The organism is Clostridium sp. HGF2 (genome assembly GCF_964240115.1).
GTDB lineage: Bacteria > Bacillota_I > Bacilli_A > Erysipelotrichales > Erysipelotrichaceae > Clostridium_AQ > Clostridium_AQ innocuum.
The window spans coordinates 1-57,671 of the sequence record NZ_CAXSSO010000004.1 but is presented as its reverse complement, the minus strand read 5'-3'; the positions used below and the strand labels follow the sequence as shown (position 1 = coordinate 57,671).

The 57,671-nt window shown below is 45.6% G+C and carries 53 protein-coding genes and 2 tRNA genes; 38 read left to right on the top strand and 17 right to left on the bottom strand.

Annotated elements, in window-relative coordinates; translation table 11 throughout:
* Positions 1-111: 111 nt before the first annotated feature.
* The 10 genes from ACESPQ_RS08455 to ACESPQ_RS08410 all read right to left on the bottom strand — a co-directional run bounded on the left by ACESPQ_RS08455 (position 112) and on the right by ACESPQ_RS08410 (position 7,945).
* Entirely contained in the window at positions 112-462 is a 351-nt protein-coding gene (locus tag ACESPQ_RS08455) for a hypothetical protein (RefSeq protein WP_002611897.1), read from the bottom strand.
* Positions 463-481: 19 nt separating this feature from the next.
* Entirely contained in the window at positions 482-1,618 is a 1,137-nt protein-coding gene (locus ACESPQ_RS08450; RefSeq protein WP_257337749.1) for a hypothetical protein, read from the bottom strand.
* A 704-nt stretch (positions 1,619-2,322) separates the two neighbouring features.
* Positions 2,323-2,934, bottom strand: coding sequence for a hypothetical protein (locus ACESPQ_RS08445; protein WP_002611894.1), 612 nt, complete (start codon positions 2,932-2,934; stop codon positions 2,323-2,325).
* A gap of 21 nt (positions 2,935-2,955) precedes the next feature.
* Entirely contained in the window at positions 2,956-4,041 is a 1,086-nt protein-coding gene (locus tag ACESPQ_RS08440; protein ID WP_002611893.1) for a lysozyme family protein, read from the bottom strand.
* Complete coding sequence (locus ACESPQ_RS08435; RefSeq protein WP_002611892.1) at positions 4,038-4,316, bottom strand: helix-turn-helix domain-containing protein; 279 nt, start codon at positions 4,314-4,316, stop codon at positions 4,038-4,040. The genes ACESPQ_RS08440 and ACESPQ_RS08435 overlap by 4 nt, the downstream gene beginning before the upstream one ends.
* 39 nt (positions 4,317-4,355) lie before the next feature.
* Positions 4,356-5,054, bottom strand: coding sequence for a ParB/RepB/Spo0J family partition protein (locus ACESPQ_RS08430; RefSeq protein WP_002611891.1), 699 nt, complete (start codon positions 5,052-5,054; stop codon positions 4,356-4,358).
* Positions 5,047-5,889: a ParA family protein gene (locus ACESPQ_RS08425; RefSeq protein ID WP_002611890.1), complete on the bottom strand. Its 843-nt coding sequence runs from the start codon at positions 5,887-5,889 to the stop codon at positions 5,047-5,049. Before ACESPQ_RS08425 ends, ACESPQ_RS08430 begins: the two co-directional genes overlap by 8 nt.
* Before the next feature lie 65 nt (positions 5,890-5,954).
* Positions 5,955-6,215 (bottom strand): cold-shock protein, encoded by a 261-nt coding sequence (locus tag ACESPQ_RS08420; protein WP_002611889.1) that lies wholly within the window; start codon positions 6,213-6,215, stop codon positions 5,955-5,957.
* A 576-nt stretch (positions 6,216-6,791) separates the two neighbouring features.
* A tRNA-Gly gene (locus tag ACESPQ_RS08415) sits at positions 6,792-6,865 on the bottom strand.
* A 402-nt stretch (positions 6,866-7,267) separates the two neighbouring features.
* A complete protein-coding gene (locus tag ACESPQ_RS08410) occupies positions 7,268-7,945 on the bottom strand; it encodes a TIGR00266 family protein (RefSeq protein WP_008729216.1) in 678 nt (225 codons plus the stop codon).
* Between the two features lie 110 nt (positions 7,946-8,055).
* Between ACESPQ_RS08410 and ACESPQ_RS08405 the strand changes: the two genes are divergently transcribed.
* From ACESPQ_RS08405 to feoB, 6 genes are all read left to right on the top strand, one after another.
* Positions 8,056-9,006 (top strand): Gfo/Idh/MocA family protein, encoded by a 951-nt coding sequence (locus tag ACESPQ_RS08405; RefSeq protein WP_002611469.1) that lies wholly within the window; start codon positions 8,056-8,058, stop codon positions 9,004-9,006.
* 84 nt (positions 9,007-9,090) lie between these two features.
* Positions 9,091-10,356, top strand: coding sequence for an O-acetylhomoserine aminocarboxypropyltransferase/cysteine synthase family protein (locus ACESPQ_RS08400; protein WP_044903330.1), 1,266 nt, complete (start codon positions 9,091-9,093; stop codon positions 10,354-10,356).
* A 13-nt stretch (positions 10,357-10,369) separates the two neighbouring features.
* Complete coding sequence (gene metA, locus ACESPQ_RS08395; protein ID WP_002611466.1) at positions 10,370-11,323, top strand: homoserine O-succinyltransferase; 954 nt, start codon at positions 10,370-10,372, stop codon at positions 11,321-11,323.
* 531 nt (positions 11,324-11,854) lie between these two features.
* Positions 11,855-12,991 carry an aldo/keto reductase gene (locus tag ACESPQ_RS08390; protein WP_257379277.1) on the top strand — a complete coding sequence of 379 codons (1,137 nt, stop codon included), beginning with the start codon at positions 11,855-11,857 and terminating at the stop codon, positions 12,989-12,991.
* A gap of 362 nt (positions 12,992-13,353) precedes the next feature.
* Complete coding sequence (locus ACESPQ_RS08385) at positions 13,354-13,599, top strand: FeoA family protein (RefSeq protein WP_002611462.1); 246 nt, start codon at positions 13,354-13,356, stop codon at positions 13,597-13,599.
* Positions 13,589-15,703: a ferrous iron transport protein B gene (gene feoB / locus ACESPQ_RS08380; RefSeq protein ID WP_002611460.1), complete on the top strand. Its 2,115-nt coding sequence runs from the start codon at positions 13,589-13,591 to the stop codon at positions 15,701-15,703. The genes ACESPQ_RS08385 and feoB overlap by 11 nt, the downstream gene beginning before the upstream one ends.
* 120 nt (positions 15,704-15,823) lie before the next feature.
* Here the strand turns inward: feoB and ACESPQ_RS08375 are convergent, their stop codons facing one another.
* Both ACESPQ_RS08375 and ACESPQ_RS08370 read right to left on the bottom strand, forming a co-directional pair.
* Entirely contained in the window at positions 15,824-17,029 is a 1,206-nt protein-coding gene (locus tag ACESPQ_RS08375; protein WP_002611458.1) for an acetyl-CoA C-acetyltransferase, read from the bottom strand.
* 196 nt (positions 17,030-17,225) lie between these two features.
* On the bottom strand, positions 17,226-18,434 hold the full coding sequence (locus tag ACESPQ_RS08370) for an acetyl-CoA C-acetyltransferase (protein ID WP_257271126.1): 1,209 nt from the start codon (positions 18,432-18,434) through the stop codon (positions 17,226-17,228).
* A 342-nt stretch (positions 18,435-18,776) separates the two neighbouring features.
* Here ACESPQ_RS08370 and ACESPQ_RS08365 point away from each other — a divergent pair, with 342 nt between their 5' ends.
* The 7 genes from ACESPQ_RS08365 to ACESPQ_RS08335 all read left to right on the top strand — a co-directional run bounded on the left by ACESPQ_RS08365 (position 18,777) and on the right by ACESPQ_RS08335 (position 26,687).
* Complete coding sequence (locus ACESPQ_RS08365) at positions 18,777-19,916, top strand: acyl-CoA dehydrogenase (RefSeq protein ID WP_002611453.1); 1,140 nt, start codon at positions 18,777-18,779, stop codon at positions 19,914-19,916.
* Positions 19,917-19,946: 30 nt separating this feature from the next.
* The gene (locus ACESPQ_RS08360) at positions 19,947-20,735 is read left to right on the top strand and encodes an electron transfer flavoprotein subunit beta/FixA family protein (RefSeq protein ID WP_002611450.1); all 789 of its coding nucleotides are present in this window, start codon (positions 19,947-19,949) and stop codon (positions 20,733-20,735) included.
* Positions 20,736-20,749: 14 nt separating this feature from the next.
* Positions 20,750-21,778 carry an electron transfer flavoprotein subunit alpha/FixB family protein gene (locus tag ACESPQ_RS08355; protein ID WP_008729220.1) on the top strand — a complete coding sequence of 343 codons (1,029 nt, stop codon included), beginning with the start codon at positions 20,750-20,752 and terminating at the stop codon, positions 21,776-21,778.
* Positions 21,779-21,850: 72 nt separating this feature from the next.
* Entirely contained in the window at positions 21,851-22,690 is an 840-nt protein-coding gene (locus ACESPQ_RS08350) for a 3-hydroxyacyl-CoA dehydrogenase family protein (RefSeq protein ID WP_044903327.1), read from the top strand.
* 100 nt (positions 22,691-22,790) lie between these two features.
* Positions 22,791-23,570 carry an enoyl-CoA hydratase-related protein gene (locus tag ACESPQ_RS08345; RefSeq protein ID WP_373144252.1) on the top strand — a complete coding sequence of 260 codons (780 nt, stop codon included), beginning with the start codon at positions 22,791-22,793 and terminating at the stop codon, positions 23,568-23,570.
* Positions 23,571-23,659: 89 nt separating this feature from the next.
* Positions 23,660-25,207 (top strand): acyl CoA:acetate/3-ketoacid CoA transferase, encoded by a 1,548-nt coding sequence (locus ACESPQ_RS08340; RefSeq protein ID WP_002611442.1) that lies wholly within the window; start codon positions 23,660-23,662, stop codon positions 25,205-25,207.
* 418 nt (positions 25,208-25,625) lie between these two features.
* Positions 25,626-26,687 (top strand): threonine aldolase family protein, encoded by a 1,062-nt coding sequence (locus ACESPQ_RS08335; protein ID WP_257271128.1) that lies wholly within the window; start codon positions 25,626-25,628, stop codon positions 26,685-26,687.
* 377 nt (positions 26,688-27,064) lie between these two features.
* Here ACESPQ_RS08335 and ACESPQ_RS08330 read toward each other — a convergent pair whose 3' ends face one another.
* The gene (locus tag ACESPQ_RS08330; protein WP_373144251.1) at positions 27,065-28,159 is read right to left on the bottom strand and encodes a metallophosphoesterase; all 1,095 of its coding nucleotides are present in this window, start codon (positions 28,157-28,159) and stop codon (positions 27,065-27,067) included.
* A 451-nt stretch (positions 28,160-28,610) separates the two neighbouring features.
* On the opposite strand from ACESPQ_RS08330, the gene ACESPQ_RS08325 reads away from it, so the two are divergent.
* The 5 genes from ACESPQ_RS08325 (at position 28,611) to ACESPQ_RS08305 (ending at position 32,518) form a co-directional block, all read left to right on the top strand.
* Positions 28,611-29,795 carry a helix-turn-helix domain-containing protein gene (locus tag ACESPQ_RS08325; protein ID WP_109771452.1) on the top strand — a complete coding sequence of 395 codons (1,185 nt, stop codon included), beginning with the start codon at positions 28,611-28,613 and terminating at the stop codon, positions 29,793-29,795.
* 111 nt (positions 29,796-29,906) lie between these two features.
* The gene (locus ACESPQ_RS08320) at positions 29,907-31,127 is read left to right on the top strand and encodes an MFS transporter (RefSeq protein ID WP_002611435.1); all 1,221 of its coding nucleotides are present in this window, start codon (positions 29,907-29,909) and stop codon (positions 31,125-31,127) included.
* 44 nt (positions 31,128-31,171) lie between these two features.
* Positions 31,172-31,753, top strand: coding sequence for a nitroreductase family protein (locus tag ACESPQ_RS08315; RefSeq protein WP_109771451.1), 582 nt, complete (start codon positions 31,172-31,174; stop codon positions 31,751-31,753).
* Positions 31,754-31,755: 2 nt separating this feature from the next.
* A complete protein-coding gene (locus ACESPQ_RS08310; protein WP_002611431.1) occupies positions 31,756-32,238 on the top strand; it encodes a GNAT family N-acetyltransferase in 483 nt (160 codons plus the stop codon).
* 100 nt (positions 32,239-32,338) lie between these two features.
* Positions 32,339-32,518 (top strand): hypothetical protein, encoded by a 180-nt coding sequence (locus tag ACESPQ_RS08305; RefSeq protein WP_109771450.1) that lies wholly within the window; start codon positions 32,339-32,341, stop codon positions 32,516-32,518.
* A gap of 34 nt (positions 32,519-32,552) precedes the next feature.
* Here the strand turns inward: ACESPQ_RS08305 and ACESPQ_RS08300 are convergent, their stop codons facing one another.
* A complete protein-coding gene (locus tag ACESPQ_RS08300) occupies positions 32,553-33,311 on the bottom strand; it encodes an alpha/beta hydrolase (protein WP_002611427.1) in 759 nt (252 codons plus the stop codon).
* A gap of 90 nt (positions 33,312-33,401) precedes the next feature.
* Between ACESPQ_RS08300 and ACESPQ_RS08295 the strand changes: the two genes are divergently transcribed.
* Both ACESPQ_RS08295 and ACESPQ_RS08290 read left to right on the top strand, forming a co-directional pair.
* The gene (locus tag ACESPQ_RS08295) at positions 33,402-34,064 is read left to right on the top strand and encodes a lysoplasmalogenase family protein (RefSeq protein ID WP_109771448.1); all 663 of its coding nucleotides are present in this window, start codon (positions 33,402-33,404) and stop codon (positions 34,062-34,064) included.
* A gap of 59 nt (positions 34,065-34,123) precedes the next feature.
* Positions 34,124-34,381 (top strand): TlpA family protein disulfide reductase, encoded by a 258-nt coding sequence (locus tag ACESPQ_RS08290; RefSeq protein ID WP_002611423.1) that lies wholly within the window; start codon positions 34,124-34,126, stop codon positions 34,379-34,381.
* A gap of 152 nt (positions 34,382-34,533) precedes the next feature.
* On the opposite strand, the gene ACESPQ_RS08285 is transcribed toward ACESPQ_RS08290, so the two are convergent.
* The gene (locus ACESPQ_RS08285) at positions 34,534-35,712 is read right to left on the bottom strand and encodes an ATP-grasp domain-containing protein (RefSeq protein WP_002611421.1); all 1,179 of its coding nucleotides are present in this window, start codon (positions 35,710-35,712) and stop codon (positions 34,534-34,536) included.
* A gap of 552 nt (positions 35,713-36,264) precedes the next feature.
* Here ACESPQ_RS08285 and ACESPQ_RS08280 point away from each other — a divergent pair.
* The 9 genes from ACESPQ_RS08280 (at position 36,265) to ACESPQ_RS08240 (ending at position 45,619) form a co-directional block, all read left to right on the top strand.
* Positions 36,265-37,488: an argininosuccinate synthase gene (locus tag ACESPQ_RS08280; RefSeq protein ID WP_002611420.1), complete on the top strand. Its 1,224-nt coding sequence runs from the start codon at positions 36,265-36,267 to the stop codon at positions 37,486-37,488.
* A 90-nt stretch (positions 37,489-37,578) separates the two neighbouring features.
* Entirely contained in the window at positions 37,579-38,973 is a 1,395-nt protein-coding gene (gene argH, locus ACESPQ_RS08275) for an argininosuccinate lyase (protein ID WP_109771447.1), read from the top strand.
* Positions 38,966-40,000 (top strand): N-acetyl-gamma-glutamyl-phosphate reductase, encoded by a 1,035-nt coding sequence (gene argC / locus ACESPQ_RS08270; protein ID WP_373144304.1) that lies wholly within the window; start codon positions 38,966-38,968, stop codon positions 39,998-40,000. The genes argH and argC overlap by 8 nt, the downstream gene beginning before the upstream one ends.
* A gap of 16 nt (positions 40,001-40,016) precedes the next feature.
* On the top strand, positions 40,017-41,234 hold the full coding sequence (argJ, locus tag ACESPQ_RS08265) for a bifunctional glutamate N-acetyltransferase/amino-acid acetyltransferase ArgJ (protein ID WP_257376759.1): 1,218 nt from the start codon (positions 40,017-40,019) through the stop codon (positions 41,232-41,234).
* Between the two features lie 21 nt (positions 41,235-41,255).
* The gene (argB, locus tag ACESPQ_RS08260; RefSeq protein WP_038274713.1) at positions 41,256-42,119 is read left to right on the top strand and encodes an acetylglutamate kinase; all 864 of its coding nucleotides are present in this window, start codon (positions 41,256-41,258) and stop codon (positions 42,117-42,119) included.
* Positions 42,120-42,123: 4 nt separating this feature from the next.
* Positions 42,124-43,293: an aspartate aminotransferase family protein gene (locus tag ACESPQ_RS08255; protein ID WP_109771445.1), complete on the top strand. Its 1,170-nt coding sequence runs from the start codon at positions 42,124-42,126 to the stop codon at positions 43,291-43,293.
* 11 nt (positions 43,294-43,304) lie between these two features.
* Entirely contained in the window at positions 43,305-44,213 is a 909-nt protein-coding gene (argF, locus tag ACESPQ_RS08250) for an ornithine carbamoyltransferase (protein ID WP_373144247.1), read from the top strand.
* A 257-nt stretch (positions 44,214-44,470) separates the two neighbouring features.
* Positions 44,471-45,088, top strand: a complete 618-nt coding sequence (locus tag ACESPQ_RS08245) for a TlpA family protein disulfide reductase (protein WP_002611407.1) — start codon at positions 44,471-44,473, stop codon at positions 45,086-45,088.
* A gap of 9 nt (positions 45,089-45,097) precedes the next feature.
* Entirely contained in the window at positions 45,098-45,619 is a 522-nt protein-coding gene (locus ACESPQ_RS08240; protein ID WP_109771443.1) for an ECF transporter S component, read from the top strand.
* A gap of 290 nt (positions 45,620-45,909) precedes the next feature.
* On the opposite strand, the gene ACESPQ_RS08235 is transcribed toward ACESPQ_RS08240, so the two are convergent.
* Positions 45,910-46,500, bottom strand: coding sequence for a xanthine phosphoribosyltransferase (locus tag ACESPQ_RS08235; protein ID WP_002611403.1), 591 nt, complete (start codon positions 46,498-46,500; stop codon positions 45,910-45,912).
* 219 nt (positions 46,501-46,719) lie between these two features.
* On the opposite strand from ACESPQ_RS08235, the gene ACESPQ_RS08230 reads away from it, so the two are divergent.
* The 5 genes from ACESPQ_RS08230 to ACESPQ_RS08210 all read left to right on the top strand — a co-directional run bounded on the left by ACESPQ_RS08230 (position 46,720) and on the right by ACESPQ_RS08210 (position 50,867).
* Positions 46,720-47,604: a DMT family transporter gene (locus tag ACESPQ_RS08230; RefSeq protein ID WP_065531605.1), complete on the top strand. Its 885-nt coding sequence runs from the start codon at positions 46,720-46,722 to the stop codon at positions 47,602-47,604.
* 135 nt (positions 47,605-47,739) lie between these two features.
* Positions 47,740-49,188 carry a 4Fe-4S dicluster domain-containing protein gene (locus tag ACESPQ_RS08225; RefSeq protein WP_002611399.1) on the top strand — a complete coding sequence of 483 codons (1,449 nt, stop codon included), beginning with the start codon at positions 47,740-47,742 and terminating at the stop codon, positions 49,186-49,188.
* Between the two features lie 216 nt (positions 49,189-49,404).
* Positions 49,405-49,740 carry a hypothetical protein gene (locus tag ACESPQ_RS08220; RefSeq protein WP_002611398.1) on the top strand — a complete coding sequence of 112 codons (336 nt, stop codon included), beginning with the start codon at positions 49,405-49,407 and terminating at the stop codon, positions 49,738-49,740.
* Between the two features lie 65 nt (positions 49,741-49,805).
* On the top strand, positions 49,806-50,021 hold the full coding sequence (locus tag ACESPQ_RS08215; protein ID WP_002611396.1) for a YneF family protein: 216 nt from the start codon (positions 49,806-49,808) through the stop codon (positions 50,019-50,021).
* A 144-nt stretch (positions 50,022-50,165) separates the two neighbouring features.
* The gene (locus ACESPQ_RS08210) at positions 50,166-50,867 is read left to right on the top strand and encodes a biosynthetic peptidoglycan transglycosylase (protein ID WP_002611394.1); all 702 of its coding nucleotides are present in this window, start codon (positions 50,166-50,168) and stop codon (positions 50,865-50,867) included.
* Between the two features lie 297 nt (positions 50,868-51,164).
* Here ACESPQ_RS08210 and ACESPQ_RS08205 read toward each other — a convergent pair.
* Positions 51,165-51,251 (bottom strand) — tRNA-Leu (locus ACESPQ_RS08205).
* 291 nt (positions 51,252-51,542) lie between these two features.
* Between ACESPQ_RS08205 and ACESPQ_RS08200 the strand changes: the two genes are divergently transcribed.
* The 4 genes from ACESPQ_RS08200 (at position 51,543) to ACESPQ_RS08185 (ending at position 56,981) form a co-directional block, all read left to right on the top strand.
* Entirely contained in the window at positions 51,543-52,676 is a 1,134-nt protein-coding gene (locus ACESPQ_RS08200) for an ABC transporter ATP-binding protein (RefSeq protein WP_002611392.1), read from the top strand.
* A complete protein-coding gene (locus tag ACESPQ_RS08195) occupies positions 52,673-54,244 on the top strand; it encodes a glycine betaine ABC transporter substrate-binding protein (protein ID WP_002611391.1) in 1,572 nt (523 codons plus the stop codon). Before ACESPQ_RS08200 ends, ACESPQ_RS08195 begins: the two co-directional genes overlap by 4 nt.
* Before the next feature lie 850 nt (positions 54,245-55,094).
* A complete protein-coding gene (locus ACESPQ_RS08190; protein ID WP_002611390.1) occupies positions 55,095-55,562 on the top strand; it encodes a MarR family winged helix-turn-helix transcriptional regulator in 468 nt (155 codons plus the stop codon).
* 3 nt (positions 55,563-55,565) lie between these two features.
* Positions 55,566-56,981 carry an MATE family efflux transporter gene (locus tag ACESPQ_RS08185; RefSeq protein ID WP_009587599.1) on the top strand — a complete coding sequence of 472 codons (1,416 nt, stop codon included), beginning with the start codon at positions 55,566-55,568 and terminating at the stop codon, positions 56,979-56,981.
* The last annotated feature ends 690 nt before the right edge of the window (positions 56,982-57,671 follow it).

Below are 57,671 nucleotides of genomic sequence, written 5' to 3'. Positions count from 1 at the left end.
GCTTTTTGTATTTGTTGGGCCAGCTAAAGGTCGTTTTTGTCCTTTTCCCAGTAAAGATCAAGCTGAGAGAGGAAAATAAAACACCGCATGAGAAGCAGTGTTAAGGTATATCTATTCGTTTGTTTTATTGTAGAATACGGAAAGGTCATCACAGCGGATCTGTTCGAATCGTTTTTCCAGTTCTTTCAGCCATCCTGTAGGATATGCTACATCCGCTGCAACATCTCTGCAGTATTTGAACAGCAGATAGTGACAGATATCCTCGTCCGTTCCGAATACCCGGATCCCACGCGGATCCTCAAGGACTCTGTATCGCTCGTTTTGTTTTAGGACATATTCCCTGTCATCATCTCCATGGCCGATACAGTATTCATGGTCTTCCTCGCTGATCTCGATGATGATCCTTTGTGAAGTGGATGCCAGGTCATTCCGTAGTAAAAATAATAGTTTCGCTTGTTTCATGTATTCTTTCCTCATCTTCTTACAATGCCTGTATATCAGTAAAGAACTGATCCAGCAGGCATTGGATACTGCGATCTAATTCATAGACGTTCTGGTGATAATAGTCCAGCTGATGTTCATTCCCTGTCTCATCATGGAAGACTCCGTTACGAAACCTGGTCCTGTATTTGTGAAAGATCGACAAGACCTGTTTATAAGCCCGGCTATGCTCTGTCCGTCCGCCTTTCGCTTCATTGTAGTGTGTGAATATGATATCCTCTGCGCAAAACTTCTTCAATAGATAATTCGTCGTATATTCGATGGTCTGTTTTGCGAAATTCAATGCAGCGATGCGTCTGCGTACATAGCGATGATACTCCGGCTTGCATTCCGTCTTATGGAGCCGTTTTCCTTTCTTGACATGATCCGTCTTACCACACACTCGCAATACTGTGTCCAGGAACTTTTGACGCAGCTTCCAAATGAATTCATCCCACAGATTACGGCCACTCTGCATGTCTTTCCCGTAAACGAAGTTCTGCAGGGAATTGCTGAAGATGGCCTTCGATGGGATACGGTTACCATCCTTATCCAGTCGATAGTCACCGGCTCTATATTTCAACACCTTGTATCTTTCCGGACAATCCGCACTTGCGAATCTTCCGGTCCTGCTGTCGAACCAGCCATCCTTCTTGTAAACCATCCATTGTGTCCTGGCGATATAGATCCTGTCTATCATGGTTATTCTAGCATAAGTGCCGCATCCCATGGTGATATTTTCAACGAAATAAGGGATCGGCTGTTTCAGACCACACAGCTGCAGGACGTACTGACGTATGAAGCGTTTCCGTTCCTCAATGGTCTGGAGCTTCTTCGGATACAGGACTGTGATGGAGACCGCATAACGGGTATTGCGTTTCTTCGTGCAGGCATGATCCATGAAATCCAGGTAGGCATCAAGAAAGGTGTCTTTCTGCATGGGAAGCTCCATGTCGAAGAAAAAAGGAGTATCCTCTATATACTTCAGAAAAGCATCCCTGTTCAAAGGGGAGAAGTGGATATAAACACCCTTGGAATATCCATCTACGAAGAGTTCGTCTGATACGAAGTCGAAACGATAGTTCTTCGACTTATAGCATTTGATGAGATCATCGAATATCATCTGGTCGAGTTCCATTTTATGATTCCTTTCTTTATTTTTTTATGTCTGAAGATAGCACTGATAGATTGCCATACGCTATCAGAGCAGCGCTCTCTTATCTATACACAAGCTCGTACGCGACTTGTTTATATAGACTTTTATTCATAGTTTAATTTTAATTTCAAACTTTATTTCAAAGCTTCAGAGCATCGTTTTGTCATGATATATATAAATCTTTATCTAAAAATGAGAAAAGCCTTCTACAAGGCTTTTCCGGTCGTTGTAGCGAGTATTTTCGTTTGAGACACTTTTTCTTCGAGGGTGGAATTTATGAAGTGATGAAAATACTAAAAACTTTATTCTCAGTTCTAAGATAAAGTATAGTCGTTTTACATCATTACTTGAAAAAAGAAAATCAAACCTATGATATAGATTAGAATACTAAACACTATATACAAAAGCCAAACTACAACGATCAAAATATAGAAAAAACGTATGAATGAATAGATATATGTGATCGGACATCTCGTTTCGTATTCTATTTTAAAAGATAGATTGTTTATTCGGGGACCGAGGTCGAGATCCCACTCTGGCTGATCATCAAAGAGAAGGCAAAGCCATATACCGTTATTTAATATAAATATCATTACGATATTCTCATAGATATACTCACAGATCTTGATAAACAACTGAACCACCTCCTGTCACTCTATATATTGATATTCATCAAAATGTCATATTCAATATAGACCATCAGACAAAGCGCTGTCTTCATATATGTTCGTGATGATATATCGTTTATCTTTTTTCGTAACCTCCATACGGCACAGATATCGTTCTTGATCGCTGAAATCTCCTCGTGTGACGCGCTGTGTATAGATCACAGAGACTTCGTAGCTTCCTTCTTTCTTCCATCGATAACTGTATCGTGTATCTGTGATCTTCGTTTTCGTGATAGAATCCTTATCTACCTTTGCAGCCTGTTCTTTTTCGGCTTGTATTTCCTCCTTGCTCATCTCAGGGGACAATGTCTCATACATGCTGTCACTCAGTATATCCTTTACTTTATCCAGACGCTCGTAATAGATATCTGTTGAGCTTCCGCTCTTCATCACCTTGATATATCGTACTGCCGGCTCTGTATAACGCTCAGGAGCTTCCTTCTGCTCTGCATCTACTAGCTTTGTCTTTTCTTCACTATCATCCTTCGTAGAGTTCCTCTGCTTTTGGACCTCTGAAACTGCAGGCTCCTGTTCTTTTTCTTCCATAAGCATACTTTTCGTACCAAACCCTATTCCTGCACCCAGACAGATGCATACGGCTGATAGGATGACATCCTTCTTCTTTATCAATTCGGATCACCTTCCATTTCCTCATCGTTTTTTAAAGTTCATGATCTTCTCAGGATCGACGAGTCCATCCTTCGTTGCGATATGCGCAGTCCCTTTGTGGATCTCGATATGTAGATGCGATGCCGTGCTGTTACCGCTATGTCCCTGTTCGCCGATCTTTTGGCCTTTCTTTACTTTCTGTCCCTTGCTGACTAGGGTCCTTTTCATATGGCATAAGAAGATATAATAATCTTCTTTCTTGTTGGTGACCTTCAGCATGACGTAATTTCCACCACCGATATAGCCTCCGCTATAGGGACAGGAATTCCCCAAATAACCATCGCTTGGCGGACAATCGTTAGATACCTCATAGACGATCCCTGCGGCAGGTGCATAGATATTTGCGCCATAGCCTCCATCGATATCCGTTCCATAGTGATAATCTCCGAGACTTCGTTGTCCTACACTGCTCGTCAGTGTATAACTCTTCATCGGTACTAAAAAAGCATCTTTTCCTTCGATCCCGATAGCAGCTGTTTCGTAATATTCCATGACCTTATCGACATAGTTCGGATCGCCATAAACAGACCATCCCATTTTGGCTGCCATCATTGCAGAAAATTCTTTCGCATTCTCTAATGTCCATTTTCCACCTTTGTTCGCATCGACCCATTCGATATAGCCACTTCCAAAATTATATCCGGCCAAAGCCACCTTTATCCTTTCCTTATCTTCTCCGGATTTCACTCCTGCTTTCTTCAATACGGAGCGCAGCTCCTGTATCCCGCAATCTATGGAATATTCAGGATCACGGATGCCATTGGGTACCTTTGGATATTTCTTGTTAAAAGGACCCTCTGCAGCCTGCATCGGGTCCATACCTTCACCATGAGATTCCACTTCCATCACACAGAGGATCAATTCGACATGATCCGCCATGTCATAGACCTCTGCTCTTTTCGTCACATAGGGACGATATCTTTCGACTGCTTCACTCAATAGGGAAGTCGAAAGATCGATATCATCTTCGGTACTGCCACCTCCGATACCGACCGCCGCAAACATCATGATCACGAGAAAGAAGGCTACTCCTATGAGCATCACCTTCTTCGCTGATCCGGAGATCATGCAGCGTCATCCTTTCGGATACAATCTTCAAAATGTAAGATAGGTACACCCAATACCTTACACATCCGTATCAGAGTAGGAAGCTGGATACTCCTCCTACCTTTCAATACCTCTAGGATATAAGGTAATGGTTCATCCAGCTTTCTGGCAAATTCTTCTTTCGATATCTTCTTCTCCCGCAGGATCCGTTTCAGCTTATCGGCCAGTCTTTCATTCGTTATCCCTTTTTGTGGGCTTGGTCCTTTTTTCTTCTTTCTTTTCTTTTTGGATGTCATTCTCTTCCTCCTTCTATAAGTATAAGATATCTTTTTTCGTTATAAGGTTTCGATCCCCAGCAGCTCGAGGACGCGCGCAAGATCGAGATCATCCTTTATCTTGATACTGATCTGCTTGTCCGTGATCTTCACTGGAAGTCTGAGCACATCATGCATCGAATTCTGTATATCTTCGTATTTTAAAGATCGCGATTCTTTTTTCTCCTTATTTGGATGCTCCTCCAATAGATTGAGATAGTCCTGAACGGAACGTGCACTGAATCCGGTATCCATTGCGATCCACTCTCTTTTGAGTGTTCCGGTAGGTATGAGCCCTTCCTCTTTCGTTTGTTGGTAGTCCAGCAGCGATTCTTTTACGATCTGCAATTTCAGCTCTTTTGGTAAGGTTTCCCGGTTTGCATTCCCTCTGCGGACGAATCTGCGGATCTCACGCATCGTAAGCTCCTGCATTTTGACGATGGCCGGGATCTCTTCCCAGCGTTCATCACCTTTTTCATAATTTAGCAGCATCGCGCGATACCGTCGTTCTCCGCTCAGGATCATATAGCGCCCATCTGCCTTGCGATATAGGGTGATAGGGTGGAGCAGTCCGCATTCGCTTATGTTCTGTGCGAGCTGTTCGATCTCCTGCATCGGATACATATTATACTCACAGGGGTCGATGTCGTAGATAAAGATCCGCTTATAACGCATATCCTTCGAGGTATCGTTCAGCATTTCTCCGATGACATCAGTCATGTAACATCACCTCCAGTTCATCAAGAAAGTTTCGGTAGTCATCTGCGATGGAGGACGATGGGAGATCCAGTACGGTCTTTCTTTCTCTGACTGCTTTTTCTACCGGCTTGCTTTGATCACGGATCATCGTCTGAAATACCTTATCTCCGAAAGCAGAGCGTATCTCTGCGATATTCTCACGATATTCGATATTATCCTTCCGTTTGACGATCAAGATCCTGTAATCGATATCCAAGTCTTCATACAGATCCTTCAAAGCGTTGATTTCATTGAGCGTCAATGCCAGACCTTGCATGGAGTCATCTGCAGGACTGACTGGGATGATGACCAAAGGCTCCGTATATAGGACATTGACCGATACGAGGGATTTGACAGGGGAGCAGTCGAAGATCATATAGTCATAATCGTTCTTGATGAAATTCGTAGCTCTCTTCAACTTATTCTCTCTGGTACCATCACTGAGACGGAGCTTCGTATCAGCCAAATAGAGCGTCAGATCACTGGGGATGATATCCAGATTCGCATAGGATGTATGTTGGATACAAGAGCTAACTGCTTTCGGACTTTCGAAGATCGTAGAGATCGTTGCGCCATGATCCTGATTCATATAACGATGGATGAAGGCTGCTTCTTTATCTCCATCGAGACTGCTTTCATAATACGCAGGGTCTCGTTTTAATTTTTTGTCGATGAAAGACTTTGAACAGTTGGCTTGGCCGTCAGCATCAGCAAGTAATATACGGATACCTTTTTTGGACAGTCCGACAGCCAGATGTTTTGCGGTGGTCGTTTTTCCATCTCCACCTTTGATGTTATAGATTGCGATCGTTTTCATAATAGTTTTTCCTCCATGCGGTTTCTTCCGCTATACACGATAGATCTTCAAAAATAAGTAATGGCTCACAGCGATGAATGATCTGCGATAGAAGTAAAATCCTTCACATATTTTACTCGACGGGCTGATCTTCCTTTTTCTGTTTCCAATTCTTCATAGGTGACTCTTTGACCTCTGTAAAGTCTCTTGAAGCCTGGTTCTTTTATATCTGTGTAATGAACCATACTGGAAACACCATCATCAGATAATAGGAAACCATAACCTTTTTCATCGCTGAACCAAATACAGGTACCATGGACGCAACGATCTTCATCCTTAGATAGCATGAACACACCTCCTTCCATTGTCGTATCCACGAAGTCGAAAAGACTTATTGGTACAAGAAAACTGCCGAAAACAAAAAAGTCTCAGCAGTTCTATGTAACAACGAGTCAAAGACCCGTTTATAAAACTATAATCATCAAAACACCGATATCTTTCGCATCCCTCGGCCGGGCAGCACTAAACAGCTATCGCTAGCATTCATTGGATTCACACCAACTCCTCCACGGAGCATTTTATTTATAAGTATCATTATACGAAGGTCCTGGCGAACCGGCTTTCGAGACCGCTTTTTCTGCCTGATATGGATCGCTCTTGTATTCTTGATTTCTTTCTGAATTCAAAAATACCGTCTTGGCGTATCATCAGATGTCGCTCACTTCTTGTTTTAGTGCTCGCTATTTTATTTTCAAAGATCATGGATCATGGACCATGGTGGAGGAAAAAGAAAAAGGGATGTATAAGGAGAAATATTCCTTACACATCCCGTGTACATATCGTACGAACTCGCTTCCGATTTTTCGTAAAATTTAACAAAAATGCCCAGAGCCATAGGCTCTGAGCACAAATCTTACTCATAATGGAGCGGGTGATGAGAATCGAACTCACGTAGTCAGCTTGGAAGGCTGAAGTTCTACCATTGAACTACACCCGCATCTCTTGATTGCTCTAATAATATACACTATTTTTTTAGATTATGCAACACTTTTTTTAATTTTTTTCGTTTTTTTTACCGATAGGCTCCTATTCCTCTGTGAGAGCCTGTAAAAATACAAGAGATATCTTGGGGATTGATTTGTTATAGACTGATACTCACTCACGCTATGGTTTTCTGAGTTTCTCCAAACGTCAAGGTGAATATTGACCAAGGCACTACTTTTACCGGAAGGAAACCTCGTTACGATAGCTCTAATATACGCATATCCCTTTCAAATCTGTAAAAGCTGTTTATCTTGCTGTTTCCATCGTTTATACTGCAAGAGATTTGGATATCAACCACGGCCTGATAAAAACACCTTCTCATACACTTTTATGCAGCATATGAGAAGGTGTTTGGTTAATTTTTAGGCACCAGAGAAATTACACGGTCTGCCAAAACACTGAATGGCATTGTCTGCAGCCAGATTTTGCCGGGACCGCTTAACGTCGCAAGGAACATCCCTTCACCACTGAAAAACTTGTTTTTCAATCCCTTTACCGTTGTGATATCAAAGTGTACAGATTCCTCGAATCCGGCGATATACCCCTGATCCACCTGCAAGGTTTCACCGGGAGCCAGTGTTTTTTCGATGATATCTCCATCTATCTCAAGGAAGGCTGTACCGTTTCCTGTCAGCTTCTGTAAGACAAAGCCCTCACCGCCGAAAAATCCGGTACCCAGTTTTTTGCGGAAATGTGCCTGTAGATTCACACCGTCCTCTGCAGCAAGAAAGGCGTTTTTCTGAACAATGAGCGTCTTTCCATCATGCAGGGTAACCGGCAGAATCTTACCTGGAAAGCTGGAGCCGAAGGCGATTTCCGCATGGTCGTGACTGCTGGTATACGTGGTTAGAAAAATAGACTCGCCGGACATGGCACGTCCCAGTCCCTTCAGCAGCCCTCCACGGGTATTGGAATCCATAGAGAACCCTTCTTCCATCCAGCACATTCCACCGGATTCAGTAAACATTTTTTCCCCGCGATCCAGCTTGCAGACAACGGCCGGCAGCTGTCCGCCGATAATTTCATATTTCATTGAATCTCCTCCTGTCGTATGATATCTTTATTCTATCATATTTGGAAAATATTTACCTTTTCTATTGTACAAAAGTGCGATAAAATTAGAGCAGAAAGTGAGGACATACGATGATACATGTAGGAATTATGGGTCTGGGACAGATTGCGCATCGAGTAGCTAAGGGAATCTGCTATGCAGAAAACGCAGAGCTGTATGCGGTTGGCTCACGCTCCTTAGAAAAAGCAAGGGAATTTCAGAGACTATATGGAGCTCAAAAAATTTATGACAGCTATGAAAGACTCCTGCAGGATCCGCAGGTGGAGATGGTATATATATGCACACCAAATCATTTGCATTTCGAGCATATTCAAAACGCTTTGCGCCATGGAAAGCATGTTTTATGTGAAAAGCCGCTGGTGGCGAATGCTGAGCAGCTAAAGGAGTGCTTTCAGCTGGCACGCAGCAGCAATCTGTTTCTGATGGAAGCAGAAAAGACATTATTTACGCCGCTGAACAGAAAACTCAAGCAGCTGGTGAAGGAAGGAGTGATTGGACAGCTTCGGTATGTGGAGGGCAGCTATTCCTATCCAATCGATCTTTCAGAAATGAAGGAGGATCACTGGTGCTTCTCTAAAGAAGCAGGCGGCAGCGTCTATGATGTCGGTGTGTATCCGATCTGTTATGCGAACTGGTTTTCCGATGGATGTATCTCTGACATTCAGGCGGTCAAGGATTGTGCAGCAGGGGGCTATGATATGTTCACACAGGCGTTGCTCACCTACGATAACGGCGTAATTGCCAGTGTGCGCAGTGGCTGGAAGCAGTGGATGGATAATCGCGGAGTGTTGTATGGCAGTAAGGGAAGCATTGAGACAGAAAACTTCTGGAAGAATACCCGAGCGATTCTAAAAAGGGATGGTATCTGTACCCCCATCGAGGTTGACATGAAATCCGACTTTACCGGAGAGGTGGAGCATGCGGCGGCATGCATACAGCAGGGGCTGCTGGAGAGCCCGATTCTGGGAGAGCGGCAGAGCATGGAAATTATGAAAGTTCTGGAATATGTGAAATCTCTTTAAAATTTCTGAAAGTTTTTCATTACGGATTGAATAATTTTCATAAAAATAGTAAAATAATACGCAGTGAAAGGTGAGGTAATTGTAATGAAAATTGAATCGAAATGTCTGCATGCAGGCTATGAACCGAAAAACGGAGAACCTCGTGTTCTGCCGATTTACCAGAGTACGACCTATAAATATGACTCTACAGACTTTGTCGGACAGCTGTTTGACCTGACAGCGGAGGGACACATGTATTCCCGTATCTCCAATCCGACGGTGGATGCGGTAGAGAAAAAAATCGCAGCACTGGAGGGTGGTGTCGGAGCACTTTGTACAACATCCGGACAGTCCGCAACCTTCCTTGCTTTAATGAATGTGCTGGAAAGCGGAGACCATCTGGTTGCTTCCTCTACCATTTACGGAGGTTCAGTCAATCTGTTGTCTATCACCTTCCGAAAATTCGGCATCGAAGTGTCCTATGTGGATCCGGATGCGGCTGCAGAGGAAATCGAAAAGCTGATTCGCCCGAATACGAAAGCGGTATTTGGAGAGATTATGGCAAACCCTGCCATGAATGTACTGGATATTGAGAAATTTGCCAGTGTCGCACATGCACATGATATTCCGCTGTTTGTCGATAATACCTTTGCAACGCCTGTCCTGTGTCAGCCGTTTCGTTTCGGTGCGGACATCGTCATTCACAGCACAACAAAATATATGGATGGACATGCCCTGCAGGTTGGCGGTGTTATCGTTGATGGGGGAACCTTCAACTGGGCAAACGGCAAATTCCCGGGTCTGAGCACACCGGATGCCTCCTATCATGGTATCGTGTATACGGATACCTTCAAGGAAGCAGCTTATATCACCAAGGCCAGAGTTCAGCTGATGCGTGATCTGGGCTGTTATCCGGCTGCGCATTCTGCATTCCTGTTGAATCTGGGGCTGGAAACGCTGGCAGTCCGTATGGAACGTCATTGTGCGAATGCACAAAGAACGGCTGAATTTCTGGAATCACAGGACGCGGTGGAATTTGTAAACTATCCGGGTCTCAAGCAGAATAAATATCACGCCCTGGCACAGAAATATCTGCCGAAGGGATGCTGTGGCGTTATTTCCTTCTCCATCAAGGGAGGAAGAGAGCGCGCAGCTGCTTTCATCGATCATTTGAAGATGGTTTCTCTGGAAGTCCATGTTGCGGATATTCGCACCTGTATTCTGCATCCGGCAAGCTCTACACACCGGCAGCTTACGGATGAACAGCTGGTAAACTGCGGTATCACACCGGGATTGATTCGACTGTCCTGCGGAATAGAGCATATTGATGATATCCTGGAAGATTTAACACAGGCGTTCGCACAGATATAGGAGATGAAACAGCATGCCGATCAATATACCGAATGGCCTGCCAGCCAAGCAGATACTGGAAAGTGAAAAAATCTTTGCACTGGAAGAGGATGTAGCAAGAAAGCAGGATATCCGCCCGCTGAGAATTGTTATCCTCAATCTGATGCCCAAAAAAATTGAAACGGAAACACAGATTCTGCGTCTGATATCCAAATCCCCATTACAGGTGGATATCGATTTTATGATGGTCAGCAATCATGTTTCCAAAAACACGAGTGCAGATCATCTGTTGAAGTTCTATGATGATTTTTCGACGCTGAAAAAGAACCGTTATGACTGTTTGATCATAACCGGTGCACCGGTGGAGCATCTGGAATTTGAGGATGTCGACTACTGGGACGAACTATGTGAAATCATGGAATGGAGCAAAACTCATGTGTACTCCACGCTGCATATCTGCTGGGGTGCACAGGCAGGATTGTATTATCATTATCATATTCAGAAGCATTTGATGAAGCAGAAGGTATTTGGTATTTATCCGCAAACGTTATGTGATGAATACAATTTTCTGACAAATGGCTTTGATGAAATACATTACACTCCGCATTCCCGCCATACTGCCATTGATGAACATGCACTGGCTAAGCAGGAAGCCCTTGAAATTTTATCCCGCTCGGATGTAACCGGCAGCAATATTGTTGCGACCGGAGATTTCCGGGAAATTTATATCCTGGGGCATCTGGAATATGGCAAGGAAACACTGGCGCAGGAATATTTCCGCGATCTTTCGCAGGGTAAGGAAATTCAGCTTCCCTTTAATTATTTCCCTGAGGATGATCCACAGCAGGAGCCTGTTTTAACATGGCGTTCTCATGCAAATCTGTTGTATCGCAACTGGCTGAATTACGTATATCAGATGACACCGTATGACCTGCAGGAATTAAGTGCTTATAAACAAGAACATAACGTGGCTGCAGCGTCTGTATGAATAGAAATAATATCCTGATATGATACAGGGTATACATGCCATGGAGATCCAGTGCCTTGTGTGTTGTAACAGGCTTAAGGTGCAGGCCGTTTTCACAGAGAACTGCGTTTCTTGAAAAATACAGGAAGTCAATGAACGATGAGTTTAAACAGCCTGTTAATCGAAACATCTATCTGCAGTCACCGAGCGAATGGGTAGAAATCAAGCTTTGATTGGATGATTTCTATCCTTTTTTATTTCTCAGATACTCGTTATGAGATCACAGCATTGACAAATCAGACCCCATAGGCAGCATAGCAAGCAAGGGATGTGCCCCAGTTATTTTGATGATTTGCAGCTTTCATTGTTCAAATAGGATAGTTTGTAAAGGATACAATAGCTTTCTCTGAAATGTACCCTGCATTTTGAAACGGCATTGTGAATGTCGGACAGCTTTTTGTAAGATATTTTTGCCTGCTCTGTTTCCTTTTTCTTCCTCTGCGTTTATAATATAGGTATTATAAGATGCTGGTTAAAGGAGGAGTTTGAAGTATGGAATACAGAGAGCTGAATGAGGAGTATCAGCCATCCCTGCTGGGATTTGGATGTATGCGTTTCCCGCTGGATGCACAGGGGAAGATTGATGAGGCGGAAGCTGAACGGATGCTGGATACCGCAATCGCACATGGTGTGAAGTATATCGATACAGCGTTTCCGTATCATCATGGAGATAGTGAACCGTTTGTAGGCCGTGTGCTGAAAAAATACGATAGAAGCAGCTACTATCTGACAACAAAGCTGCCGCTTTGGGATTTGAATACGCTGGAGGATGCGAAAGCGATGTTTGAAAATCAGCTGAAGCGCCTTGATGTAACGTATGTGGATTTTTATCTGCTCCATGCGGTAGATAAGGCGAAATGGGAAAAAGCAAAGCAGCTGGGCATTCTTGCATATTGTGAAGAATTAAAAGCGCAGGGAAAAATACGGAATTTCGGCTTTTCCTTTCATGATGAATACGACGTATTTGAAGAGATACTGACTTATCGCAAATGGGATTTTTGCCAGATACAGTATAATTATGTGGATACACAAGAGCAGGCCGGAGATCGCGGCTATGCCCTGGCTGAGAAACTGGGAATTCCGATGGTCATCATGGAGCCGGTGAAGGGCGGTTCGCTTTCCAAGCTGCCACAGGATCTTGCTTCACGCTTAAAGGAGGCTGCACCCAATAGCAGCATCTCCTCCTGGGCGCTTCGCTGGGTAGCCAGTAAGCCAAATGTTAAGGTGGTACTCAGTGGCATGTCCACCATGGAGCAGGTGCTCGATAACCTGTCAACCTTTGAAGATTTTAAACCGCTGAGCGTAGCGGAGCAGGGGTTGATTAAGGAAATCGCAGAAGAAATCAAGGCGAGAACGATGAACGGCTGTACAGACTGTGCGTACTGTATGCCGTGTCCATTTGGTCTGGATATTCCAAAGAATTTCCGCATCTGGAATGAGCATGCAAAATATGGAAATACGGAAGTGGCAAGAAAACGTTATTTTGAAGAAATGAAGGAGGAAGAAAGAAGCAGCCAGTGTAAGAAATGCGGGAAATGTGAAGCACTGTGTCCACAGCATATCGCTATACGTGAGGATCTGGCACATATGAGCAGCGATATGGAGCTTCTTAAGAGCAAAGCTGGGTAAGCATGAAAAGCAACTCATAAATACAGACAGGAGTGTTCGCGTGATATCATGGCGGCATTCCTTTTTTAGTGAACCTTTCTATGCAGTCTTCAATTTACATTGCAGAAATTACAGCTATGTGGCACTGACAGCAAGCTGAGCAAAAGAGCCTCTTATGCTGTCAGCTTTTATTGCATATGTGCTGAGATGCCTCTATCATTTTTTAAGTATTTGCACAGGTCTCCTGTAAGCAGCATACCTGAGAAACTCCACTTTTTGACACTGCTGCTTCTGCTTGCTTACGGAAAGGGAGATGGTGGTTGTAGGCATTTGTGGAGGCGCATTTGCCCGCAGGTTGATAGTATAGGTGCAGGAGGGTAGAAATGAACTGTTTAAAAGATGCTGTTCTCAACGAAGAGGTTTTTGTGGTAGATATCGAGCATACAGCTTTGATGAAACGCAGGCTGATGGATCTTGGGTTCGTACCGGGCACTGGAGTGACACCGGTTTTGGAAAGTCCCAGCAGGGATATGCGTGCCTATCTGATCAAGGGCTGTAAAATCGCTTTACGCAGTGAAGACAGTGAGCGGATTCTGGTAAAAGGGAAGGAGGCTGCATATGCTGTTTGAAAAGCTCGTTCAGGCGAACGACAATATCAATGAAATGTACTTGAAGCAGCGCAAGGGATATACCATTGCTTTGCTTGGAAATCCCAATGTCGGTAAAAGCACGGTATTCAATGAGCTTACCGGCATGAATCAGCATACCGGTAACTGGCCGGGGAAAACGGTGGAGCTTGCGAAGGGACACTATACACATAGGTATCGCCAGAATCAGATGATAGATCTTCCTGGAACCTACTCCCTGCTTGCACACTCCAGTGAGGAGGAGGTTACACGAAATTATGTGTGCTTTGAGCCATGCGATGTGTGCCTGGTTATCTGTGATGCCACTGTTCTGGAACGTAACCTGAACCTGGTTCTGCAAACGATGGAAATCACAGATCATGTCGTACTTGTTTTAAATCTTATGGATGAAGCTAAAAAGAAGAACATTACGATAGATACGGAAAAGCTTGCCAAGCTTTTGAAGGTTCGTGTCGTAGAAATGAGCGCACGCAATCATGAGGGCTTTGAGGATGTCAAGGAAGCCATTGAAGAGGTGGGAAACCGTGTAAGCGATACGCAAGGGGCTGCAGTCCGTTATGCCAAAGATCTGGAGCAGGCCATTGCTGCGGTAGCTGATGTTATGAAAACACGGCGGCTCAATACACGCTTTACGGCCTTGAAGCTGTTGGATCCGGAGGTTGACAGCACGCTGTTTTATGAGGATATTGAGAACCAGGAGGAAACAAGGGCAGAGGTGGAAAAACAGATTGCTCGCTTAAAGGATAAGGATTTGTATGAACGCTTTGAAGATATCGTAGTACACGCCCTGCATGAAAGAGCAAGGGAAATCAGTGAAGAATGTATTATATTTAACAATGCATCCTACCAGAACCGGGATATGCGTATTGATCATGTTGTTACCAGCAAAGGCTGGGGACTGGTATGGATGGTCGTATTGTTATCTGTAATATTTTGGATTACCATTTCCGGAGCCAATGTTCCAAGCGAAATGCTTTCAGGAATGTTCGAGGATCTGCAGGTATGGCTGCATCAGCTATTTGCCTCCTGGAGTATGAATCCATATATCACCAGCTTTATTGTGGATGGAGTCGTGAAAACCTGCGGCTGGGTAATTTCCGTTATGCTGCCGCCGATGGCAATCTTCTTTCCGATGTTCACACTGCTGGAGGACTTTGGTTATCTGCCGCGAATCGCTTTTAATCTGGACGGCTTCTTTCAAAAGGCCTGCACCTGCGGGAAACAGGCGCTGACGATGTGTATGGGATTTGGCTGCAATGCCGTCGGGGTCAGTGGAGCCCGTATTATCGACAGTCCGCGGGAGCGTCTGATTGCAATTATCACCAATACCTTTGTACCCTGCAATGGCCGCTTTCCTACGCTGATCAGTATTATTACGATGTTCTTTGCAGGGGTGGTGGCGGCACCGTGGAATGGTCTTCTGTCAACACTGCTGTTGACGGGCGTTATTGTATTTGGTGTCATCCTGACCTTTCTCACCTCACGCTTTTTGTCGAAAACGCTGCTGAAGGGAGTGCCGTCGAGCTTTACACTGGAGCTTCCTCCGTATCGGCGGCCGCAGTTTGGCAAGGTGATCGTGCGTTCCATCTTTGACCGTACGCTGTTCGTGCTGGGCAGGGCAGTGAGTGTTGCCATACCTGCCGGAGCAATTATCTGGCTGCTGGCCAATATTCAGGTTCAGGATGCAAGCCTGCTGCAGCATATATCGCTGTTTCTGGATCCCTTTGCTCATCTGATGGGGCTGGACGGTGTCATTCTGCTGGCCTTCCTTCTGGGCTTCCCGGCAAATGAAATCGTTGTACCGATCATGATCATGGCGTATCTGGCAAATGGATCGATGATGGATATCGGTGATCTTGCCGTATTAAAGGAGCTGTTCGTCAACAACGGCTGGACATGGGTAACCGCCATCTGCACCCTTATGTTCTCTCTGGTACACTTTCCATGTGCTACCACACTGCTCACCATACGCAAGGAAACACAAAGCTGGAAATGGACTGCCGTCAGCTTTCTGTTGCCAACCGTACTTGGTATCCTGCTGTGTATGGGAATCAATCTGCTTGCGCATATCTTTCTGCTGGTATAACTATGTCTGCCGATTCTTGATGTTTTGAAATGAACACGTGTGTATGCTATAGAAAGATAAATTCAAATAAACGGGTACAAAAAAAGAGGAGCCGTGTGTGAGTTCCTCTTTTCTTATATATTATGGGCGCTTTACGATAACAGCGGTACCCTGTCCACCACCGATGCACAGAGATGCAAGACCAGATTTCGCATCACGCTTGATCATTTCGTGAATCAGTGTAACCAGAATACGGTTTCCGGACGCACCAACCGGGTGACCCAGAGCGATTGCTCCACCGTTTACATTCGTTCTTTCCAGGAATGCTTCACGATCGATTCCGTGCTCCTCTACCAGCTCGTGTACAACACCTAAAGACTGAGCGGCAAATGCTTCATTCAGCTCTACCAGTTCAACCTCATCCAGCTTCATGTCTGCATATTTCAATGCATTACGGATTGCCGGAGTAGGTCCCAGACCCATTGTTAACGGATCCACACCACCCTGACCGATGCCGACTACCTCGCACAGCGGAGTCAGGTTGTATTTTTCGACAGCTTCTTCACTTGCCAGCAGAACGAAGGAAGCACCATCGTTGATGCCGGATGCGTTTGCAGCCGTTACACTACCGTCCTTAACGAATGCCGGACGCAGCTTTGCCATCTTTTCAGGAGTGGATTTGCGGTTTGGATGCTCGTCTGTATCAAATACGATTGTTTCTTTTCTCAGCTTCACTTCAACAGGAACGATTTCGTCCTTGAAACGTCCGGAATCAACAGCAGCGATAGCCTTTTGCTGAGAAGCATAACCGAATGCATCCTGCATTTCACGTGTGATATTGTATTTCTTGGCAATGTTCTCTGCCGTAACACCCATGTGGATACCGTTCATAGCATCTGTTAGGGCATCGTAGATCATATGGTCTACACACTTGAAATCTCCCATTTTGTTTCCTGTACGTGTATTTGCAGGAATCAGGTAAGGAGCACCGGACATGGATTCCACACCACCGGCAACGACAATGTCATTAAATCCTGTCTGAATGGACATAACACCCTCCATAACGGTACGAAGTCCGGAACCACATACCATGTTCACGGAGTGTGAGCATACACTTTCCGGAATTCCTGCAGCAAGGGCAACCTGACGTCCGATGTTCTGTCCCAGACCAGCGCTCAGCACGTTCCCGCACAGCAGCTCGTCTACCTGCTCAGGAGCAACCTTTCCATCTTCCAGCAGTGCCTTTACTACTGTAGCCCCTAAATCAACTGGTTTTACGGTAGTTAAAGATCCTAAGAAACTACCGATTGCACTACGTTTAGCGCTAACAACATAAGTTTTTCTCATTTTTCTCTACCTGTCTTTCTTTCAATGTAACGTGTCGCATACGACACTCAATACATCAACATAGTAACGAAAATTCATGCATTTGTCAATAACTTGTGAAAAAATTCATAAGTGAATGCATCTGTCGGATTTCTCTTTTTACGATTTTGAAACACAAAAGCAGGAAAAACAAGCCCTTGTGAGCTTGTTCTTTTGTTTATACGCGTTTGATGATGACTGCAGCACCCTGTCCGCCGCCGATGCACAGGGAAGCCAGTCCGATTTTCAAATCGCGCTTCTGCATTTCATGAAGCAGACTCACCAGAATTCGGTTTCCGGATGCACCGACCGGATGTCCCAGTGCGATTGCTCCGCCATTGACGTTGGTTTTTTCCATAAAGGCGTTACGATCCATGCCGGTTGCTTCCTCCAGTTCATGAATGACACCCAGAGACTGTGCAGCAAACGCTTCATTCAGCTCTACGAGCTCTATGTCCTCGATGCACAGGTCAGCATACTTCAGCGCATGCAGAATCGCAGGCGTAGGACCAAGACCCATGACGCGTGGATCTACACCGCCCTGACCGATGCCGATGACTTCCGCAAGCGGTGTCAGATTATATTTCTTAACGGCATCCTCACTGGCGATGATTGTAAAGCTGGCACCGTCATTGATACCGGAAGCATTTCCGGCAGTAACGGTACCGTCCTTTGTGAAAGCGGGACGCAGCTTTGCCAGCTTTTCCGGCGTGGAGGCACGGTTCGGGTGCTCATCGGTGTCAAATACCGTCACACTGCCCTTACGGCCGGGTACTTCTACCGGCACGATTTCATCCTGAAAGCGCCCGGAATCGATGGCAGCGATTGCCTTCTGCTGGGATGCATAGGCAAAGGCGTCCTGATCCTCACGGGAAATGGAATACTTTTTCGCTATATTATCTGCGGTAACACCCATGTGTATCCCATACATACCATCTGTTAATCCATCATGCAGCATGGAATCCACCATCTTCATGTCACCCATCTTCACACCGTTTCGCACCTTACTAGGCACCAGATACGGTGCATTGGTCATAGATTCCACACCACCGGCTACAAAGATATCGCCGAATCCGCACTGGATGCGCATGGTAGCTTCCATAACCGCCTTTAATCCGGAACCGCACAGCATATTCAGGGACTGTGCACATACCTCAACAGGAACACCGGCCTTGATGCTGACCTGACGTCCGATGTTTTGACCAAGACCTGCCGCAATCACGTTTCCGACAATCACCTCGTCGATATTGGTAGGATCAATGCCTGCCTCCTCGATGGTTCTGCTTAAAACAGCAGCTCCCAGATCTACCAGGGGCATGTTGGTAAGCCCGCCCATGAAGCTTCCGATGGCGCTTCGCTTTGCTGCTACAACATATGCTTTTCTCATGTAATAACCTCCGCTTTCTATGTTGGTCTTCCTTGGGGAAGGGGAAGAGGACCCTTTGTCAAGGCTATGGTAACGGAAGAAAAAACGTTTGTCAAGAAACTTGTTAATAAATTAACAAATGAGAATGTAGGAATATATTCTGAACAAATGTCAACTTGTTAATTTTGTAACAAAAACTTGTTAAAACTTTAACAAACATATTGACGTGAACAAAAAAGAGGTCTAAAATGTAGATGGATTATGTATTCTCGACAACGCGATGAATACGCTGCTTATACTATATTTATATAGGCGCATGCAAGCAATCCTAAGTTCAAGTAAATCAAGGAGAGGAGAACACTTATGGACTTCATGTTAACAGAACAACAACAGATGATGAAGAAACTTTTCGCTGAGTTTGCTGAAAAAGAAGTAAAACCTCTTGCAGCAGAAGTAGACGAAGATGAACGTTTCCCTAGAGAAAACGTCGAAAAAATGAAAGCCTGCAAAATGATGGGGATTCCGTTCAGCAGAGAATACGGCGGAGCAGGTGCTGACTACCTGAGCTATATTCTGGCAGTCGAGGAGCTGAGCAAGAAATGCGGTACAACAGGTGTTGTATTGTCTGCTCACACATCTCTTGGAACATGGCCAATCGAACACTTCGGAACAGAAGAACAGAAAAACAAATATCTGCCTGACTTATGTACAGGCAAGAAGCTGGCTGCATTCGGCTTAACAGAGCCAAATGCCGGTACAGATGCTGCCGGACAGCAGACAACGGCTGTAAAAGACGGTGACGATTACATCCTGAACGGTACAAAAATCTTCATTACCAACGCTGGGGAAGCAGATGTTTATGTAATCTTTGCAATGACTGACAAGACAAAGGGAACTCATGGTATCTCTGCATTTATCGTAGAGAAGGGAATGCCTGGATTCACTGTTGGTCAGCATGAAAAGAAGCTGGGTATCCGCGGTAGTGCAACCAGTGAGCTGATTTTCAACAACGTGCGTTTAAGCAAGGACCACCTGCTCGGACAGGAAGGCAAAGGCTTCAAGATTGCCATGATGACACTGGATGGCGGACGTATCGGTATCGCTGCGCAGGCACTTGGTATTGCACAGGGTGCAATTGATGAAACCGTTCCTTATGTAAAAGCTCGTAAGCAGTTCGGACGTTCCATTGCAAAATTCCAGAACACACAGTTCCAGCTGGCTGATATGCAGGTGAAAACAGATGCAGCCAGATGGCTGGTATACGATGCAGCAATGAAGAAAGAAAAAGGTCTTCCTTACTCTGTCGAAGCTGCTAAGGCGAAACTGTTCGCAGCAGAGGTTGCAATGGAAGTTACAACCAAGGCAATTCAGCTGATGGGTGGATACGGTTATACTCGTGACTATCCGGTTGAAAGAATGTTCCGTGATGCGAAGATCACTGAAATCTATGAGGGTACTTCTGAAGTACAGCGCATGGTTATCAGTGGCGCAATGCTGAAGTAATACAGAGAGAAAAGAAAGGATACGAAGATTATGAAAATTATCGTTCTTGTAAAACAGGTACCGGATTCTACTGAAATCCGTGTTGACAAAGTTACTGGTACATTGATTCGTGCCGGAGTTCCTAGTATCATCAATCCAGATGATCTGGCTGGTGTGGAAGCTGCACTGCAGCTGAAAGAAAAATACGGGGCAACTGTTACTATCATTTCCATGGGACCTCCTCAGGCTACGGGAATGCTGAAAGAATTATACGCTCGTGGAGTTGACGAATGTATCCTGATCACAGACCGCAAATTTGCTGGTGCTGATACATGTGCAACTTCCAGCACACTGGCTGCTGCATTGAACAAAACAGGCTACGACCTGATCATTGCAGGACGTCAGGCTATCGATGGGGATACTGCACAGGTTGGTCCGCAGACTGCTGAACGTCTGGGAATCCCTCAGGTTACCTACGTAGACGACATTATTGAACTTAGCGATACTGCTGTTACTGTTAGAAAATCACTGGAAGACAGTGAAGAGATCATTGAGGCGAAGCTGCCTTGTGTTCTGACAACCTTAAGTGGAATGAACGAGCCACGTTACATGAACTGTAACGATATCGTTGACTCCTTCTCTAAAGAAGTGAACGTTATGACATTTGATGATCTGGGAATCGATGAGAGCATCGTTGGTCTTGCAGGTTCTCCGACTAAGGTTCACGCTACATTCACCAAAGAAGTATCTGCTGAAACAGAAACATTCGATCTGCCAGCTGCAGAAGCTGCCAAACTGATTGCAAAGACACTGAAAGACAAGCAGATTATTACGAAATAGGAGGAGAAGGAACAATGGCTAAATTTGAAGGATATAAAGACATTTACGTATTCGTAGAACAGAAAAACGGCGAAGTTGCCAACGTTGGATACGAACTGATTTCCGAAGCTAGAAAACTGGTTGCATCCATTCCTCAGATGAACTTCCAGGTTGTCGGTGTACTGCTTGGACACAACATCAAAGACAAGGCGAATGACGTAATTGCACATGGTGCCGACAAGGTAATCGTTGTGGATGACGCGCTGCTGGAAGGATATTCCACACAGTTCTATGCGGATGCCCTGACACAGGTCATCAACAGCTTCAAGCCGGACAGCTTCCTGACAGGAGCTACGGTACTTGGTCGTGACCTTGCACCACGTGTTGCTGCACGTTTGAATGCCGGTCTGACTGCAGATGCTACCAAAATCGAAATCGATCAGGAAAAGGCAAAAGACGGAGAAGCGCTGCTGCTGGTTACCCGTCCTACATTCGGCGGTAACCTGTTTGGTACGATCGTATGCCCGGATACTCGTCCGCAGATGGCAACAATTCGTCCAAACGTATTCTCAATGGACGATGTTGATGCTTCCAGAACCGGAGAGGTTGTAGAATTTACTCCAGAATGGACAGATACAGATCCAAAAGTAATCGTTAAAGAAGTGATTGCTAAAGTAGTAGAAGGCGTTGACATCACAAAGGCTGACATCCTGGTAGGTGCAGGTCGTGGTGCTGAAGACTGTCTGGATATGGTACAGGCAGTTGCTGAAGAACTGGGCGGAGAGCTGTGTGCTTCCCGTGCCGTAGTTGACGATGGATTTGCTGACAAGGCAATTCAGGTTGGACAGACCGGTAAGACCGTTCGTCCTAGTCTGTACATCGCATGTGGTATTTCCGGAGCATGCCAGCATGTTGCCGGTATGGAAAAATCCGATATGATCATCGCGATCAACCGTGACCCGCAGGCTGAAATCTTCAGCATTGCAAACATGGGCTTCATCGGTGATGTAAAAGAAATCCTTCCTCTGCTTAAGGATGAAATCATCGCTGCGAAAAAGGGATAATAAATACGTTTATACAAGAGGGTGGGAAACTACCCCTCTTGGTATACAAAAATAGTAAAGGAGATAATAAACATGAAAAAAGTTGGTGTAATTGGTGCCGGAACAATGGGCCAGGGTATTGCAAATGCATTTGCTTCCAATGGGTACGATGTAACCGTATGTGACATTAAGATTGAATGGGCACAGGGCGGAATCGACAAAATCGCTAAAAAACTGGACAAACTGGTTTCCAGAGAAAAAATGACGGCTGACAAGGCTGCAGAAGTAAAAGGCAATCTGAAGGCTGGAGAATACAAGGATCTGGCTGACTGCGATCTGATCGTGGAAGCTGTTCTTGAAAAAATGGAAGTTAAGAAAGAACTGTTCACAACACTGGATGAAATCTGTAAAGATTCCTGTATCTTTGGTTCTAACACATCTTCTTTATCCATTACCGAAATCGCTACCGGAATCAAACACAATGTCATCGGTATGCACTTCTTCAACCCTGCTGACCGTATGAAACTGGTTGAGGTTATTTCCGGAATCAACACGCCTGTTGAAACAAAGGAAGCCATTCTGGAAATCTCCAAATCCTTAGGAAAAACTCCTGTTGAAGTTGCAGAGGGTCCTGGATTTGTGGTAAACCGTATTTTGGTTCCTATGATCAACGAGGCTGCCTTCATTCTGCAGGAAGGAATTGCATCTGTTGAAGATATCGATACAGCTATGAAACTGGGTGCCAACCATCCGATGGGACCTCTGGCACTGGGTGATCTGATTGGTCTGGATATCGTGGAAGCTATCATGGATGTTCTTTACAATGAAACAAAAGACTCTAAATATCGCTGCTGTACGCTGATCCGCAAAATGGTTCGCGGAGGTAAGCTCGGTCAGAAATCCGGTATCGGGTTCTACGACTACTCTAAATAATTCACGCATACAACACATGACGAGTGAATCTGTAATTTCACATGAAACCCATTGAAATTGTGGATTCACTTTTTTAAAAATGGAAAGGAAGATGAATACAATGGAAACAATTTTAGTAAACTATGAAGGACATGTAGCAACCATCACAATCAACCGTCCAAAAGCACTGAACGCATTAAGCACACAGGTTTTAACAGAGCTGAATCAGGCACTGGATGAAGTTGCGGCAAACAACGATGTATATGCACTGGTACTTACCGGAGCAGGAGAGAAATCCTTTGTTGCAGGTGCAGATATCGCTGAAATGAAGGATAAGAGCGTGGAAGAGGCTGCTGCTTATGGAAAATTCGGTAACGAGGTATTCCGTAAGATTGAAACCTTCCGCTGCCCTGTTATCGCTGCTGTTAAAGGTTTTGCATTAGGTGGTGGCTGTGAGCTGGCAATGAGCTGCGACATTCGTGTGGCAAGTGAAAATGCAGTCTTCGGACAGCCGGAAGTTGGCTTGGGAATCACTCCGGGCTTTGGTGGAACACAGCGTCTGGCACGTCTTGTCGGTACCGGCATTGCGAAGGAAATGATTTATACAGCAAGAAACATCAAAGCAGAGCGTGCATACGCCATCGGTCTGGTAAATAACGTTGTCCCTGCCGAAGAACTGATGGCTGTTGTTATGAAGATGGCAAACGGTATCGCAAAGAATGCGCCAATCGCTGTTGCATACAGTAAAAAAGCAATCAACAACGGGCTGCAGACAGATATCGAAGGTGGAATTGCAATCGAAGTGGAAGAATTCTCCAATTGTTTTGCGACAGAAGATCAGACCTATGGTATGACCTGCTTCCTGGAAAAAACGAAGGATAAAAAATTCTCTAACAAATAAGCAAGTAAATTCTTGAGCTTATTATTTCCGTAAACGCTTTCAGTTGTGGTACACTGGAAACAGGAGATAATACAAAGGAGGTAATCGATTTGAGTAAAGTAATAAGTATTGAACAGGCAGTTTCCATGATTCCGGATGGCGCTGCTATCGGAATTGGCGGTTTTATCGGATCCGGACATCCTCAGGAATTTTCTGTAGGCATCGAGGAATCCTTTCTCAAGAGCGGACATCCGAAGGATTTGACTATCATGTTTTCTGCCGGTATTGGTGATGGAACGGACCGTCTGGGTCTGAACAAGCTGGGACATGAGGGATTGCTGAAGCGTATCATTGGTGGTCACTGGGGGTTAATTCCAAAACTGCAGAAGCTGGTTTTTGAAAACAAGGTAGAAGGCTACAACCTTCCCCTTGGTACCATTTCTTTGATGTTCCGTGATATTGCCGGACATCGTCCGGGTACGATTACAAAGGTCGGTCTGAAAACGTTCGTCGATCCTCGTATCGAAGGAGCGAAGATGAATGAACGCTCCAAGGAAGATCTTGTTGAGCTGATGCATATCGATGGGGAAGAGTGGCTGCGCTATAAATCCTTCCCGTTAAATGTGGCGCTGATTCGTGCCACGTATTGTGATGAGGACGGCAATGCTACCATGGAAAAGGAAGCAGCTACTCTGGACTCTCTTTCCATAGCCCAGGCTGCGAAGAATTCCGGTGGTATCGTGTTGCTGCAGGTGGAAAAGGTGGTACAGAACGGTACACTGGATCCAAGAAAAGTGAAAATACCCGGAATTTATGTGGATGGTATCGTTGTTGCACGCCCGGAAAATCACTGGCAGACATATGCGAACCCGTATGATCCTGCATTGAGCGGAGAAGTGAAGGTTCCAGTAAATTCCATTGCACCGATGAAGCTGAATGAGCGCAAGGTCATCTGCCGTCGTGCGGCTATGGAGCTGGATCCTGCAGCTATTATCAATCTTGGTATCGGTATGCCGGAGGGAATTGCCAATGTTGCAAATGAAGAGGGACTTCCAGGCTTGAAGCTGACGGTGGAAGCTGGAGGAATCGGCGGTGTACCGAATGCAGGAACTGCTTTTGGTACCTGTACAAATCCGGATGCCATCATCGATCAGCCGTATCAGTTTGACTTCTATGACGGAGGCGGACTGGATCAGGCATTCCTGGGACTTGCGGAATGCGACTGCTCCGGTAACATCAATGTCAGCCGTTTCGGACCGAAAATTGCAGGCTGCGGCGGGTTTATCAATATTACACAGACTTCACCGGTTGTTGTGTACTGCGGTACCTTTACTGCAGGCGGACTCAAGGTTGAGGTCAAGGACGGTAAGCTGCACATTCTGCAGGAGGGAAGAATCAAGAAGTTTAAACAGGAAGTGGAACAGATTACCTTCTCTGCAGATTTCGCAACCGAAACAGGACAGAAGGTTCTGTACGTTACGGAGCGTGCGGTATTCGAGCTGCTGGACGGTAAGCTGACATTAACGGAAATCGCACCTGGCGTTGATCTGGAAAAGGATGTTCTGGGACAGATGGAATTCAAGCCTGCTGTCGCTGATAACCTGAAAACTATGGATGAGCGTCTGTTCCGTGATGAATTGATCGGATTAAAGGCATAAATCGAATAAAGAAAAGGGATGCAATTCCCTTTTTTTCCATTTTTCTGCTAAAAATTCCAAAACACTTTACATTATTGCTGTATTTTATATAATAAAGGTGGTTAAAGATTATCACACTTGATGAAAGTGATGATATAGAGCTCATGCAGGTGAGGCAGTGGAGACCATTGGTCAAGGAGATTGCTTCTCAGGCTGACTCAGCCATTGTATTGTCTGGCATAGCATTGTGTTGGAATGATAAGGTAGCTTGTAGTGAGTAGCATTAGCATGTAGAAGTCTCAATGGTAGTAGAAATAATCACAGACAATACAGGGCAAACGATGGGCGGTACGGACGATGAGATTCCGGCCGCCTTTTCGTTTCCTTTTCTTTCAGCCTGTATTATAATGATAGAGTGAAAAAGAAATGAGGAATGCATATGTATAGTTTTCGTAATGATTATAGTGAGGGGGCCCATCCTGTTATCATGGAGCGCCTGCTGGAACTGAATCAATGCCAGAATGTCGGGTATGGTGAGGATGCGCTTTGCGAACGGGCGAAGCGGCAGCTGAAGGCGAAGCTGCACTGTGAGGATTGTGATATACATTTTTTAGTCGGCGGAACCCAGGCCAATCTGACGGTGATTGCGGGTGCTCTTCGTCCGTATGAGGCAGTGATTGCTGTGGACAGCGGACATATCAATGTTCACGAAACAGGTGCTGTGGAAGCGACCGGTCACAAGGTGCTGATTGCTGAAGGTGTCGATGGTAAAATCACACCGCAGGGAATCCGTAAAGCGGTACTTAGCCATGAGGATGAGCATATGGTAAAGCCGGCAATGGTCTATATTTCGAACGCAACGGAAATCGGTACCATCTATCACAAAGAGGAATTGAAGCAGATTGCGGAAGTTTGCAGAGAATTCGGTCTGTATCTGTTTATGGACGGTGCCCGCATGGGAGCTGCTCTGGCAGCAAAGGACAATGATGTATCCTTTAACGATTTATGTACATACTGTGACGTTTTCTATCTTGGCGGGACTAAGAACGGTGCTCTCTTCGGAGAGGCGGTTATCATTGTAAATGATAAATTGAAAAAAGACTTCCGCTATATGATCAAACAGCGAGGCGGCATGCTTGCCAAGGGGTGGCTGCTGGGTGTACAGTTTGCGGCATTGTTTGAAGGAAACCGCTATATTGAAATCGCAGCACATGCAAACCGGATGGCTCAGAAGCTGCAGGATGCCATGGAGGCATCTGGGCTGCCGTTTCTTATAAAGACAACGACAAATCAAATATTTCCAGTCCTGCCCAACCTGCTGATTGAAGAGCTGCAGAAGGAATATGCGTTTCAGGTCTGGGAAACAATGGATGAAGAACATACGGCAATGCGCTTTGTGACATCCTGGGCAACTGAGGAAAAGGAAGTGGATCGATTTATTGAATATCTAAACAGTCTTCTTCAACGGATGCGGGAAAGCGGACAGGAATCTGAGAGATAGAAATGTGTTTTTAAAAGCAATCGGAAGGAAAAAACAGAAATAAGAAGTAATCACAAAACACCTTGATTAAGGTACTAGAAAAATGGGATGGCTGCATGATTATGCGGTAGGAAAATAAACAGTGGAAGCGAGATACCTGCATGATGCCGGAGAATTGATAAAGCTGTAACATAGAAAAAAAGAAATACAAATCCTGAATTTTATTAGGTACTGTATTTCTTTTTTTATGATTTTTATAAATCTGTAAGCGAAGAAAAGCAAAATGAAATCCTTTTGATCTTATTTTTAATGATTTGAAGACTGCGGTATGCTTTATTTAATTGCCTGTTCGCTTGATGTTTCTCTTCATAGCATAGCATTGCACTGCAGCTGCCGATTCAGCTTTCCAAAGCTAATGCATCTGCTGGAATCCACCCCATCAGACCCTGCTTTTTCACTAATACAGCATTCCTTGTTTGAGAAACGATTTTTACGAGATCTCCGCATCTTGCCGGTATCTGGTAATTGGTGAAGTCACAGACGTGCAGCTCCTTACCTTTGTAAAATAAAAATTCCTTTGCGATGTGCATTACTTTGCCGCTGGCTTCATGCCGGCAAAGGCAGCATGCACCTTCATCGTGCAGCATATGTACCTGTCCTTCATGCCAGGTGATAAAAAAGGGCGTCCTGTTAACAGGGAGAATATCTCTTGTTATCCGTGCTTTTTTCAGATCATCACTGCATGCGAATTGAAATCTGCCCTGCTCATAGATCAATGCATTCAGTTGTCCAGCTGACTTCACTTCATTTCCTCCGTCGATGGATATGATATGGCGGCGTGTGTCAATGATGGGATTGAAGCAGCAGATATCCTTCCGATATTCGCTAACCGGAAGGTGCCCGACAACAATGTATTTATGAAAGCTGCCGGCCTCCTTCATAAACAGATCCTGTACCATAATATCACGCATATCACGGCCATAGGTTTTCTCATCCCGTATGCCTGCGTGGGCAAAGATAAAGCGTTCGGTTTCAATCACATGGGGAAGCCTGTCGATAAAGGTCAATTCCCTGAGAAATACTTTTCGCAGCTCCCTGCTGAGAGCAGCCATATCTGTCTCTTTGTCTATGCGCTGACCGACGCGCTGTGCCATTTCATGCAGAATGCTGTTTGGACGATTCAACAGGATGTTCTGCAGAAATTCCAGACGGGTATCATAGAGCACATTGCGGCATACCACATCACAGTTTCCAATCATGGGATGTACGTGCGGGTGTCTGGAAAGCTCCATGATATAATACAGTGTTTCCAGATTATAGGGTCCCTTCTCCAATAGATCGCCAACGAGAAACAGCGCATCCTTTTCCGGATCAAAGGCGATTTTACGTAACAGCTTTTTAAATACCGGAAGATTGCCATGAATATCACTAATGGCGATGATTCTTCTGCTATCAGACAGAACAGAATACGAATGAATGGAACGATCAAACATAGGCAGCCTCCTTTATCTCTGGCTCAATTATAGAGAATTTCCTTGTATCATGCAAGAAAAACGTTGTAAACTTCTACATTCTGCGCTATCCTATAACCAGGAAAGACAGAAGTCTAGGATATGTTGCTTTGTGAATAAACAGCCGAATAGCATGCTTTTTAAAATATGTCATATTTCTGATTGCTGTAAAGAAGAGGCAAGCGCATAGCATCCTTTTGTAAGTATTGAATGAGGGATATACTCCATGTATAGGAGTACTGGGACAGTACCTGCAGGAAACATGAAGAAGGTAGTGATGTTCCAGGATAAACTCAGGGACTGAAGGCAGATAGGATGTGATTTCCCATTGTTATGGATACCGCAATTAAGGAGGTAAAGCAGGCTGCTGTTTTCTGTGAAGTGAAAAAACTGGAATGTGTTACAATATTTTGCATGGATATGAGGTGATTCTATGGATTTACGAGGCTTCCTAGTGCGCTGTCATCGGCTGCAGAGGAATTATTCTCAGGAGGGTCTGTGTCGTGGCATTTGTGCAGTTTCTTATCTCAGTAAGCTGGAGCAGGGGAAGGTACAGGCTGCGGATGAAATTTATCAGGCGTTGTTTCACAGGCTGGGAATCGTGTTTCAGGAAAATGAAGAATGGCTTGCTGTTTGGAAGGAAAAGCTTCAGGAGCTGGCGTCAGCTTGGTTTTATGGAGAACAACGCGAAGCGTATGAGCTGGAAAAGCAGATGGAGAACCTTTTGAACTCTCCCCTCTGTGTTGATGCGCTACTCATCAAAGCACTGTATACGAAGGAGCATGCGGATAAGCCGCTGGCCTCTGCGTCTGTTTTTCTTCCATATATGCAGGATGCACAGCGGTTCTTATATCATTTTCTATGTGCGGGACAGGCACTTCAAAGCAGGGAGGAACAAACTCTTTCAGCGATACTTGCCCAGCTGCAGGAAGCACAAAAATATGGAGGGTGGAGTATTTTATATCAGATGAAGGGAGATGTGTATGCGCTTATGGGGGACTATTCTCAGGCGCTGCATCACCATCTGAAGGCCTATGACCTTGCATGTGAGGAAGGCTTTCTGCCCTGTATGATCGATGCGTCCATGCATATTGCAAACTGCTATTCCGCTATGCATGCAGAAGGTGTCATGCTGATGTATTACGAACGCTGTGAGCATCTTTGCCGCAGCAGCAAAAACAAGCAGATGCAGGCCCATGTGTGGTATAATATCGGATCCACATATCAGCAGTGGGGTGATTTTCAAAAGGCGCTGCCACTGCTTTTAAAGGCCTATCAGATACTGGATGACACCTTTCTATGCTGTCATAAGCTGGCGCTTTTATATGAACAGCTGAATCAGAAAAAGGAGGGACTTCGCTATGTACAGGAGATGGAGAGGCAGCTGGATTCACATGAGGCTGACGGTCGCAGGGAAATCGTGCAGTTTGTAAGATACCGCTATGGAACTGCCGTGGATGCAGAGGTCTATATCGACTGCCTGTATACGCTCTGTGACACTTCCCGTTATTTCCATGGCTTCTGTCAGTTTCATCTGTCCTACCTCATTGCTGCGTTAAAGAAGAAGCGCAGGTACAAGGAGGTCATGAAGCTGATGGAGGAAACGAAATTTTCCTGAGCAAGCTAATTTATGATGGCTTAACCCTGATATTTGGACACTATTTTCCCAAATACAGGGTATTTTTTATATTCGTATCATACGGTATACTAAACGCAGGAGATGATACCTATGAAAAAGACCCTATGGTCACATGATTTTATAATTATAACACTGGGGACACTGATCAGTGCAATCGGTTCTACCGCTATGAGCTTTGCACTGTCGCTTGTGGTATTCGACCATACCTCATCAACCCTTATGACCGGAATTTTCACTGCGATATCCCTGATGCCGACGGTTCTGATTCCCATTCTGGCAGCACCGCTGGTCGATGGCTGCTGCAGAAAGCGCTTGATTGCTATGCTGGATAGTGGAAATGGCATTCTGTATCTGCTGTTTGCCGCCTTTCTGCTTATGCAGGAATTTTCTTATGCGGGCTATCTGATATTTTCCCTGCTTACCGCATCCTTTGGAGCCATTTATTCTCTGGCATATTCCTCCCTGTATCCTGATCTGATTCCCAAGGGCTTTGCGCAGAAGGGCTATTCCGTATCCTCCTTGATTTATCCCAGTGTGACAGCGTTATTCACACCGGTTGCATCCCTGCTGTATGTACATCTGGGGATTGCCTGGATCTGTGCGATGGAGGGAATTCTGCTGCTGACAGCAGCTCTGTTTGAAGCGCGCATACGCTATCAGGAAACAATCGGAAAGCGGGTGTTTACCTTGCAGAAATATAAAGCAGATTTGATGGATGGCTTTCGTTATTTGAAAAAAGAAAAGGGTATCCGTTCCATTTACGGCTACATGGCGGTAACCAATGCTTCGGCAGAGGGGATCAATCTGGTAACCATGGCGATGTTTCAATCATCTCCCATTCTCACAACGACGATGTATGCGTTTCTGACAACAGCGGATACCATTGGACGCATGGCTGGCGGTCTGATGCATTATGTCCTGCATATTCCGGCGAAGAAACGCTACCGGGTTGCTGTCAGTGTCTATGCGGTTTATGAATCCCTGGATATGGTTTTCCTGTTTCTTCCTTATCCGCTTATGGTTGTCAATCGGTTTACCTGCGGCTTTCTGGGTATCAATTCCCTGAATATACGGGAGGCCAGTACACAAAACTATTTGCCCTCTCACATGCGGGCAAGGGTGAATGCGTTGTTTCAGGTGCTGGTTGCCCTCATTATGATGGCTTCCAGATTCAGCGCAGGTGTAATTGCACAATACGTATCCTACCCGTTGACGGCACTGCTGTTTGCTTCGTTTTCGATGCTTGCTATCTTCCTGCTGATTATCCGCAACAGGAAGCAGGTTTCAAAAATCTATAATCAGGAGCTATGAGATGTGCATGTGCAGTGCTATAATGGATACGAGGAGGGATCTTTATGCTGAAGGATCTGTTATTGAAAAACCGAAGCTATCGGGGATATGATGAAACAAGAGCGGTTACCAGGGAGGAGCTGATCGATCTGGTAGAGCATGCCAGACTAACACCGTCAAGCGTTAATAAACAGGCGCTGAAATACTATCTGGCATGTGAGAGGGAAAAGACGAATCAGATTCAGCCCTTAACCGCGTGGGCAAAAGCCCTAAAGAAAGAGGTGCCGTATGAGGGACATTGTCCCAGAGCCTTTATTGTAATCTGTCAGGATACTGCCATTTCAACTGCACTGGAGGCTTATCAGAAGGATGTCGGTATTGTCGCTCAGACGATGCTGCTGCGTGCTGCTGAGTTGGGGCTTGGCGGCTGTATGATCGGCAGCTTTCAAAAGAATGCCCTGCATGAGGTGCTGAAGCTGAGCGAAAATCTCGTGCCGCTGCTGGTTGTGGCTATTGGAAAACCGGACGAAACGATTGTACTTGAGGATGTAAATGTACAGGGAGATACGACATATTACCGGGATGCACAGGATGTGCATCATGTTCCCAAGCGAACAACCAGGGAGCTGATCATCAATGGAGAATAGCGATGCTGCGGGATTATCAAGTGAATGATCTGTCACAGATGTGTCGCATATGGAATGCTGTAGTCGCCCAGGGAAATGCTTTTCCTCAGCTGGAGCAGCTGGATGAGCAAAGCGGCGATGTCTTTTTTTCCTCGCAGAGCAAAACGCGTGTCTGCATCGATGAGGATACTGTGGTGGGGCTGTATATCCTGCATCCGAATAATGTCGGCCGGTGCGGACATATATGCAATGCCAGCTTTGCTGTGGATCAGAAGCAAAGAGGAAAGCATATCGGCAAAGCGCTGGTGCTGGACTGTATGAAGACCGCAAGAAGTTTAGGCTTTCGCATTCTGCAATTTAACGCAGTCGTAGAGAGCAATACTTCCGCACGGCATTTGTATGAGAGTCTGGGATTTCATTCTCTGGGCACGATTCCGGGCGGCTTTTTGCAGAGCGATGGAGCATATGTGAATATCGTACCCTATTATATTTCCCTGACGGAGTAGTATGCGGACAACCTTTCCCAAAACTCATCTGATTATTCCAGAAGTATGTACATCCGCATATCCTATGGTATGATATAGATAGGGAAAGGAGGGGACGGCAATGTCAGGATGTAAGAAAATCGTGATGACAAAGGCTGTCAGAGAGCGGCTGCAGAAGGATATCGCATACGGAAATGATATGCAGGCATATTGGAACCGGTATCGCAGAGATTTTCTGATTCTGCTGGCTGTGCTCCTCTTGATTATGCTCGTTTTGGTGATTGCGAATATTCTGCTGTGAATACAGAAAAAGCGGATTTCAAATGTCCGCTTTTTTATTCGGTAAACAGCCATGTCAGGACGGTATCCAGTTCCTGTTCCCAGCTTTCCTCATTATGCCGTCCCTTGAAAACGAGGTTGGGATATACCTTTGCCTCCTTCTCCTCAAGACAGCGCATCAGCTCGAGTATTCTGCCACTGGCAAGCGCCAGCTGCTGCTTGCTGCGAAATTCATCACTCCCCCATGAGATATAAATTTTGTGGGAACGCAGCTTGGGACAGGCCCAAATTTCAGTTAGAAGCTCATCCTTTAAACGATAAATGAAAGGGGAGAGGACTGCCGCCTTACTGTAAATATCACAGTGATGGACAACCGCATACAGTGCCATCAAACCACCCATAGAGCTTCCACCGATGGCTGTGTGGTGTTTTCCTGGCAATGTTCGATAGGCATGATCGATCCACCGCTTGAGGTCGCTGCTCATCCACTCCATCAGCTCTTTCCCCTGTCCGTGAATAAAGCCAACCGTCGCATCACTGAAATCATAGGGAGAAAATTCCTCCAGCCGGCGATTTCCCTCGTGGTTGCATTCCACACCGACAACGATGAGAGGCATCGTATGCTCATCCAGCCATCGCTTTAACCCCCAGCTTCTGCCAAATGTCGCATCCTCATCATAAAACAGGTTGTGCCCGTCAAACATATACAGGACAGGGTAATGTCTTGTTTCCTTCTCATAATCCTCCGGCAGATAGATATGCAGCATTCTCATATCCTGAAAGCAGGGGATATAAATATCTCGTTTCTCAATCATACCATCACCTCATGGTCAGTATTATAGCACAAAAATGATGTCAGATGATGTTGGGTTTGTTATAATTGGGATAGAAAGGGGAGCGAGGCTATGATCAAAATTGCATGTCTGCTGTTTCTTTTCGTTGTTGTGTATTATATTTTTAAGGAGCATTCCTCCGCATTTACATCCCTGTGCTGGAAAAGTGCTTCCTCCTTCTGTTTTCTGCTCGTCGGCTTCTGCGCATTTGCAGCATGTGTTGACAGGCGCTATGGTGAATGGATGCTGATAGGACTTGTATCGGGAGCGATTGGGGATGTTTTGCTGGCTCTGCCGTTTTGCTATCCAAAAAGGAAGAACCTCTTCTTTCTGGGTGGATTGCTTTTTTTCCTGTTCGGGCATCTCGTGTATGTAGCTGCACTTTTTGTCATGCCGGTGAAAGCGGGGATTCTGGTCGCAATATGTTCAATTCTGCTGGCATTGCTCGTGATTGCAGTTCTGAAGAAAAAACAGGTAGATTTCCAGGAGATGCGTCTTCCGAGTACGGTGTATGCTGCTGTTATTTTATTTACGGAAGCGTGCGCTCTGTGGCATTTGCAGGATGGCATGCTGTATGGTGGCATCCTGAATATTGCATCCCTGTGCTTTGTATTGAGCGATTTGATTCTGGCATTTATGCTGTTTGGCAATCGCAACACAACGCGCATGACACGATGGAATCTGAGTCTGTACTACACTGCACAGCTTTTGCTGGCGCTGACAATGCTGCTGTAGGCATATTTCTGTGGTTTTTGGGCATGCTGTGCTATAGTAATATAAAGGAGATGATGTTCATGAAGCATGTACGTATGATGTATTTGAAGGGATGTCCGCATTGCAAAGCGGCATTCGCAATGGTAAAGGAATTGCAGGACAGCTATCCTGAGCTGCGGGGTGTAAACATAGAGGCGATTGAGGAACAGGAACAGAAGAAGCTTGCGGATTCTCTGGATTACTGGTATGTTCCAACCTATTTCGTGGATGGTGTTAAGCTGCTGGAGGGTGTACCGACAAAGGAAAAGGTGGAGGCTGTGCTGCGTGCCGCATTATAGGACTACAGGCCTTTGAGATAATAAAAGAACACTGTGTCATCCAGATTATGTATGGATAATAGAAAAAGAGGTTTCAAAAATGAAGCTCATCATTTAAGAAATCTCTTTTTATGACCTTTTTCATAAAAGGGGTATCCTGCTTTATCGGTTTTTTATTCCTGTACATAGCGGAAGAAATCAAGGATTTCCTCCTCGGTTTTAAAGCGTGCCACAATCACCTCATCCCCCATAGCAGTGGCAAGGGCCGCAGGAAGACGGCGAATCATCAGAATACTATCGCGATAGGTGTCCTGAATATCCTGCGTTGTATGTGCATAGTGCAGGCGGTCTCTTCTTCCGATGAAGCCGGAGGAATACTTGCGCACCTGCTGGTAATGGATCGTGTCATGAACGATCATGTCTGCCCACAGCTGATAGACATTGCTGTCATTGGCATAGTTGATCATATCCGGCAGGAAGCCGCCAGGCGGGCGCATATTGACCTCAAGGCCGATGATATCGCCTTTTTTACCAACCGGCTGATCCTCCAGCAGACGGAAAAATTCAAAATGGAAGAATCTGCTGCGTGTATCAAAGGCTTCCACACTGCGGGTACCGGCCTCCATGATATCGGCAGGAATATCCTTATAGGAATAACAGCCGATATTTTTCTGTTCATTGACAGCATCCATAATACTATCCGTGTACTGATGAGAGGTCACAAACAGCAGCTCCTTTTTACTGTTTGTAATACCGTCAAAGGAAAAACAGCTCCCGTTTATGTATTCCTCCATAATCATAGCTTCCTTAAAGCCATGAGCAAAGGCAGTGCGCAGCTCATCCCCGTTTTTGATTTTGTGCGTATCACTGGCACCTACACCGATATCCGGCTTGATTACAATCGGATATCCGACAAGCTCTGTAAATTTCTGTGCATCCTCCAGATTGGTTGCCAGCTGCCAGCGGGCGGTTTTCAATCCGGCAGCCGCGAAAAACTCCTTCATGCGATGCTTGCTCTGACAGTTGTCAAGCGCTTCGCAGGGGAATCCGGTTTCAACATGGAAATCTCTGCGCAGCGCTGCATCCTGACGAAGCCAGTATTCATTGTTTGATTCGATCCAGTCAATTTTTCCATGCTTATAGGTGAACCAGGCAACTGCCCGTAGCATTTCATCGTAGTTTTCAAGACTGGAAACCTGATAGAAGTCATTGATGGAATTCTTCAGATTGGTGCTTAACGAGTTGTACGGAGTGTCCGCAATCGCCAGCACATTGACACCGTTGTTCTTCAGTCCCTGACAGAACAGCCAGTAGCTTTCCGGAAAGTGCGGAGAAATAAAGATGAAGTTCATAAAATTCCCTCCTGACGGTTATTTCATATGTATGGTTAAATTCTACTGTATTCCGCAGGGATTGTCAAAGCAGTCTTGCTTGAAATGATATGAAATGAAAGAAATAAGTTTATTTTGTAATAAAATTGAAAGAAATGATAGCGAAATGTAAAATTATGAAATTAAAGGTTGACATTGAGTTTTCACAGTAGTATGATGTATTCAACAAATCGATGATGCAGGAGAGTAGTCATACCGGAATCAAAAGCGAGACAGCGATGGTGGAAGGCTGTTGTGAAACGTATGGGGAAGCGCACCTGCTAGAGCCTGTGGGAATCAAGTATCATGGGACGCGATCTTTCTGCGTTATGAAACAAGGGGTTCTGTCTCAGACAGAGCAACGGAAGTGGTACCGCGTGCAAGCGTCTTTCGAGTATATCGAACGGCGCTTTTTTTGTACATGAGGTGAGGATATGAAAAATATGATGAAACGACGATGAAAACGACGAGAAGGGCTGAAAACGTGTTACAATGAACGTAGAGAAAGAATAACAGAAAGAAGAGGAGAAGAACATGGAAACAAAAGACATTAAGAAGGTAATACTTGCATATTCCGGCGGGCTGGATACCTCCATTATCATCCCGTGGCTGAAGGAAAATTACAATAACTGTGAGGTCGTTGCGGTTTCTGCGGATGTAGGACAGGGAACAGAGCTGGATGGACTTGAGGAAAAAGCGATCAAGACCGGTGCCAGCAAGCTGTATATTCTGGATTTGAAGGATGAATTTGTGGAGGATTATATCTATCCCTGTTTAAAAGCCAATGCCATTTATGAGGATGTATATCTGCTGGGAACAGCCTTTGCACGTCCGCTGATTGGACAGAAGCTGGTGGAAATCGCGAAACAGGAGGGAGCTGACGCTATTTGTCACGGCTGTACCGGTAAGGGGAATGATCAGGTACGCTTCGAGCTGGCAATCAAGGCGTTTGCACCGGATATGCCGATTATAGCGCCATGGAGAACATGGGAGCTGAAATCCAGAGATGATGAAATTGATTATGCAGAAGCGCATAACATTCCGTTAAAGATTTCAAGAGAAACCAATTATTCCAAGGATAAAAATCTGTGGCATTTAAGCCATGAGGGGCTGGATCTGGAGGATCCGATGAATGAGCCGCAGTATGATGACATACTGGAGATGGGAGTGACCCCGGAACAGGCTCCGGATACACCGACTTATATCACTCTGACCTTTGAGAAGGGGATTCCGACAGCATTAAACGGTGAAAAGCTGGGCGGTCAGGCAATGGTAACAAAGCTGAATGAGATTGGCGGTGCCAACGGCATCGGTATCATTGATATGGTAGAAAACCGTCTGGTGGGAATGAAGAGCCGTGGTGTTTATGAAACACCGGGCGGAACCATTTTATATAAGGCGCATCAGTGGCTGGAATCCATCTGTCTGGATAAGGAAACCATGCATTACAAGCAGGGGGTAGGAATTAAATTCGGTGAAATTCTCTACAACGGACAATGGTTCACTCCGCTTCGTGAAGCATTGAGTGCCTTTGTCGATAAGACAAGTGAAACCGTGAGTGGTGAGGTGAAAATCAAGCTGTATAAGGGAAATCTTACACCGGCCAGCATTTCCTCGCCATATACCTTATATTCCGAGCAGATTGCAAGCTTTGGTGAGGATGATTCCTATGATCAAAATGATTCCGCAGGCTTTATCAATCTGTATGGGCTGCCAATCAAGGTAAAGGCGATCATGGATGAAAAAAGGAAGAAATAAATATAGATAAGAAGGGGAGTCTGTTGAAATGCTGCGGCATTTAGACTGCACTGCCTTCTGGCATACAAGGAAAAGAGAGGATGAGAGCATATGAATTTATGGGATGCACGATTCAAGAAGGAAGCGGATCAGCGGCTGAATGATTTCAACTCCAGTATTTCCATTGACCATCTTATGGTTACACAGGATATAAAAGGCTCCATGGCGCATGCGGCCATGCTTGCAAAGCAGGGAATTATTTCAAAAGCAGACGGTGCTGCCATCGCGCAGGGGCTGGAAGCGATTCAAAGAGATATTGAGAGCGGCGCGCTTTTGATTGATCCCTCAGCCGAGGATATTCATATGTTCATGGAGCAGGAGCTTACAAAACGGATTGGGGATGCGGGAAAGCGATTGCATACAGCGCGCTCCCGTAATGATCAGGTGGCACTGGATACCCGTATGTATTGCAGTGATGAGGTACGTACGGTATGTGACAAGCTGCAGGAGCTGCTTACGGTCCTGTGTGAAAAGGCACAGGAGCATACGGAAACCATCATGCCGGGCTACACGCATCTGCAGCGTGCGCAGCCCATCACCTTTGCACATCATCTGATGGCCTATGCGGAGATGTTTTTACGCGACCTTCAGCGATTGCAGGAGGCACAGAAGCGTATTCGCACACTCCCGCTGGGAAGCGGTGCTCTGGCAGCTACCACCTATCCGATTGACCGGGAATTTGTAAAGGCGCAGCTTCACTTTGACAGCATCAGCATGAATTCTCTGGACGGTGTCAGTGATCGCGACTTCTGTATAGAAATAGCATCCGATCTTTCTATGGTTATGATGCATCTGTCCCGTTTTGCGGAAGAGGTGATTCTGTGGTGCTCCTGGGAATTTAAATTTATGGAGCTGGACGATGCCTTTGCGACAGGAAGCAGCATTATGCCGCAGAAGAAGAATCCGGATGTGGCAGAGCTGATTCGTGGAAAAACCGGACGGGTCTATGGCGATTTACAGACGCTGCTGACGATGATGAAGGGACTTCCGCTTGCCTATAATAAGGATATGCAGGAGGATAAGGAGGCAGTTTTTGATGCTCTGCATACAGTGCAGCTGTGTCTGACCACCTTTACACCGATGCTCAAAAGCGCTGCAATTCGCAAGGATAATATGCGTAATGCAGCCGCCAGGGGCTTTATCAATGCGACCGACTGCGCCGATTATCTGACGAAGAAGGGCATGGCATTTCGGGACGCTTACCGGGTCTTGGGCAGATTGGTAAGCTATGCACAGGAACAGGAAAAAACATTGGAAACACTGACACTGGATGAGTATAAAAGCTTCAGTGATCAGTTTGAAGAAGACATCTATGGAGCGATTTCTCTGGAGACCTGTGTGAAACAGCGAAAGGTCATCGGCGGACCGGCTCCGGAAATCGTTGCCGCACATATTGAACATGTGAAAGCGATACAAAAGGAGATGGATGCAGATGAAATTGATTAAAGCGGGGGTCATTGGAGCCAGCGGCTATGCCGGTGCAGAACTTGTGCGGCTGCTGCTGATGCATCCATATGCCGAGCTGACGGCAATCAGCTCCAAAAGCTATACCGGAAAGCCTATCAGTGAATTATATCCGGGCTTTTACCAGCTCTGTGATATGGTGTTCAGCGATGAGGACACGGTGATTGCAGCATCGGATATCGTATTTGCATCCCTGCCGCACGGACTCAGTGAGCCGCTGGCACGCAAATGCTATGATGCTCATGTGAAATTCATTGATCTGGGAGCGGATTTCCGTCTGCGTGATGAGCAGGATTACAGGGAATGGTACAAACTGGATTATCATGACAGTGAGCTCCATGAATTGGCTGTATACGGCTTGCCGGAGCTGTATCGTGCGCAAATTAAAGGAGCGGATATCATTGGAAATCCGGGCTGTTATCCAACCAGCATCGCGCTGGCACTTGCACCGCTCATGAAGCTGGGGCTGGTCAATGAGCAGCATATCATCATCGATGCGAAGTCGGGGACAACCGGGGCAGGCAAGGGACTGAGTGATAACACACATTTCCCGCGCTGCAACGAAGCCTTTGCTCCGTATAAGGTTGCGGCACACCGCCATACACCGGAAATTGAACAGACTCTGTCCGAGCTGTGCCACAGTAAAGCCAGCATTACCTTTACACCGCATCTGTTGCCCATTAACCGCGGTATCATTTCCACGATTTATGTGGATTTGACGGATGAAGCAATTCTGGAGGAGCTTTGGTCGATGTATCGGCTGTTCTATCAGGACGAACCCTTTGTCCGCGTACTGCCTCTGGGCAGCTGTGCGGATTTGAAATATATTAAGTATTCGAATTTCTGCGATGTATCCCTGCATATGGATGCTCGCAATAACCGCCTGATTCTGGTATCGGCCATCGATAATATGGTGAAGGGTGCTGCCGGACAGGCCATACAGAATATGAACATTCTGTTCGACTGTAAGGAGGACAGCGGGCTGATGTATGTGCCTGCCTCCTTCTAGGGAAAGGAAATTGATTATGGTTACTTGGATGGAAAACGGTATTTGTGCACCTGTGGGCTTTCAGGCTGCTGGAATTCACTGCGGGATACGCAGGAACCGCTCGAAAAAGGATCTGGCTCTGATTTACAGCAGTGTCATGTGTACGGCTGCCAGCACATATACATTAAACAAGGTGAAGGGAGCACCGATCGCTGTTACAAAGCGGCATCTGCAGGACGGTCATGCCCAGGCGATCATCTGCAATTCCGGCAATGCAAATACCTGCAACGCCAATGGAGAGGAAATCGCAAATCGCATGTGTGAGCTTTGCGCACAGGAGCTGAATCTAAACGCAGAGGATATCATCGTTGCTTCTACCGGAGTCATTGGTGAGCCGCTGAGCATTACACCGTTTGAAAAGCACATGCAGGAGCTGGTTTCTGCACTGGATGTGAAGGGCGGAAGCGATGCCTGTGAGGGAATCATGACCACAGACACCTTTAAGAAACAATTCGCAGTGACCTTTACGCTGCAGGGCAGGGTATGTCATATCGGCGGTATGGCCAAGGGGAGCGGTATGATTCACCCCAACATGGCAACGATGCTGGCATTCCTCACAACCGATGTGGCGATTTCTGCCGAGCTGCTGGATGCCGTTGTGCATGAGGTAGTCGCAGACACCTTTAATATGGTCAGTGTCGATGGGGATACCTCAACGAATGACATGCTGAGTATTCTTGCGAATGGTCTGGCAAAGAATCCGGAAATCTGTGAGCTTAATGAGGATTATGAAGCCTTTAAGCAGGCACTGATGGAAATCTGTGTGGAAATCAGTCGAAATATCGCCAAGGACGGGGAAGGAGCTACCAAGCTGCTGACCTGCAGGGTAGCCTCTGCCAAGGATACGAAAACAGCGAAAGCGATTGCAAAATCCGTTGTCACAAGCTCTTTGTTCAAGGCTGCCATGTTCGGACGTGATGCCAACTGGGGGCGTATCCTGTGTGCCATCGGATATGCAGAGGGGGATTTTGATATTCATAAGGTGGATGTCACGCTAGCCAGTAAGGCAGGCCGTATGCTGGTATGTAAGGATGGCGCAGGCTGCGGCTTTGATGAGGAAGAGGCACTTTGTATTTTAAGTGAGAGTGAAATTGATATTCTGATTGATATGAAGCAGGGGAGTGCACAGGCTACGGCATGGGGCTGTGACCTGACGTATGATTATGTGAAAATCAATGGAGACTATCGAACATAGGATAAGGGAGATGTGAGTACATTGAAAATAGATGCCATACAGAAAGCGACCATATTGTCCAAGGCACTTCCGTATATACAGAAGTATAACGGAAAAATCGTTGTCATTAAATACGGCGGAAACGCCATGAAAAATGAAACGCTGAAGCAAAATGTCATGACGGATATTGTATTGCTGTCGGAAATCGGTGTGCATGTCGTGCTGGTGCACGGCGGAGGGCCGGAAATCAACGGTATGCTGCATAAGGTTGGTAAGCAGTCACGCTTTGTCGCAGGACTACGCTATACAGATGAGGAAACAATGGATGTTGTACAGATGGTGCTGGCTGGAAAAACGAATAAGGATCTGGTGTCCCTGATCAACCAGAAGGGTGCCAGAGCGGTCGGCATCAGCGGAATGGATGCCAATTGTATTCAGGCAAGGCAGTATACGGTGGATGAGGGCGATCTCGGCTTTGTCGGTGAAATCGAGGAGATTCATGAGGAGCTGATTCTGGATATCATTGAAAAGGGCTATATTCCGGTGGTGGCCAGTGTCGGCTGTGACGCGGCAGGACATGCCTATAACATCAATGCAGATACGGCAGCGGCCAGTATTGCGGCTAAGCTGCATGCGGAAAATATGATTCTGGTTAGCGATATACCGGGGCTTTTACGAAATCCTGAGGATGAAGGCTCGCTGATTCCAAGAGCGACGTTATCCGAAATTGAGGAATTGAAAAAGGATGGTGTCATCAGCGGCGGGATGATTCCCAAGGTGGACTGTCTGGTGACAGCTGTACAGGGCTCTGTGCAGCGGGCGGTGATTATCGATGGACGGGTTCCGCATTCCATCCTGATTGAAATGTTTAGTGAAGAAGGCATCGGAACCCTGGTAGAGGAGTGAGAATATGGGTATAAAAGAGAATGATCAGCGCTATATCGCCCACACGTATGCACGCTTTGATGTTGTGCTGACGCATGGCAAGGGCTGTCGGGTATATGATGAAAATGAAAAGGAATATCTGGATCTGACAGCCGGTATCGGTGTAAATGCACTTGGCTATGCGGATGATGCATGGGTACAGGCTGTTGCGAGCCAGGCGGCCACGCTTCCGCATGTGTCCAATCTGTATTATTCACAGCCGGACAGTGATGTGGCAGAGCTGCTGTGTGAGCGATGCGGCTTTACCAATATGTTTTTTGCGAATTCCGGAGCAGAGGCGAATGAAGGTGCAATCAAGGTTGCCAGAAAATATTCCAGTGATCATTATGGCTCTGGACGGCATGAAATCATCACGCTGGTGAATTCCTTTCACGGACGAACCATTACGGCGTTGAGTGCAACCGGACAGGATCATTTCCACCAGCATTTTGATCCCTTTACACCCGGATTTGTACATGCGGTTGCCAATGATATTGCGGATTTGAAAAGCAAAGTCAGCAAGCGTACCTGTGCTGTCATGCTGGAGATGATTCAGGGAGAAGGCGGTGTACTTCCACTGGAGCCGGCGTTTGTGAGCGCGGTGGCAGAGCTGTGCAGAGAGCGGGACATCCTGCTGATCGTGGATGAGGTGCAGACCGGTATCGGGCGTTGCGGTACCCTGTATGCATATGAACAGTATGGGATTCATCCGGATATCGTTACCACAGCAAAGGGGCTGGGGAACGGTCTTCCGATTGGTGGTGTCCTGTTGTCGGAAAAGGTATCCGACACCTTTCATCCCGGCGATCATGGTACAACGTTCGGTGGCAATCCCATTGCCTGTGCCGGTGCATGTGTTGTATTAAAGCGCATGGATGAAGCGTTTCTGAACGCTGTTCAAAAAAAGGGTGCTTATGTAGAGCAGCGACTGAGCAAAATGCCGCATGTCGTACAGGTCAATGGTCTGGGACTCATGCGTGGTGTGGTTCTGGATGGTGTTACAGCCAGGGATGTTGTGGCTGCATGCATTGAAAAGGGCGTATTGCTTTTAACGGCCAAGGACAAGCTCCGCCTGCTGCCTCCGCTTACCATCACACTGGAGGAGCTGAAGGAAGCGATGGATGTTATGGAAGCTGTACTGACGCAGATTGCGTAAGGAGGAAGACGATGAAGCATTTACTGACACTTGCAGATTTGACAAAGGAAGAGCTGTATGATCTGCTGGATTTGGTAGACAGTCTGAAAAAAGAAGTGAAAAAGGGTGTGTTTACGCCATACCTGCGAAATAAAACGCTTGGTATGATTTTTACCAAATCATCCACCAGAACCCGTGTTTCCTTTGAAACGGGAATGGCACAGCTGGGTGGCACTGCACTGTATCTGAATGCCAATGATATGCAGCTGGGACGCGGAGAGCCAATCAAGGATACGGCACGTGTGCTGTCCCGCTATCTGGACGGCATTATGATTCGCACGTACAAGCATTCCGATGTAGAGGAGCTTGCGGAATATGGAAGCATTCCTATTATCAATGGTCTGACAGACTATGTGCATCCCTGTCAGGTGCTGGCAGATCTACAGACGATTCGGGAACACAAGGGTACTCTTACGGGTTTGAAAATGTGCTTTATCGGTGCCGGAAATAATATGGCGAATTCCCTGATCAACGGTGGAATTCTCGCCGGCATGGAGGTGGCATGTGCCTGCCCGCTGGAATATCTGCCGGATGAGGAAATCACGAAGCGTGCACAGGCCAGCGGACGCTTCACACTGACCCAGAATGTGCTGGAGGCCGCGAAGGATGCGGATGTACTGGTGACGGATGTGTGGGCGAGCATGGGGGAAGAGCAGGAGGCTGCTCAGCGCAGGAAGATCTTTGAGGGCATCTATCAGATCAATGATGCATGCATGGCTGTGGCAAAAGCGGATGCCATGGTACTGCACTGCCTGCCTGCACATCGGGAAGAGGAAATTACAGAGAAGGTATTTGAAGCTCATGCGGATGAAATCTTCGACGAAGCGGAAAATCGTCTGCATGCGCAAAAGGCGGTTCTTGTTACACTGCTGAAGGACTGATCGAAAGAAACGGATGGTGAAGCTGTCCGTTTTCTTTTCCCTTTCGATACGCTGGAACATATGGTGAAAAGCAATACATAATACTGTTCAGTAAAAACGACATTACCTCTGTGCTTGATATGAGCTGAAGGAAATTTACAGTATCCCACTGACTGGATAGGGAGTCGGTTCTTTTCCTGATGATATATTTTATATGGTTTTTATGTGATTTTACAGACAGGTATGGTATAATCAACACAGACAAATGAGGTGATTTTATGAAAAAAATCGTTCTGCTGCTCATGGTCAGCCTGTTATGCGCATGCAGTGCAAATACGGAGGCAGATAAGTCAGAACCGAATAAAAAGGATGCCTACTGCTCAGATGAAACAGATAAAAGCAGTGCCTGCGGAATTGACGAAAGTGCGGATATGAGCGGATATAAGGATTTTAGGGAAACAAAAAATCAGTTTGTAGATTCGGATATGCAGGAGGCTCTTTCCGTATTTCAGAAAAAGGAAAGTGCAATCCTGTATTTCGGATATCCAAGCTGTCCGTGGTGTGTGGAGGCACTGCCTGTGATGAATGAAGTCGCGAAGGCAGATAAGCAGCATATCTTATACATACGAACAAGAGATGACAAGAAGGAGCTTCTCTATACACCAAAGCAGAAGCTGGAGATGATTTCTTATACAAAGCAGTTTATGGAAAAGGATGATCAAGGTGAGTATCAGCTTTACGTGCCCTTTGTCGTGGTCGTAAAGGATGGAAAGGCTGTTTCCGGACACATTGGTACGGTGGATGGTCATGATGCGCATGAACGGAAAATGACAGAGAAGGAAACGCAGGAGCTGAAAAAAATCTATGAGGATATGTTTTCTGCCGTAACAAAATAGGGGGATTTTATGAGTAATCAGGTCAAACAGCTGACACTGTCAGCATTCTTTCTGGCACTGGGGCTTGTACTGCCCTTTGCCTTTCATTCCTTTGGACCGCAGGCAGGCACAGTTTTTCTGCCGATGCATATACCGGTATTGCTGTGCGGATTTGTGTGCGGCCCCGCCTATGGCGCTCTGGTTGGCATGCTGACACCGCTGCTGTCGAGTGCATTAACCGGCATGCCGCCGCTCATGCCGACCGGAATTGCCATGTGTGTGGAGCTGTCGACGTATGGCTTTTTGAGCGGATGGATGACTAAAAAGCTGCCGCTGTATCCTTCTTTAATTATCACGATGCTGGCAGGAAGGGCAGTCAGCGGACTTGCCAACCTGGTGCTGCTGAGCATGGCACACAAGGCATATACCATGCAGATATTTTTAACTGCCGCCTTTGTTACTGCGATACCCGGCATTGTGCTGCAGCTGGTGATGATACCGCTTCTTGTGAGTGTCGTGAAAAAGCTGGAGGTCAGAAAAGCAGAGGATTGATGCAGTCGAACAGGCAGTTCTGCTGTGTATGCTTTCATATATGTAGAAGGGAAGAGTGTATGCGATTAGGAAATCGCTGTGCAGTCTTCCTTTTTTATTGAAGTATTGCATCCTTTGCAGATTGAAAAATCCTTAGGATATTTCAGCGGTGAAATAAGCGAGGGCGCGGCAGAGGGGGCGTGTGCAGCTTCAATAAAAAGATACAGTCTCGCAATCACTATGTACAGGGGTGTGGGGCATACCAAAAGCAGAAAAAACCGGACAGTGTCCGGATTATGTATAATATTCGCCTATGCAACCTCGTACTCTTCGGAAACGAATGTAATCGTTCCCTGTGAAAGGGAAGCGATGCGTGCCTGAGAATACACCGGATACCCCTGCGCCTCTACCTTCAGGCGCCCCCGCTGAAAGGCTTTCTCAATTACGATTCCTATGCCCTCGATAAAAGCGTTTGCCTGCTTCAGTATTTCGATCCCGCCAAGACATGCCTCACCATTCGCCATGAAATCATCCAGAAACAGGACATGGTCATCAGCGGACAAATATTTCTTACTGCAGATGATATCATAATCCTTGTTTTTGGTAAAGGAATGGATCTGACAGGTATACAGATCGTCCTTCATGATCCGGGAGGTATCCTTTTTGAAATAGACAACGGGAACCTGCAGCAGGTAACCGAGCATGACTGCGGGTGCGATACCACTTGTCTCAATTGTCGCAATTTTGGTGATGTGCTTATCCTTGAAATGCTCTTTGAAATCCTTTGCCAGCTCCATCATCAGCTGTGCATCAATTTGATGGTTCAAAAAAGCATCCACCTTTAAAACATCCTCATTCAGAGCATTGCCGTATTTTTTTATGTATTCTTCCAGTAATCTCATACAAACGCTTCCTCTCTCTTAAATTGTATAAAAAAACGAGACTGATTTCTCATGGGTATTATTATAATATGGAGATAGAGAAATAGCAATCCTTTTTTTGCTTGCATGGGACGGGTGCTTCGACTGTAAAAAGGATACGAAAAAAGCTTATATTTCCTGATAAAGAATACTTGCGGCAGCGAAAAGGCTGTGGTATGATGTTGACCAATGAGGTGAATTATGAAAAAAATATACGCAAATATGATACTGGTGGTTGTTACCGTTGTCTGGGGAGGCGGTTTCATCGCTACCGACGGAGCGCTGGATGCGTTGTCTCCGTTTTATATCATGATGATACGATTTGTAGGGGCTGCTGTTTTTCCACTGCTGATCTGCTGGAAAAAGCTGCGCAGGCTGGATCGTGCAACGATTGGACATGGAATCGTGACAGGGATATTTCTGTTTCTGGCGTTTGCCTTTCAAACCTTTGGCTTGAAGTATTCAACGCCGAGTAAGAATGCATTTCTTACCGCTACCAATGTGGTGTTTGTACCCTATCTGCTCTGGCTGCTTTGGCATCGGCGTCCCTCCCGTAAGGAACTGATTGCATCATTGCTGTGCATTGTGGGTATTGCACTGCTGACGTTGAAAAAGGATGCACTCATGCTGGGCTTCGGCGATATGCTGTCCCTTGTCTGCGCCTTGTTCTTCGCATTGCATATCATTGCGCTGGAACGCTACTCCGCCCATGTGGATACGGTGTGCATGACCGCTTTACAAATGATGACCGCCGGCGTTATTTCCACGATATGTGCATTGACGCTGGAACAGCCGCCGACCTCCTTTAACTGGCATGCGGCAGGAAATGTGGCCTATCTGATTTTTGTGTCAACTCTGCTTGCCTATCTGCTGCAGACCTTTGCGCAGAAATTTACAACTGCCAACAGCGCATCCCTGATCCTGTCCATGGAGGCGCTGTTTGCTTCCATCTTCTCCTTCCTGCTGCTGGGGGAGGTAATGAGTCCTCCGATGATACTCGGAGCCTGTCTGATTTTCTCCTCCATTCTATATATTGAATATAAGCCGGGACGAAAGAAGAAAGACAAGCAGCAGGATATCTGCTGAAAAAAAGTATAAATACATAAAAAGCTGTAAATTTTTACGATTTACCGCTTTTTTTATACGTACGCTTTGTGATATAATTATCATGTTAAAAAAAGCACAAGCTGTTTATACTGCTTGTGCATAGAGGAGGATATTATGTCATTATTTGATCACGAAGCCAGACAGTTTAAATTCGACGTACTGAGAGAGGTCAGCAAGCGTGCGTTTGATGGAAAACTGAATGATGACGTCTGTGATGAGGTAGCGAATCTGTTGATTCCGGGGAAACATGCAGAATTCCGCTGCTGTATTTATAAGGAAAAAGAAATCATACGCCAGCGGACGCGAATGGCGCTTGGTAAGCCGCCGGTACCGGTGGAGAATGACAACAAGCGTCAGATTGTACGCGTGATTGAAGCAGCATGTGACGGCTGCAGCATCCATAAAATACAGGTGACGGATAATTGCCGGAAGTGTATGGCAAAGGCCTGCCTGTCTGCATGTAAATTTGATGCGATTCATATGGGGGAGGATCACGCTTTTATCGATTATGATAAATGTAAGGAATGCGGGGCCTGCAAAAATGCATGTCCGTTCAATGCCATCGTTGAAACACAGCGTCCCTGCATGAAAAGCTGTCCGGTCGATGCGATCCGTATGGGAGAAGACGGACTGGCGAAAATCGATGAGGCAAAATGTATAAATTGTGGTGCCTGTCAGGCGAAATGTCCGTTTGGCGCAATTGAGGATATGTCCTGGATGCTGGATGTTATCGAGCTGCTGAAGAAAAAAGAAGAGGTTTATGCGGTGTTTGCTCCTGCTATTCAGGGGCAGTTTGACAGCGCAACGCTGCCGCAGATCATGCAGGCAATGCGTGAGCTGGGCTTTAGCGACGTATACGAAGCGGCTATTGGAGCGGATGCTGTGGCATGGTATGAAAAGGAAGATGCAAAAAAGCACAAGGCAGAGGGAAAGAAAATCACTACCTCCTGCTGCCCTGCCTTCGTAAACATGGCGAAGCAGCATTTCCCGACGGTATATGAAAGCAGTGTTTCACATATGGTAAGCCCAATGGTTGCGACAACGCGCTATCTGAAAAAGCATCACCCGAATTGCAAGGTCGTATTCGTGGGACCATGTGTTGCGAAAAAGCAGGAGGTTCAGGACAGTGAGGTTGATTTCTGTATCACCTTCGAAGAGCTTGGTGCAATGTTTGTATCCAGGCATATCTCTCCGGAAAATGTTCCTGCGAAGGAAGAGGATACCGCTTCTGCCTATGGACGATTCTTCTCTGTCGGCGGTGGTGTATCCAAGGCGGTTGCCGTTGCTTTAAAGGAGAATAATGATGAGGCGGTAACAGCGGAATATGCAGATGGAAGCGATGCCTGCAAAAAAGCGCTGCTCATGATGAAGGTGAATCGGTTTCAGGCAGACATTCTGGAGGGTATGGCATGTCAGGGCGGCTGTATCTGCGGACCGGCGACTATAGAAAATATGCCGAAAGCGAAAGCACGCATGACCAAGGAAAATTTGGCAATCAAGGATAAGACGATTGCATCTACCCTTGAGAAATATGATTTCTCGGATATTGATTTACACAGATAAAGAATGATGAGGTGGGAATCGGGACATTCGTAACCCGATTCCTGCCTTTTAACGTTGAAGGCTTTTTATGCTGTATACCAGTTTTTCGCTGTGTCTGATCGGCCAGAATCCGCACCTTCAAGCTGCAGCGGTTTCTGCCATAAAAGCAATCCGTTCCACAAAATTCTACAAATCTCACACAAATGGGCGATGTACAATGTAAGCGGGTGATAATCTATGAAATTGTGTTATGCGATTCAGCCTGCCTTTTATGATATCATGAAGCAGAGTGGGAACATACAGGCATTGCTGGAAGGGATGGATGAGCAGCAAAGAAGCAGAATCCAGATTCCGATAGAAATGCAGTCCCTGCAAGAGAGTGCGGAGGCTTTCTTTCAAAAGGAAATCGAGTGCAGAAAGGACTGTCTCAGCTATGATCATTTTTTGAAATCCCGGGTATATGTGGTGTACATACGGGAGGGAGCGGCATGCATGGAGGATTGCACGAATCCGTTTTATCAGCTGCTGAAAAGAAAATATCGCTGCCTTCTGGTCCAAGAAGTGGATAAATAGGGCGAAAACTATTGTAAAATCTCCATAAAAATAGTAAAATATGCTTATTGTAAGGAGGATTACATATGGATTTTTTAAGCTCTGTGTTATTTACCCTTGTAGGATTGGCAATTGGGGGATTCCTCGGTTTCTATTTCACAAAAAAGAAATTCGAGAAAGAACTTAGAGAAAACCCGCCTATCAACGAGAAAATGATTCGTGCGATGTTTTTACAAATGGGAAGAAAACCATCTGAGGCTCAGATTAAACAGATAATGAAGTCAGTGAACGCAAACAGATAATACACGGTGATGACCGTGTTTTATTTTATCTTGTTTCTTGTATTCTGATTTTGAAGAATCTTTCTGTTTCCTGACGATTTTATAACGAATCTGTAAGTTAGCTTCACAGGGGAATAAGTATGCTATAATGAGTATGGTGATAAAGTGAAGATTATAAGAAAACTGTTCCTGATTTTGCTGCTGATCGTTTTGATTGCTCTCACACTGTTTGTAGGACTTGGCTTTGTAAATTATGTCAAGGCTACCAATGAGGTCAGCATCAGTGAAAAGGTAGAGGAAATTAAACATAAAAAGTCCTATGTAACGTATGATGAAATCAGCGAGGAGCTGCTGCAGGCAACGGTTGCAATCGAGGACCGGCGCTTTTATGAGCATCATGGGGTGGAGTACCGTTCCATGGCCAGAGCGCTGTACCAGAATGTGCTGGCGGGGCAGATTCGCGGAGGAGGGAGCACCATCACGCAGCAGCTGGCAAAAAATATGTATTACACCTATCAGCCGTCCTATCTGCGCAAGGTCAGTGAGATTTTTACCGCATACGATCTTGAAAGGGAACTGAGCAAAAAAGAAATATTGGAGCTGTATGTCAACGTGATCAATTACGGAGATAATTATATCGGAATCAAGGCGGCAAGTGAGGGATATTTTCATAAGGAACCAAAAGATTTGACGCTGGATGAGGCAACGCTTTTGGCAGGTCTTCCACAATCTCCTGCAAATTATCAGCTGAGTAATCATGAATCCGCAGCCAGAAATCGGCAGATTCAGGTACTGAATGCAATGATTCGTGAAAATATGATCGATGAGCAGCAGAAGGCGGCAGTCATGAAGCAGGTGGAAAAGTAAGCGCTATTCCTGAATCAGTAAGCACGCATTGTCTGCATAAGGCATAGCAGCAGGTATAAAAAAACCTTCAACACAATCGATGAATAAGGATATATCTCTCATTGATTGCTGTGATGGTTTTCTTTTTTTAGGAATGATTTGCAAAAAAAGCTGGCGGGTATATATATGAAGCTTGAAACAGCAGACAATGACTGTGCCATCGCATAAGCCGGTGTGTACAATGCGGATCAATTGAAAATGGAATCGGAATTCTTATAAATAAAAAAACAGATACGATGTATCTGTTGTCTGGTTTACTGGTGCCCGAGGCCGGACTCGAACCGGCATGGTATTGCTACCGACGGATTTTGAGTCCGTTGCGTCTACCAGTTTCACCACTCGGGCGATTGCTTTGTTATTATAGCGTATTTATTTAGGAATTGCAATCCTTTTTTTATGAAAAACATAGGATAATGGTGAGCTCCTGCAGATAATGTAAGAATTGCTGTGACTGAAATAAAATGAAAAAAACCTTTGCTTTTTACCATGGATTTTACATTTTTTTTAAACTGTGTTATACTTATAACTACACATGGTGAAAAAGGATGGGGACGCAGAAATCGCCTTTCATCTTACGTCGCCGGTACGCTGTCGACAGACAGTTTTTTCTATTTGGGAAAGAGAGGAGGAATATAGATGTTGGAATTTCAGCATGTTTCCAAAACTTTTAAAAATCAGGAGGTTCTTCATGATATCAATATGGAGATTCACGACGGGGAATTTGTTGTACTGATCGGCCCCAGCGGCTGCGGGAAGACAACGTCCCTGAAAATGATCAATCGTTTGATCGCTCCCTCGAAAGGTCAGATACTTTTGAATGGCAGTGATATTCGAAATGAGGATGTGATTCGTCTGCGAAGAAATATGGGATATGTCATCCAGCAGACAGGCTTGTTTCCGCATATGAATATAGAGGATAATATGGAGGTGATTGCAAAGCTGGAGCATGTGGAGCAGGCACAGCGCAGGGCAAGGACCAGGGAGCTGATGGAAATGGTCGGACTGGACTATGCCGAATTTTCCCAACGCTATCCGCAGGAGCTCAGCGGCGGTCAGCAGCAAAGAGTCGGTGTGGCCAGAGCCTTTGCTCTTGATCCGGATATCATCCTGATGGATGAGCCGTTTTCCGCACTGGACCCGATTACGCGATCATCACTGCAGGATCAGCTTTTACAGATTCAGGAAAACGTGAGAAAAACGATCGTATTCGTAACACATGATATGGATGAGGCAATTAAAATTGCAGATCGTATCTGCATTATGCATGATGGAAACATTGTGCAATTCGATACACCTGAGGAAATTCTAAAGCATCCGGTTAACGAATTTGTCAGCAGCTTTGTCGGTAAAAACCGCATCTGGGATTCGCCGGAGCTGATTCGTGCTAGTGATATCATGATTAAGCGTGTCATTACAACCTATCCGGGTGTTTCTCTGGTACGTGCCTATGAATACATGCGTTACAACAAGGTGGATACGCTGATGGTGGTTGATCACAGCCAGATGCTGCAGGGAATGATCACGGCCAAAATGATTCGCAGACAGCCGCGGGACAATCACCTGCTGGTGCGTGATATTATGGTCAATCCTGCATACTGTGCTCAGGAGGATGATAACCTTGTGGATGTTATGCAGCAGACAAGACAGCATGACTTTTACAATGTTCCTGTATTGGATGAGCAGGGAAAGCTGCGTGGACTGATTACCAGAAGCTCTCTGGTGACAACCTTCTCCAAGCAGTTTGATCTGGAAGAAGGTGAACAGGCATGAGTGAATTTCTCGAATATGTACAATCCATCCAGGGACAGATTTTATCGTTGAGCTGGGAGCATGTGGAGCTTACGCTGTTATCTGTGATTCTTGCCATTGCGATTGGTGTTCCTCTTGGGATTTTAATTTCCTATCTCAAAAAGCTGACAAAGCCGGTTCTGGGAATTGCCAATATCGTTCAGGCCATACCGAGCCTTGCCTTGCTTGGGTTTGCAATCCCGTTCCTTGGAATCGGCTCCAAGCCCGCCATCTTTATGGTTATTCTGTATTCGCTTCTGCCAATTATTAAAAATACGTATACCGGTATTCAAAGCATACCGGATCAGACACTGGAGGCGGCTAAGGGTATCGGTATGACAAGAGCGCAGATTCTTATAAAGGTACAAATTCCCATGGCATTGCCAATTATTATGGCGGGTGTACGGATTTCTGCTGTTACAGCTGTCGGACTGATGACGATTGCGGCCTTTATCGGAGCAGGAGGTCTTGGCTACCTTGTATATTCTGGTATCCGAACATCCAACAATATGCAGATTCTGGCCGGTGCAGTTCCTGCCTGTATTCTGGCGCTGGTTATTGATTCCTTTATGGGAATCCTGGAGCGTGTGGTTGTTCCGGAAGGACTGACGATTGGAAATTTACAGACCAATCGACCTGTACGCAAATCAACAAAACTTATCGTATCGCTGCTGTGTCTTTGCCTGCTGATGGCTTCTGTTGGGGGCAGACTTATGAAGGGCGTGAGTAAGGACGCTTTGCATATCGGGAGCTCCGATATGAGTGAACAGCTGATTCTCGGCAACATGTATGCCGATATGATAGAAGCGAAAACGGACTACAAGGTACAAAGAGATCTTTCTCTTGGCGGGGTACAGATATGCTTCAGCGCACTGCAAAACGGTCAGATTGACATGTATGTTGATTATACCGGAACATTATATGGCGATATTTTAAAAATGAAATCAAACAGCAATGCAGATGAGGTGTATCGCATTGCGAAAGAAAAAATCAAAGAACAATATAATCTTACACTGCTGGATCAGACGCCGTTTAACGATACCTATACCTTTACTGTGCGCAAGGATACAGCAGAGAAATACAATTTAAAGACAGTCAGTGATCTGGAAAAGGTATCCGATCGTCTTACCATCACACCAACCCTGGCATTCAATAATCGTAAAGAGGCGCTGCCAGGCATCAAAAGCAAATATCCGAACATGAACTTTCAGGATAATATTGCAATGGATGGAGCGACACGCTATGTAGCTCTGGCCAATAAAGAAAGTGATGTGATTGATGCATATTCCACGGACGGACTGATCGACTATTATGATCTGGTCGTGCTGGAGGATGATAAACAGTATTTTCTTCCATACTATGGGGTACCTATGGTAAGCGATCATCTGCTTACGGAGTATCCGGATGCAGTTGGGGTGATCAATGAGCTTAGCAAGCATCTGAGCAGCGAGGGGATGCGAAAGCTGAATTATGAGGTGGATGTAAAAAAACGTGAGCCGGCAGAGGTTGCACACGAATTTCTGGTACAGGAGGGGCTGCTGGAAAAATAAGCGTACAGTGCATAGAAAAGGTTACCTCCTGTATCAGTACGCTTACCTGCGTAAAGCTGTGATCTGCTTATAAAATGAATGGGACTCTTATTCTGTTGGATGATATCCAATGGAAGCTGAGGCCCTTTTGTTATTCCGGGATAGAACAGCAAAATTAGGAAAACATGTCCTGACTATCCGTTTAGATATTCAATGCCCTTTAGAATAGGATCGAAATATTTCATATCTTTTTCCATTTCCCCTGCATTTCGCTGTGCGGGCGCAGATATTGCATAATTGTTTTGTTTCACACTTTATTCTTTGGCTGTTATAAACCTCTATCCGTTTCCAGGATGGTGCTGTCGGGGTTTGCTTTTAACTTTCTAAGCAAATATCACAACACCTGCCTATGTCTTTTCGGCAGTATCCTGCAATATGCAAAATCGGCGTATCGTCTAATAGGAAATAAATATATCATACAGGCAATTACCGCCCCGTTAAATAAAAGTAGTCTTAAAAGAAGCAGCTAGCATTCAAGAGGTCCGCATTTGGATTATGCGCTGCTTTTAACTCAACATATTTTCTGTTGAAAGGCGCTAGGGATTGTTTCTGCTTATGGAATCCGGGAAGAGATTGCTGCGAAGCAAACTTTTCCAGCCGCTTCGCCAGTGGTTCCTTTCATTTATGAATTTTCTTTCTTCGCATTGATAAGGTAGTGGACTATATCAGCTGTAAAGAATCAATACAGCATGCCTTTGGCAATGTATATTCTATATTGCTGCTGTCAACCATTTTCTATATTGCTGCTTGCAAGTTCGTGAAAACATGATATACTATAATCGTTTACAAGTAAACTAATGGAGGTGATGACATGCTCAAACATACCAATTTGGAAACACTTGTAAAGCGTTGTGCGGCTTTTCGTAAGGTTTATGCCAGAATAAGTGCGCCTGAGCTGAAGCATTACCAGCTCTCTCCCAGCGAAGTGGATATTCTGATTTTCCTATCCAACAATCGTACAATCAATACGGCAAAGGAGCTGAGTGCATTTCTTGGTATATCCAAGGGGCTGGTTGCCAGAGGGATTGAATCCCTGCTGCTAAAGGGATATGTATACATAGAAACAGACAATAGTGACCGGCGTATACAGCACCTGTTTCTGACAGAAGCGGCACAGGAGGTCATTCAGGTGCTTTTGAAAAAACGCAGCGAGGTGGAAGCTCACATTCTGAAGGGGATCCCACAGGAGCATATAAATATCGTCCTACAGACCTTTGATCGCATCAATGCGAATATCGAAAATATTATAGAAACAAACGAACATACATTGGAGGAATGATGAATGAAGATGTCAAAAGAAGTGGATTTGGGAAAGGAACGCATTGGCAGATTATTTTTTATGCTGGCAGTACCGGCTATTTTATCACAGCTGGTTAACGCTCTGTACAATATGGTAGACCGTATGTATATCGGTCATATACCGGAAGTGGGTGCAACGGCCCTGACAGGTGTCGGAATCAGCTTTCCTATTATCATGATTATATCCGCCTTTGCGGCACTTGTCGCAATGGGGGGAGCACCACGTGCTTCTATTCTGATGGGGCAGCAGGATATCAAGGGGGCGGAGAAGATTCTCGGAAACTGCTGCTGTGCCCTGATCATCACCGCTCTGGTGCTTACCATAGCTGTCATCGGTTTTCATACACCACTGCTTTATATGTTTGGAGCAAGTGAGAATACGATCGGCTATGCACAGTCCTATATGATCATATATGCTGCCGGCACGATTTTCGTCCAGCTTACGCTTGGGATGAACGCCTTTATATCCGCGCAGGGCTTCAGCAGAATCAGTATGCTGACCGTTGTAATCGGAGCAATCACCAATATCATTTTGGATCCGATACTGATTTTTGTTTTCGATATGGGAGTGCAGGGTGCTGCGCTCGCCACGGTTATATCACAGGGTATTTCTTCCGTTTGGGTCATGCGCTTTCTGATGGGAAAGCAGACGATATTGAAGCTGCGCATGAGCAATTTCCGTATAAAAGCAAAGGTGCTGTTACCCTCGCTTGCCTTAGGTGTGGCACCCTTCATAATGCAATCAACGGAAAGTATTCTCGTATTGTGCTTTAACTCTTCCCTCTTGAAGTATGGGGGAGACCTTGCAGTCGGTGCTATGACGATACTATCGAGTGTTATGCAGTTTGCCATGCTGCCACTATCCGGCTTTACCCAGGGAGCACAGCCGATTATCAGCTATAACTACGGAGCAAACAATGCCTATCGTGTGAAAAAGGCCTTTCGTCTTTTGCTGATCAGCTGTCTGACCTACTCTGCTGTACTCTGGCTGCTTGCCATGGTGGTGCCGAATATGTTTGCGGCGATATTTACCAGTGATCCCGCTCTAACAGAAATTACCGTGTGGGCTTTGCGCATTTATATGGGAGGTTGCCTGCTGTTTGGCGCACAGATTGCCTGTCAGCAAACCTTTATTGCCCTTGGCAACGCAAAAACCTCAGCATTTCTTGCGATGTTTCGTAAAATTATCGTTTTGATCCCGCTGATTTATATCCTTCCGATGTTTATAGAGGATAAGGTTATGGCAGTATTTCTGGCAGAGCCGATCGCGGATATACTGGCCGTTCTGACTACGGTAACGATGTTCGTGCTCTTCTTCAAAAAGCTGCTTCGTAACATGGATGAAGAACATGTGGAAGAAGCAAAGCAGCAAACACAACTGGAGGAAAAGGAAGCATAAACCGTTAGAGGGAATGAATGCCAAAGAGCTTTCCTGCAATTCTGATATATAGAAGGGTTTCTTATAGGATATTAAGCAATCGTATAGGAGCCCTTTTATTATGTCATCAAAAGAAGGAAAGGGAACTGTGAAAATCTACTACAAGATTGGGGAAGAAGCTGATTTTACCATAGGTATTGCCTTGTGTATGGTATACTTCTATATATAGAATACGGATGCAGTAAAACATAGAGGAAAGAGAGATACTATGAGGGTAAAAGATTTCTTTAAAAAATTATGGAAGCAAGATGAAGAGCAGGTAGTGCAGAGACAGGATACAGTGGAACGAGTCGGCAAAGATATAGAATTTTACCGTTGTGATCCTGCTGCATGTGATGAAGTGGTATTTCGGATGAAACAGGTAAGGAACGCCTGTGTAAATGAAAAGTAGACTGGATCTTACGAAACCGTGATCTTATTCCACTGGATCCGCCATCCTATAGGCGATGGGGAAGGTTTGTACGGTATATGATAATCAGCTGTCGCATGCGGCGTATCGAAGGCGTTGTGACACAGTTTGCTGATTTATGACAAAAAAGTCAAAAAAATAAAAAAAAGCTGTTGACACAGGGTATGATTCGTTGTATTATATACGAGCGCTGATGAGTACAGCGGCGCACGAAATAGAAATTTCGGTCTTTGAAAACTGAA

Excerpts from the sequence above, each read along its gene's own strand:
- argF (WP_373144247.1), top strand. The coding sequence starts at position 43,305 with ATGAAGCATTTACTGACACTTGCAGATTTGACAAAGGAAGAGCTGTAT.
- ACESPQ_RS08200 (WP_002611392.1), top strand. The coding sequence starts at position 51,543 with ATGTTGGAATTTCAGCATGTTTCCAAAACTTTTAAAAATCAGGAGGTT.
- ACESPQ_RS08290 (WP_002611423.1), top strand. The coding sequence starts at position 34,124 with ATGAAGCATGTACGTATGATGTATTTGAAGGGATGTCCGCATTGCAAA.
- ACESPQ_RS08300 (WP_002611427.1), bottom strand. The coding sequence starts at position 33,311 with ATGATTGAGAAACGAGATATTTATATCCCCTGCTTTCAGGATATGAGA.
- argJ (WP_257376759.1), top strand. The coding sequence starts at position 40,017 with ATGGTTACTTGGATGGAAAACGGTATTTGTGCACCTGTGGGCTTTCAG.
- ACESPQ_RS08335 (WP_257271128.1), top strand. The coding sequence starts at position 25,626 with ATGTATAGTTTTCGTAATGATTATAGTGAGGGGGCCCATCCTGTTATC.
- ACESPQ_RS08315 (WP_109771451.1), top strand. The coding sequence starts at position 31,172 with ATGCTGAAGGATCTGTTATTGAAAAACCGAAGCTATCGGGGATATGAT.
- ACESPQ_RS08355 (WP_008729220.1), top strand. The coding sequence starts at position 20,750 with ATGGCTAAATTTGAAGGATATAAAGACATTTACGTATTCGTAGAACAG.
- ACESPQ_RS08195 (WP_002611391.1), top strand. The coding sequence starts at position 52,673 with ATGAGTGAATTTCTCGAATATGTACAATCCATCCAGGGACAGATTTTA.
- ACESPQ_RS08325 (WP_109771452.1), top strand. The coding sequence starts at position 28,611 with ATGGATTTACGAGGCTTCCTAGTGCGCTGTCATCGGCTGCAGAGGAAT.
- ACESPQ_RS08330 (WP_373144251.1), bottom strand. The coding sequence starts at position 28,159 with ATGTTTGATCGTTCCATTCATTCGTATTCTGTTCTGTCTGATAGCAGA.
- ACESPQ_RS08360 (WP_002611450.1), top strand. The coding sequence starts at position 19,947 with ATGAAAATTATCGTTCTTGTAAAACAGGTACCGGATTCTACTGAAATC.
- ACESPQ_RS08425 (WP_002611890.1), bottom strand. The coding sequence starts at position 5,889 with ATGAAAACGATCGCAATCTATAACATCAAAGGTGGAGATGGAAAAACG.
- ACESPQ_RS08435 (WP_002611892.1), bottom strand. The coding sequence starts at position 4,316 with ATGACATCCAAAAAGAAAAGAAAGAAGAAAAAAGGACCAAGCCCACAA.
- ACESPQ_RS08405 (WP_002611469.1), top strand. The coding sequence starts at position 8,056 with ATGATACATGTAGGAATTATGGGTCTGGGACAGATTGCGCATCGAGTA.
- ACESPQ_RS08385 (WP_002611462.1), top strand. The coding sequence starts at position 13,354 with ATGAACTGTTTAAAAGATGCTGTTCTCAACGAAGAGGTTTTTGTGGTA.
- ACESPQ_RS08185 (WP_009587599.1), top strand. The coding sequence starts at position 55,566 with ATGAAGATGTCAAAAGAAGTGGATTTGGGAAAGGAACGCATTGGCAGA.
- ACESPQ_RS08455 (WP_002611897.1), bottom strand. The coding sequence starts at position 462 with ATGAAACAAGCGAAACTATTATTTTTACTACGGAATGACCTGGCATCC.
- metA (WP_002611466.1), top strand. The coding sequence starts at position 10,370 with ATGCCGATCAATATACCGAATGGCCTGCCAGCCAAGCAGATACTGGAA.
- ACESPQ_RS08370 (WP_257271126.1), bottom strand. The coding sequence starts at position 18,434 with ATGAGAAAAGCATATGTTGTAGCAGCAAAGCGAAGCGCCATCGGAAGC.
- ACESPQ_RS08320 (WP_002611435.1), top strand. The coding sequence starts at position 29,907 with ATGAAAAAGACCCTATGGTCACATGATTTTATAATTATAACACTGGGG.
- ACESPQ_RS08390 (WP_257379277.1), top strand. The coding sequence starts at position 11,855 with ATGGAATACAGAGAGCTGAATGAGGAGTATCAGCCATCCCTGCTGGGA.
- ACESPQ_RS08410 (WP_008729216.1), bottom strand. The coding sequence starts at position 7,945 with ATGAAATATGAAATTATCGGCGGACAGCTGCCGGCCGTTGTCTGCAAG.
- ACESPQ_RS08295 (WP_109771448.1), top strand. The coding sequence starts at position 33,402 with ATGATCAAAATTGCATGTCTGCTGTTTCTTTTCGTTGTTGTGTATTAT.
- feoB (WP_002611460.1), top strand. The coding sequence starts at position 13,589 with ATGCTGTTTGAAAAGCTCGTTCAGGCGAACGACAATATCAATGAAATG.
- ACESPQ_RS08350 (WP_044903327.1), top strand. The coding sequence starts at position 21,851 with ATGAAAAAAGTTGGTGTAATTGGTGCCGGAACAATGGGCCAGGGTATT.
- ACESPQ_RS08450 (WP_257337749.1), bottom strand. The coding sequence starts at position 1,618 with ATGGAACTCGACCAGATGATATTCGATGATCTCATCAAATGCTATAAG.
- ACESPQ_RS08225 (WP_002611399.1), top strand. The coding sequence starts at position 47,740 with ATGTCATTATTTGATCACGAAGCCAGACAGTTTAAATTCGACGTACTG.
- ACESPQ_RS08365 (WP_002611453.1), top strand. The coding sequence starts at position 18,777 with ATGGACTTCATGTTAACAGAACAACAACAGATGATGAAGAAACTTTTC.
- ACESPQ_RS08430 (WP_002611891.1), bottom strand. The coding sequence starts at position 5,054 with ATGACTGATGTCATCGGAGAAATGCTGAACGATACCTCGAAGGATATG.
- argH (WP_109771447.1), top strand. The coding sequence starts at position 37,579 with ATGAATTTATGGGATGCACGATTCAAGAAGGAAGCGGATCAGCGGCTG.
- ACESPQ_RS08240 (WP_109771443.1), top strand. The coding sequence starts at position 45,098 with ATGAGTAATCAGGTCAAACAGCTGACACTGTCAGCATTCTTTCTGGCA.
- ACESPQ_RS08245 (WP_002611407.1), top strand. The coding sequence starts at position 44,471 with ATGAAAAAAATCGTTCTGCTGCTCATGGTCAGCCTGTTATGCGCATGC.
- ACESPQ_RS08310 (WP_002611431.1), top strand. The coding sequence starts at position 31,756 with ATGCTGCGGGATTATCAAGTGAATGATCTGTCACAGATGTGTCGCATA.
- ACESPQ_RS08375 (WP_002611458.1), bottom strand. The coding sequence starts at position 17,029 with ATGAGAAAAACTTATGTTGTTAGCGCTAAACGTAGTGCAATCGGTAGT.
- ACESPQ_RS08280 (WP_002611420.1), top strand. The coding sequence starts at position 36,265 with ATGGAAACAAAAGACATTAAGAAGGTAATACTTGCATATTCCGGCGGG.
- ACESPQ_RS08400 (WP_044903330.1), top strand. The coding sequence starts at position 9,091 with ATGAAAATTGAATCGAAATGTCTGCATGCAGGCTATGAACCGAAAAAC.
- ACESPQ_RS08230 (WP_065531605.1), top strand. The coding sequence starts at position 46,720 with ATGAAAAAAATATACGCAAATATGATACTGGTGGTTGTTACCGTTGTC.
- ACESPQ_RS08285 (WP_002611421.1), bottom strand. The coding sequence starts at position 35,712 with ATGAACTTCATCTTTATTTCTCCGCACTTTCCGGAAAGCTACTGGCTG.
- ACESPQ_RS08215 (WP_002611396.1), top strand. The coding sequence starts at position 49,806 with ATGGATTTTTTAAGCTCTGTGTTATTTACCCTTGTAGGATTGGCAATT.
- ACESPQ_RS08305 (WP_109771450.1), top strand. The coding sequence starts at position 32,339 with ATGTCAGGATGTAAGAAAATCGTGATGACAAAGGCTGTCAGAGAGCGG.
- ACESPQ_RS08190 (WP_002611390.1), top strand. The coding sequence starts at position 55,095 with ATGCTCAAACATACCAATTTGGAAACACTTGTAAAGCGTTGTGCGGCT.
- ACESPQ_RS08220 (WP_002611398.1), top strand. The coding sequence starts at position 49,405 with ATGAAATTGTGTTATGCGATTCAGCCTGCCTTTTATGATATCATGAAG.
- ACESPQ_RS08235 (WP_002611403.1), bottom strand. The coding sequence starts at position 46,500 with ATGAGATTACTGGAAGAATACATAAAAAAATACGGCAATGCTCTGAAT.
- ACESPQ_RS08255 (WP_109771445.1), top strand. The coding sequence starts at position 42,124 with ATGGGTATAAAAGAGAATGATCAGCGCTATATCGCCCACACGTATGCA.
- ACESPQ_RS08440 (WP_002611893.1), bottom strand. The coding sequence starts at position 4,041 with ATGATCTCCGGATCAGCGAAGAAGGTGATGCTCATAGGAGTAGCCTTC.
- ACESPQ_RS08420 (WP_002611889.1), bottom strand. The coding sequence starts at position 6,215 with ATGCTATCTAAGGATGAAGATCGTTGCGTCCATGGTACCTGTATTTGG.
- ACESPQ_RS08345 (WP_373144252.1), top strand. The coding sequence starts at position 22,791 with ATGGAAACAATTTTAGTAAACTATGAAGGACATGTAGCAACCATCACA.